We start from the raw sequence: 57,671 nt of genomic DNA, 5'->3' as shown, positions 1-57,671 counted from the left end.
GCATCGAAGGCGGCGGCCGGGGCGGCAACTGACGCCACCGCGTGCAATCCGGGGCGCCCGGGTCGCCCCGCATCGCTGATACGTATCGGTCCCTGCCATCCATGACCCGGCTTTCGTTTCCTCCTGGCCCGTCGTTCCTCGAACAGGCCGCCACGGCGACGTGGTATTTCCTTGACCACTGCGGTCCCGCCGCATCGGCCGCGCATGTGGTCGTGCCCACGGCTGCGCAGATTCCCGGCGTGCGCCAGGCGCTGGACGCCGCAGCACGCGCCGCCGGGCAGCCGCGCCTGCTGCCACGGGTGCTGACGCTGGGCCACTGGCTGCTGGACCTGCCTCCCGATCTCGATGCCGAACCGGCACCGGCGCGCAGCCACGCGGCGCGGCTGCTGGCCGTGCAGCAGGCGATCCGCGCGCAGGACTGGCTGCGCACCGCATTCGGCGCCCAGACCGAGGGCGCGGCCTGGGGCCTGGCGCAGACGCTGCTGTCGATCAGCGACGAACTGAGCGCGCGCTGGCTCGAAGACGCTGCCATTCGCGAGGATGACGACATCGACGGCGACGATCGCGCCGCGTTGCTGCAGGGTGCGCTGCAACGTACCTACGCTCATTTGTCCGAACGCTTTCTGGGCCAGGAGGCCCAGATCGTGCTGGCCTTCTGGCAGATGCTGTCGGGCCCGGACGACCCCTTGCCTGCCCGCCGCCGTGCGCTGCAGCGCCTGGCGCAGCAGGTGACGGGACCGGTTGTGTGGATAGGCCCGACGCCGCCCGAACCGATCGAAGCCAGCTTCCTGCAGCAGGCCGGCGAACTGGTGCCGACGCTGGAAGCGGGCTACGACTGGACCGGCGGCGAAGCGCTTGCCGATGCCGACTGGTACCAGACGCTGCTGGCGCTGTGGCCCGAGGCGCGCCGTGCCGATCCGGTGGCGCCGGACGAGGAGGGCGGCGAGGCCGAGGGGAATCATGCCGGCGACAGGCGCCCCAACGATGCCCAGATGCCCGCGCTGCCCCAGACGCTGCCCCAGACGCTGCCCGAACTGCGCCCGCGCGTTCGGGTCATCGGCAGCGCCCGTTTCGAGGACGAAGCCGCTGCGGCGGCAGCGCAGCTCGTGCAATGGCTCAACGAGGGCCGCAAGCACGTGGCCCTGGTGGCGCACGATCGCGTCGTGGCGCGCCGCACGCGCGCACTGCTGACACGCGCCGGAGCGCCGGTGCGCGATGAAACTGGCTGGAAGCTGTCTACCACGCGTGCCGCCGCCGCGCTGATGCGGTGGTTCGACGTGCTGGTGCGCGACGGAGACACCGCCGCCTTGCTTGACTTGCTGAAGTCGCCGTTCTGCCTGCCCGATGCCGCGCATCGTGGCCAGGCCATCGCGCTGCTGGAGCGTCAGATTCGCCGTGATGCGATCACCGGCGGCTGGGCGCGCCTGCGCCACTTGTTCGCCGAGCGCGAAGGCACGACTGTGGTCGACGCCGAGGCCATGGGGGCCAGCGATACGACGCTGCATGTGCGCGCCGCCGCGCGCGGGCTGATCGCCATGCTGGCCGACGAGGCCGCCGAATGGCCGCGCGGCCATGCCCAGCAGCCGCTGCCGGTCTGGCTGGGACGGCTCGACGCCACGCTCGACGCGCTGGCGATGCGTCCCGCGCTGGCCGCCGACGACGCCGGCCAGCAACTGCTCGATGCACTGGCCCGGCTGGCCGAGCTGTCCGATGACGAAACCGGCAGCCATGCCACGCTGAACCAGCAGGAATTCCGCGCCATGCTGGCGGCGCTGCTCGAAACGGTGGCCTACAAGGAACCGCTGGCGCAAAGCCAGTCGCGCATCACGATCCTGCCCCTCAACGGCGCACGGATGCGTCGCTTCGACGGCGTGGTGGTGGTGGGTTGCGACGATGCCCAGCTGCCATCGAGCGCCGCAGAGCTGATGTTCTTCTCGAACCAGATGCGCCGCGAACTGGGCCTGGAAGATCGCGAGGCACGTTTTGCGCAGCAGGCACGCGATCTGGCCGAAGTACTGCTCAACAATGACGATGTGGTGCTGACCTGGCAACGCTACGGCAGCCGGGGCGAGCCGCATCATGTGTCGGGCTGGATCGAGCGGCTGTCCGCCTGCTGCGCGCGCGCCGGGGCACCGATCGAAGCCGGGGCGCCGCCGCAACTGCTGGATACCTTTGCCCAGCCGGGCCATATGCCGGCACCGATGGCGCCGGAACGCGTGCCGGCCCGCTGGAGCGCGGCCGCGTACAACATGCTGCGCCGCTGCCCGTATCAGTTCTTCGCGGGCCGCATGCTGGGCCTGGCCGGGCTCGAAGCCCTCAACGACGACCTGGAAAAGCGCGATATCGGCAACCTGCTGCACCGCGTGCTGCTGCAATACCACCAGGAGATCCACGAAGCCGACGAGCGCGACGACGCGCGGCGGCTGGCACGCCTGCAGCAGATCTCCGACACCGTGTTCGGCAAGCAGATGGCCGAGGACGGCAACGCGATCAGCTACTACCGCCGCTGGTGCGAGGTGCTGCCATCGTATGTGGCCTGGCAGGCCGCGCGCGAGGAAATGGGCTGGCACTGGCGCGGCGGCGAGATGGACGCCGGCGTCGATGTGGCGATGCCCGACGGCGTGCCGCTGCGGCTGGCAGGCCGTATCGACCGTCTCGACAAGGGCCCGGACGGCGCGCACGCGGTGCTCGACTACAAGACCCAGCCCGCCAGCCGCCTGCGGCGCAAGGTTGGCGATGCCGAGGAAGACTGCCAGCTCGCGTTCTACGGGCTGTTGCGTGCCGATGCCGTGGCCGGCAGCTGGGTGTCGCTCGAAGGCGTGAAGCAGGGCGGCCGCGACAGCGCCCCCGGTGCGCAGCGCGAAGTCGACCTGCCCGAATTCCAGGCTGCCGTGACGTGGCTGGAGCGCCAGTTGCGGCAGGACGTGGGCCGTCTGCGGCAGGGCGCCAGGCTGCCCGCATTCGGCGACGCCGCCGCCTGTACCTATTGCGAAGCGCGTGGCCTGTGCCGCAAGGGCTTCTGGGAATCCACCGCCTTGCCGGATCTTCGAACATGAACGCCAGCCAGGACATCCACGCCTATCTGCGCGATGGTCAGCCCGTGGGCGAGGCCGATTTCACGCGAGCCGCCTGCGACCCGGCACGCTCCGTGGTGGTCGAGGCCTGCGCCGGCAGCGGCAAGACCTGGCTGCTGGTGGCACGGCTGGTGCGCTTGTTGCTGGCCGGCGCCGCGCCCCACGAGATTCTTGCCATCACGTTCACGCGCAAGGCTGCCGAGGAGATGCGCGAACGCCTGCTGGAGGTGCTGTCGCAACTGGCAAGCGGATCGGACGACGCCGTACTGGCCCAGCTCGAAATGCGCGGGCTGGCTCCCGATGCCGCACGCGCCGCTTTGCCGCGCGCCCGCCAGCTGCATGCGCAGGTGCTGGCATCGCCGGGCCGCATGGCCATCGACACGTTCCACGGCTGGTTTGGCACGCTGCTGCGCGGCGCGCCGCTGTCGTCGGGCATCGTGCCCGGCGCGTCGCTGCGCGAAGATGCGCTGCGCATGAAGCGCGAGGCCTGGGCGCCGTTCTGGCGCGCGCTGGCCCATCCGCAGCATGCGGACCTGCGGCAGGCCTACGAGCAACTGGTTGATGCGATTGGCGATTTTCAGGCGCGCAGCCTGCTTGATCGCATGTTCCACGCGCGCAACGAGTGGTGGGCATTTCGTGATGCCGGGAAGGCCGGCGATGCTGGCGACCCGGCGCAGCGGCTGGCCGCCGATCTAGGCGATGACGCCACCACCGACGTACTGGTGGAAGCGCTGGCCGACGACGACTGGCTCGAGGACTGCGCCCAGCTTGCGCTGACGCTTGGCCGGGCTGGCAAGACCGAGCAGACGCACGCGTCGCGGCTGGTCGATGGCCTGCGCGCGATCCGGGCCTGGCGCGATGCCGGTGCCGCGCCAGGCGATGCCGCCACGCAGGCATTTGGCCAGTTGCGCGCCGCGTTCTTCACCGATGCCGGCAAGCCGCGCGCGATGAAGGCCACCTCGGCGCTGGTCAAGGTTTGTGGCGGCGAAGGCGGGGCCGCAGACCTGATCGACCGCGTGGCCGACCATTGCGAGCGGCTCGACGACATTGCCGCGCGCCGCTGCGAGGCCGCCGTGCTGGCTATCAACCTGGCGCTCTACCGGCTGGGCGATGCGCTGCTGGAGCGTTACCAGCGCTACAAGGGCGAACAGCGCGCGATGGATTTCGCCGATCTCGAATGGCTGGCCGCGCGCCTGATGGCCGACGAGGAAACCGCCACCTATCTGCAGGTGCGGCTCGATGCGCGCTATCGCCATCTGCTGCTCGACGAGTTCCAGGACACCAACCCGCTGCAATGGCGCATCCTGCAGGGCTGGCTGGCCGGCTACCAGGGGCTGGGCGACAAGCCCACCGTATTCCTGGTGGGGGATCCCAAGCAGTCGATCTATCGCTTCCGCCGGGCCGACGCACGCCTGTTCGATGCTGCGCGCGACATGCTGCAGGCCGAGTTCCGTGCCACGGTGCTGCGCACCAACCGCACGCGCCGCAATCGCCCGGAAGTGCTGGACTGGGTCAACGCCGTGTTCGATCACGCCCGCGCCGACGGCCGCTATCCGCTCTACGAAACCCAGACCACGGCGCTGAAAGACCCCGGAGGCCCGGTCTGGCTGCTGCCGCTGGTGGAGGAGGATGCCGACGCCGCCGACGCCGCCGACGGTGCCGATGGCGCCCATGAGGCGGCCGCAGCAACCGAAGACCCGCCAGCCGGCGACGGCCATCGCGACACGCTGACACAGCCGCGCGTGCAGCAGGGGGATTCGTTGCGCTTCGAGGAAGGCCGCCGCGTGGCCGCGTGGCTGCACTACCTGCGCGAGCAGGTTCCGGTGCGCGAGGGCGACGTGTCGCGGCCCGCCACCTGGCGCGACATGCACCTGCTGGTGCGGCGCAAGACCTATCTGCCCGACTACGAGCGCGCGTTGCGCGAAGCCGGCATCCCGTGCCTGAGCCCGCGCCGGGGCGGCCTGCTGACCACGCTCGAGGCGCTCGATATCTCCGCGCTGCTGGCGTTCCTGATGACGCCGGAATCCGATCTCGACCTGGCGCACGTGCTCAAGAGCCCGATCGTGGGCGCCACCGACGACGACCTGATCCTGCTGGCGTTGATCGAAGGCGAGGGCGGCTGGTGGTCGCGCATCGCCAGCGGGCTGCCCGAGCATGTCTCGGATGCGCTGCGCAGCGGTATCGCACGGCTGCGCGCCTGGCTGGTGCTGGCGCCGCACAAGCCCGTGCATGACCTGATCGATCATATCTATCACCATGGCGAGGTGCGCCGCCGCTACGCGGAGGCCGCGCCGTCGGCGATCCGCGAGCAGGTGCTGGCCAATCTGGATGCCTTCCTGAAGCTGTCGCTGGATCTCGATGGCGGCCGCTACCCGAGCCTGCCGAAGTTTATCGACGAACTGCAGGAGATCCGGCGCGGCGACGAGGACGAGAGCCCCGACGAGGGCGGCATGGGCGAAGGCGTGGAAGACACCGAAGCCGAGCCCGACGACGCCGGCGACAGCCAGCTCGATGCCGTGCATATCCTGACCGTGCATGCTGCCAAGGGCCTGGAAGCGCCGTTCGTGGTGCTGCTCGATGCCAACCACAGCGATCCCGCCGCCGACCGTGGCGGCATCCTGGTGGACTGGCCGCCCGCATCGCCCGCACCGCGGCATTTCTCGGCCTACGGCAAGCGCAGCGAACGCGGCCTGGCGCGTGCACCGATGTTCGAGGCCGAAGCCGCACTGGCCGAGCGCGAAAACTGGAACCTGCTCTATGTGGCGATGACGCGCGCGCAGCAGGGGCTGCTGGTCAGCGGCGTCAAGGGGCGCGCCAGCAAGGCCGCAAAGGAAGATGCCAATGGCGCCGAGATTGCCGGCAGCTGGTATGTGCGGCTGGCCGGGGCTGGCATTGGCGACGAAGTTGCGGCCTATCCCGAGGCCGATATCGCCGCCGCCGACACGTTCAGTCCGGCCAGCGAGCGCGTGCGCTATACGGATTTCCGGCTGCGCTACCGCGATGCGGCGGACACGGTGGGTGACATGACAGGCGACCTGGTGGGCGGCCTGGTTGGTGAAGGGTTGTCCGGAGCTTCAGCCGAAGGCGCCTTCGAGGACGAGGCCGAAGCCACGGTGTTCGACGCCGAGGCGGCCGCCCATGGCGAGCTGGTCCACGCGCTGCTGGAACGGCTGACGCGTTACCCGGACGCCTATGCCGGCGTGCCGGACGCCGCCACGGTGATGCGCTGGTTCCCGCTGGCCGGGGCGGGCGCGCCGCAGGCGCGCGAGCGCTGGCAACGGCAGGCCGAGGCCGCGGTGGCCGATCTGCACGCCATGCTGTCGGCGCCGGCGCTGCGGCCGCTGCTGTTCGCGCCCGACGCGGTGTCGGCTCGCAACGAGGTGGAGCTTTACGATGGCCGGGGCCGCCTGTTGCGGATCGACCGGCTGGTGGAGTTCGACGACCGCGTGGTGATCATCGACTACAAGCAGCGCCTGCTGCCGCAGGAGCACGCGGCCTATGGCGCGCAGCTGGCGCGCTATGTGGCGGCGGTGCAGCCGATCTTCCCCGGCAAGCGGATCGAGGCCGGGGTGGCAACGGCCGCCGGGGCGTGGATCGATGCCGAGTCGCTGCGTGCGACGGCGCCGTCGCGGGCGCCAGCGCAGATGCCGAATGCCCCAATCGCCACGACGCAGCAGGGATCGTTGTTCTGATCCGGAAAACAGGCGCAGAATAGACGTGGGTTCCAAGGGGCCGAACGCCCCTCTCCAGCCCGCTGCGAGAGACGATGGACGAGGTGATTCGCGCCAAGGATGCGCGAATGTTCGCCATGCCGTGCGCCAGCGCGTGTCTCCCGCCATCGGGCAGGAAAGATCTCAATTTCGAGGATTTATCGCGAAGAACTTCGCGTGAAGACGGAAAATGCAGGAAGAAGGGGGACGAGCCTGACCCTCGGCACTGGTGGAAAACGGCTGTGGCTGCTTCGTTCCCGACCTGACCAGGTTGACCGCGCCGCCATGCGAGGAGGCCCGTCCGACCGGCATTGTAACCCAACCTGGCACAACGTTTCCAATTTCGTTGTTCTACGAGGGTTGTTCGACGGGAGTTTGATCTGATACCGGGGTGTCGTGCGGCCATGCTGGCAGCATGGCGGACGGCATTTTCTGCCGACTTTTCATCCAGACAGGTTGGGGCATGAACGCAAACGACCAGATCCTCCGCGGCGCACTCGTGCCGCAAGACATCTCCATCGAAGTACTTCAGGAAAAATACGCCAAGGGCGAAGAGCGCGACATCGACGATGTGCGCCGCCGCGTGGCACGTGCGCTGGCCGACGTCGAGCCGGCCGATCACCGCGACACCTGGGCAGCGCGCTTTCTCTGGGCGCTGGAAAACGGCTTCGTGCCGGCCGGGCGCATCAATTCCGCCGCCGGCACCGGCATCCAGGCCACGCTGATCAACTGCTTCGTGCAGCCCGTGGGCGACTCGGTGTCCGAGGCCAGGGACGGCAAGCCCAGCATCTACACCGCCGTGGCGCAGGCCGCAGAGACCATGCGGCGCGGCGGCGGCGTGGGCTATGACTTTTCGTCGATCCGTCCGGGGGGCGCGCTGGTGCGTGCCACGCATTCGCGGGCCTCGGGGCCGGTGTCGTTCATGAAGGTGTTCGATGCGTCGTGCGCCACCGTGGAATCGGCTGGCGCGCGGCGCGGGGCGCAGATGGGTGTGCTGCGCTGCGACCATCCCGATATCGAGAGCTTTATCCACGCCAAGGATCGCGGCGACCTGACCAACTTCAATATCTCGATCGGCGTGACCGACGCATTCATGCGGGCCGTGGAGGCCGATGAAGAGATCGAACTGGTGCACGAGGCCGAGCCGGGCATGGACGTGATCGCGGCCGGCGCCTACCGGCGCGACGATGGCCAGTGGGTGTATCGCCGCGTGCCGGCGCGCCGGCTGTGGGACCAGGTCATGCAGGCCACCTACGACCATGCCGAGCCCGGCATCCTGTTTCTGTCGCGCATCAACGCCGACAACAACCTCTACTACTGCGAGACGATCGAGGCCACCAATCCGTGTGCGGAGCAGCCGCTGCCGTCGTATGGTTGCTGCTGCCTGGGGTCGATCAACCTGACGCGTTTCGTGCGCCAGCCGTTCACCGACGAGGCCAGTTTCGATTTCGCTGCGTTTGCCGAAGTCGTGCGGGTGTCCACGCGCATGCTCGACAACGTGCTCGATGTCACGTTCTGGCCGCTGCCCGAGCAACGGGCCGAAGCGCAGGCCAAGCGCCGCATCGGGCTGGGATTCCTGGGGCTGGGCAGCGCGCTGGTCATGCTGGGGCTGCGCTACGACACCGACGCGGCACGCGCGCTGGCGGGCCGGATTTCGGAATCGATGCGCGACCATGCTTACCTGGCGTCGGTGGAACTGGCCGACGAGAAGGGCGCCTTCCCGTTGTTCGATGCCGATGCCTACCTGCGCGGTGGATTCGTCAGCCGCCTGCCGGACGCCGTGCAGGACGCCATCCGCGCGCACGGGTTGCGCAACTCGCACCTGCTGTCGATCGCGCCGACCGGCACCATCACGCTGGCCTTTGCCGATAACGCGTCGAACGGCATCGAGCCCGCGTTCTCGTGGACGTACAACCGCCGCAAGCGCATGCCGGACGACAGCTACCGCACGTTCGAGGTGGCCGATCACGCATGGCGGCTCTATCGGCATCTGGGCGGCGACATGGACCGCCTGCCGGACAGCTTTGTCACCGCGCTGCAGATGTCGGCGCTGGATCATATGCGGATGCTGGAGGCCGTGCAGCCGTATATCGACACCAGCATCAGCAAGACGGTGAACGTGCCCGAGGACTATCCGTACGAGGCCTTCCGCAACCTGTACCTGGAAGCCTGGAAGGCCGGCCTGAAGGGACTGGCCACCTACCGGCCCAACCAGGTGCTGGGCGCCGTGCTGTCGGTGACGCCGGCGGCCGAGGCGCCCGCGGCGGCGACGGTGCCGGGCACGCAGAACGGCGACGATCCGCTCACGCGGCCGTTTGGCAGCCGGCCGCTGGGCGACCTCGAAGGCGTGACGTCGAAGGTGGAATACCTGACCTACGAGGGCCACAAGACCGTCTACCTGACCGTGAATTTCATGCGGGTATCAGGCACGGTCGACGGCCAGCCGGTCACGATCGAGCGGCCGATCGAGTTCTTCATGCCGGCCGGCCAGCGCACCGAGGGGCAGCAGTGGATCACGTCGACGATGCGGCTGCTGTCGATGGTGGCGCGCTCCGGCGGCCCGATTGCCAAGGCGCTGGCCGACATGCGCAACGTGGTGTGGGACAAGGGCACCGTGCGCTATGGGTCGGTGGTGCGGCAGGACGGTACCGAGGTGCCGCGCTTCCATGACTCCGAGGTGGCGGCGCTGAGCTACGCGCTGCAGCGCATCCTGATCAAGCGCGGCTTCCTGGACGAGGAAGGCGGCCAGGTGCCCGGGGCAGCGCTGGCGGCCCGGCTCGCCCGGCGCGATGGCGGCGAGGCGGCGGTCGTGCTGGCCCGGCCGACGGCGCCCGCTCAGGCTTCAACGGCCGTGACCGGGATCGGCACCGGCAAGCCATGCCCCGAGTGTGGTGCGCATGCGCTACACAAGGTGGATGGCTGTGCCAAGTGCGCCAACTGCGGCTACGTGGGCGAGTGCGGCTGATCCGGCACCTGCCGGCGAGGGGCGGCCCACGACGCACAGCCGTGCACCAGTTTGGGCCGCGCCTCCATCACATATACCTATATCGAACGATCGTTTTAAGGAGTACGCTGCGCGCGAGGATGTGAGGTGCGCCAGACTGCCCCCGCAGAAACCCTGATCCCTGAATCCGGCTCATCGGGTCGATGACCGGATTTTGGGCGGTGAGCCGGGAACCCGTCCTTACAATCCCCTTTCTGTCCGGCGGGCGGCGCTTGCGTCGCTCGGCGGTGCAAATGTCGTCCGGAGGTCCAGGCCCGTCAGAGGCAGGCAGCCGTATCAACCAGAGGAGGATTCAATCGTGTGGAGTCAAGTCTATGACCCGCTAGGCAGCATGGCGCTTTCGACCATTGCTGCCGGGGTTCCGGTCGCCGTGCTGCTTGCCGCGCTGGCGTTCTTTCATATGCAGGCGCACCTGGCGGCCGGCCTGGCGCTGCTGGTGGGCATCGTCGTCGCGTCCTTCGTGTTCGGCATGCCGGCGGCCATGGCCGGCAAGGCGGCGGGGCTCGGCATCGTGTCCGGCTTGTTCCCGATTGGCTGGATCGTCCTAAATATCATCTTCCTGCACCGGCTGACCACGATAAACGGGTCATTCAAGGTGTTGCAGAACTCGATTTCCGGCGTGACCGAGGATCGGCGCCTGCAACTGCTGCTGGTGGCATTCAGCTTCGGTGCATTCTTCGAAGGCGCGGCCGGTTTCGGCACGCCGGTGGCCGTGACCGGTGCCATCCTGATCGGCCTGGGCTTCTCGCCGCTGGCCGCCTCGGGCCTGGCGCTGATTGCCAACACCGCGCCGGTGGCCTTTGGTGCGCTGGGCGCGCCAATCATCGGCCTGTCGTCGGTGACCGGCATCGACCAGGTGCAGCTGTCGGCGATGATCGGCCGCCAGCTGCCGTTCTTCTCGGTGCTGGTGCCGTTCTGGCTGATCTGGGCGTTCGCGGGATTCCGCGGCATGCTGGCGATCTGGCCGGCCATCCTGGTGGCGGGTGTCAGCTTTGCGGTGCCGCAGTTCCTGGTGTCGAACTTCCACGGCCCGTGGCTGGTGGACGTGATCTCGGCGCTGATCTCGATGGGCTGCCTGACCGGCTTCCTGAAGATCTGGCAACCGAAGGAAATCTGGACGTCCACGCGTATCCTGGGCCGCCACGACGACTCGAAGGTGGACCATCCCGAAGCAATGGAAGCCGAAGCCCGGGCTACTGCCGCATCGGTGGGCATTTCGGTGGCGAAGGCATGGATGCCGTGGGTGATCCTGACCGTGTTCGTGTTCGTCTGGGGCGTTCCCGAGTTCAAGAAGCTGATGGACGGCATCTGGCAGTGGAAGTACCCGATCCCGGGGCTGGACAAGGCCATCATCAAGGGCCCGCCGGTGGTGCCGAAGGAAATCGCCGAAGGCGCCGTGTTCAGCTTCAATGTGCTGTCGATGGCGGGTACCGGCATCCTGGTGTCGGCGGTGGTGGGTGGCCTGCTGATGGGCTACTCGATCCCGCGCCTGTTCAAGGAATACTGGGAAACCATCAAGCTCGTGCGCTATTCGCTGCTGACGATCTGCGCGATGTTCGGCATCGGCTACCTGACCCGCTACTCGGGCCTGGACGCCACGCTGGGCCTGGCGTTTGCCCAGACCGGCGTGCTGTACCCGCTGTTCGGCACGATGCTGGGCTGGCTGGGTGTGGCGCTGACCGGCTCCGACACGGCGTCGAACGTGCTGTTCGGCGGCCTGCAAAAGACCACGGCCGAGCAATTGGGCCTGTCGCCGACGCTGATGGCGGCCGCCAACAGCTCCGGCGGCGTGATGGGCAAGATGATCGACGCGCAGTCGATCGTGGTGGCGTCCACGGCCACCAAGTGGTACGGCCACGAAGGCGAGATCCTGCGCTACGTGTTCTTCCACTCGATCGCGCTGGCCATCATGGTCGGCCTGTTCGTGACGCTGCAGGCGTATGTGCATCCGTTCACGCAGATGGTGATTCACTGACGGCCGGCCAGCCCGATGTGACACGAAGCCCCGCCCCAAGGCGGGGCTTTTTTGTGGGCGCCGGCCGGCCAGGGTTTGCCGGGCCGGTTCCCGATTGCTGAGGTCCGCCTTTTGCTACAATCGCCGCCATGAGTTATCAAGTTCTAGCGCGCAAATGGCGCCCACGGGATTTCACCACGCTGGTCGGCCAGGAGCACGTGGTGCGCGCGCTCACGCATGCGCTGGAACAGCAACGGCTGCATCACGCCTATCTGTTCACCGGTACGCGTGGTGTCGGCAAGACCACGTTGTCCCGGATCCTGGCCAAGGCCCTCAATTGCACCGGCCCGGACGGCAACGGCGGCATCACCGCCCAGCCCTGCGGACAGTGCAAGGCCTGCCAGGAGATCGATAGCGGGCGGTTCGTCGACTATATCGAGATGGACGCGGCGTCGAACCGTGGCGTTGACGAGATGGCGCAGCTGCTCGACAAGGCGGTCTATGCGCCGACGGTCGGCCGCTTCAAGGTCTACATGATCGACGAAGTGCATATGCTGACCAACCACGCCTTCAACGCGATGCTGAAGACGCTGGAAGAGCCGCCCGGGCACGTCAAGTTCATCCTGGCAACGACCGATCCGCAGAAGATTCCTGTCACCGTCCTGTCACGCTGCCTGCAGTTCAACCTGAAGCAGATGCCGCCGGGGCATATCGTGTCGCACCTGGACCATATCCTGGGCCAGGAAGGCATCAGCCACGACGGCAGCGCGCTGCGCCTGCTGGCGCAGGCCGCCCATGGGTCGATGCGCGACGCGCTGTCGCTGACCGACCAGGCCATTGCCTACAGCGCCGGCCAGGTGTCCGAGGAAGCCGTGCGCGGCATGCTGGGCGCGATTGACCAGAGCTACCTGGTGCAGTTGCTCGATGCGCTGGCCGCCGAGGATGGTGCCACGATGCTCGGCATTGCCGATTCGATGGCCGACCGCAGCCTGTCGTTTGCCGGCGCGCTGCAGGACCTGGGCTCGCTGCTGCACAAGATTGCGCTGGCGCAGGCCGTGCCGGCGTCGGTGCAGGACGAATGGCCCGAGGCCGGGGATGTGCGCCGGCTGGCCGGCGAGTTCGACGCCCAGGAAATCCAGCTTTTCTACCAGATCGCCAATCTTGGCCGCAGCGAGCTTGCGCTGGCGCCGGACGAGTACGCCGGCTTCACGATGACGCTGTTGCGCATGCTGGCCTTCCGGCCGTCGGCGACGCCTGCCACACCGGCAGGCGGGCAGGGCGGTGGCGGCCAGGCCGTTGCACGCCCGCGTCCGGCCAGCCCGCCGGCCGCCGCGCCGCGTGCCATGGCGGTCGCGCAGGCTGTGCCGGTTGCCCCGGTTGCACAGGCAGCCCCGGTTGCGCCGAAGGCCGATGCACCGATTGCCGAGGTGAAGCCAGTCACCGAAAGCGCGAAGCCCGCGAGCGCGCCGATGCCGGAGCCCGTCATGGCTCCCGCCGCGGCGATCGCGCCGGCTCCGGTATCCGCCCCGGTTGCGGCGCCCGTGTCCGCAGCGCCGGCGCCTGCCGCCGAGCCTGCCACGCCGCCGGCCAGCAGCCGCACGGCCATGTCACCGGCCCGTGCCGCGCTGGAAGCCGCACGACAGGCGTCGGCAGGCAAGGGCGCCACACGTCCGGCCGGTGCCGGCGCGCCGCCGATGGCTGGCGCCGCTGCCGCCGCCGCAGCCAGCCAGCGCCCGGCGGCCCAGCCGCTGCGTCCGCCTCCGGCTTCGCGCCCGGCAACTTCCGCCACGGCAGCGCCTGCGCAGCCGGCCAAGGCACCTGCAGTCGCACCCGTTGCGCCGGTAACGGCTGCCCCGCAGACCCAGGCCGCGCCGGAGCCCGTGCGCGAACGTCCGGCGCCTGCTGCCGCCAAGCCTGCCCAGCAGGCCAGGCCGGCGGCCGATGTGCCGCCGTGGGAAGCTGCCGGTGGCAGCGATGTTCCGCCTTGGGAAGCCATGCCGGCCGACATGCCGGTGATCGGCCCCTACGACAGCGATCCTGGCTTCGACCCGAATTTTGGCGGGTACGACAACGGTTTCGAATCGGACGGCTTCGAGCGCGCACCGCGTGACGCCGGCCGTGCCGCATCGGCTAAGTCGGCCCAGCCCGCCCAGCCCCAGGCCCGCAAGCCGGTGCCCGAGCCCGAGCCGGCGGTAGCGCTGGCACCGGCCGTGCCGCCGCTAGCGCCGAGCGCGTCCGACGACGGTACGCCGCCGGTCTTCACGGGCGACTGGCCGGCACTGGCTGCCAGCCTGCCGCTCAAGGGCCTGGCGCAGCAACTGGCGCACCAGAGCGAACTGCACCGCGTGGTGGGCCGCGTGTTGCACCTGCGCGTGCCGGTGGCGGCCATTGGCGAGGCCAATGTGGCCGAGCGGCTGCAGGCGGCGCTCAATGAACACTTCGGCGTCGAGGTCCGCGTGCATTGCGAGATCGGCGCCGTGACCCATACCGCGGCGGCCGTCGATGCCGCGGCGCGTGCCGAGCGCCAGCGCGAGGCCGAAGCCGAGATCGACCGCGACCCATTCGTACAGGGCCTGCTGCGCGAGTTCGGCGGGCAGATCGTGCCCGGTTCCGTGCAGCCGCGCGCTGCCTGATTTCGAGAGGCGGCCCGCCTGGATCGACAGACCATGCGGCGCCGCCCGACCCAACACACACATATCGAAGGAGTGATTCCATGATGAAAGGTCAACTGGCCGGGCTGATGAAGCAAGCCCAGCAGATGCAGGACAACATGAAGAAGATGCAGGAGCAGCTGGCCCAGATCGAGGTCGAGGGCCAGTCCGGCGCCGGTCTCGTGAAGGTGGTCATGACCTGCAAGAACGACGTGAAGCGCGTGACCATCGATCCGAGCCTGCTGGCCGACGACAAGGACCTGCTGGAAGACCTGGTGGCCGCCGCGTTCAACGACGCCGTGCGCAAGGCCGAGGCCACCACGCAGGAAAAGATGGGCTCGATGACGTCGGGCCTGCCGCTGCCCCCGGGCTTCAAGCTGCCGTTCTGATCGACGTCCCCATGCGCGCATTGTTCCCGGCGGTGCCATGAGAGCGGCACCGCCTACCTCGCTGCAGGCGCTGATCGAGGCGCTCAAGGTGCTGCCCGGCGTGGGGCCGAAGTCGGCCCAGCGCATGGCATACCACCTGCTGCAGCACGACCGCGACGGCGCGCGCAAACTGGGCGACGCGCTGCGTGGCGCCGCCGATGGCATCCGCCATTGCGAGCGCTGCAATACGTTCACCGAGCAGGAAATCTGCGAGACGTGCCGCGACCCCGGGCGCGACGGCTCGCTGCTCTGCGTGGTGGAAACCCCGGCCGACCAGGTCATGATCGAGCAGACCCTGACCTATCGCGGCCAGTACTTCGTGCTGATGGGGCGGCTGTCGCCGCTCGACGGCATCGGTCCGAAGGAAATTCATCTCGATCGCCTGCTGGCGCGTGCCACCGACCCCGAGTACGGCGGCCCGGCCACCGAGGTGATCGTCGCCACCAACTTCACCAGCGAAGGCGAGGCCACCGCGCACTACATCGGCGAAATGCTGAAGGCGCGCGGACTCAAGGTGTCGCGCCTGGCGCGGGGCGTGCCGGTGGGTGGCGAACTCGAATACGTGGACGCGGGCACCATTGCCCGCGCCGTGATGGACAGGCGCACGCTCTGACCATGAATCTGGCGCGCTTCGATCTCGTGACGCTTGGCCTGTTCGTGGCCGTGGCCCGGCAGGGCAGCATCTCGGCCGGCGCGCGCCAGTCGCATCTGGCCGTGGCAGCGGCCAGCAAGCGCATTTCCGACCTGGAAACCGCCGTCGGCGCGCCGTTGTTCTTCCGCCATGCCGCAGGCGTGCAACTGACCGAGGCAGGGCAGGCGTGCTTTCACCATGCGCTGACCATCCTGCAGGACGTGGAACGCATGGCCGGCGTGATGTCCGACTATGCGTCGGGCGTGCGCGGGCAGGTGCGCGTCTGCGCCAACACGTCGGCGATTACCCAGTTCCTGCCCGATGACCTGGCGCAGTTCATGCGCCAGCATCCAACCATCCGTATCGAGCTCGAAGAGCACAACAGCAGCGACATCGTGGCCGCGCTGATGGAAAACCGGGCCGATGTCGGCATCTTTGCCGACCGCACGCCGTGCACCGGGCTGGTCACCGTCGAATACCGGCAGGACGAGCTGGTCATCATCACGCCACCGGGTCATCCGCTGGCCCAGGACGGGCCCGTGCATTACGCCGATGCGCTCGAGTACGACTTCGTCAGCCTGCCGCAGGTAACTTCGCTGGCGGCACGGCTGCTGGAAGAAAGCAGCCGGCTGGAGCGCCAGTTCCGCCTGCGCATCCAGGTGCGCAGCTTCGACGCCATGTGCCGCATGGTGATGGCGGGCCTGGGCGTTGGCGTGCTGCCGCGCATTGCCGCCGAGCCGCATGTGAAGTCGATGGGGTTGTCGCTGGTAGGGTTGCGCGATGCCTGGGCGCGCCGGTCATTGCTGATCGGCATGCGCGACCCGGCCGGCCTGACCGTGTCGGCCAGGCTGCTGATCACCCACCTCTGCGGGGACCGGGCGCCGTTCTAACGCTGTGCCCGTGGTTATGCGCTCGCATTGCCCACGGCAGCGGGAGCGGGGAGTAAAACACCGAAGCGCCATGCGCTACGGCGTCACCACGCCCTCGTCGGCGTACTCCACGCGGTCCCGCCCGTTGTTCTTGCCGCGATAGAGCGCCTGGTCGGCGCGCGAGATCATGCCGTGGATGGTGTCGCCCGGCTGCACGCAGGCCACGCCCAGGCTGGCCGTCATTTCTCCCGTTACCGGAAACGCCCGCTCGGATACCGTGCGGCGCAGCCGTTCGGCAAACTGCACGGCGGCATGCGGCGAGGCATCGGGGCAGATGATCAGGAATTCCTCGCCGCCCCAGCGGCCCACGGTGTCGGCGTCGCGCGTGATTTCCAGGATGCGCTCGGCCATTTCCACCAGCACCCTGTCGCCGATCTGGTGGCCGTGGTTGTCGTTGATGGCCTTGAAGCGGTCCACGTCGATCAGGATGATCGAAAACAGGCTGCCGTCGCGACGGTGGCGTTCCAGTTCGCTGATCAGCACGGCGTCGAGGTGGCGCCGGTTGAATACGCCGGTCAGCTGGTCGGTCTTGGACAGCGCTTCGAGCTGCAGATTCTTTTCGACCAGTTCCGCCTGGGTGGCCTGGATCTGCGCGAAGGCCTCGTGGCTTCGCTGGATGGCGGCGCGCACGGTCAGTTCGGCCTCGGTCCGCTCGGCGATGATCAGCTTGAGCTTGCGCAGCACCTGGTTGAAGCCATCGATGACGCTGTCGAACTCGGTGCGGCCCAGCCGCGACAGTTCGTCAAGTTCGTCGCCATGGCTCGACGCCAGCTGGAACAGGGCGCGCTGCAGGTGTTCCAGCGGGCGGAACACCATGCGCAGGCCAAAGGTCAGCAGCAGCACCAGCACCACGTCGATGGCAGCCACTTCGGTAATGCCCTGGATCATCGCCGCGCGCAGGGCCTTGTGCATCGGCTCGTGCGAGAACCGGATCACGGCGGTGCCAATGGACTGCTCGCGGCGCGCGGCATCGATATTGGCTGGCGGGTAGATCTGCACTTCGCTCAGCACGTTGTGCGGCCCGGCCACGGTGCACGACGCGGTGCCGGGCGCGGCCGGGCGGCCCGCCGTGGCGTAGGCTTCCTTGCCGTCGGGCGAGAACACGCAGGCTTCGGAGACTTCGGGGTGTACCAGTGTGGCTTCCAGGCGGGTGCGCAGGATGCCGACATTGAGCGCCCAGGCCGGTTCGGCCAGGCTCTGGCCCAGGCCAACCATGATCTCCGCGCGGGTCCGCTCGAACCGTAGCGCGAGTTCCTGCTGCAATTGCCACTGGCGGTGCGCGGCAAAGGCCCCCAGCGTTGTCGTGGTGACAACGATGAACAGCACGATCATCCTGTTCCGGATCGACTGAACCGGGGGCGGCAGTGGCATGAAGGGCTCGATCCTGGAGGATTCAGGGAGGAATTCTATTCATCCGCCGCCTTGTTGAACAGTTGGCGGAAGCGGGCCAGCTCAGGATGCGTTTCTTCGTATTTCTTGCTGAACCCGATATGCACGGTCTCGGTCTTGATGTTCAGCACGCGTTTGGACTTGTAGCGCATGCGCTCGGGCAGCCCGCGCGCCTCCAGCATGACCATTGCCTCGTTCAGGACCACGCTGGGGTTGACCACGCAGTCGATCTCGCCCACCAGCATCTTCTTGACCAGGTCCTGGAATTCATGGCCCTCGACGACCTCGATCCGGCCTTCCCGGGCGAACTGGAAGAAGCGTGGCCCGGGGGCCAGGTAGCCGCGCTGGTTGCCGAACCTCATGCCGGCGAAATCGTCCGGATAGGTGCGGAAGGTGCGGCCCTCCACGGAATCGCGGTTGCAGTGAACGGACACGTCCTCGGCATAGAACGCCTTCGAATGGTTCAGGTACGGCCGTTCTGTGGGGCGATAGTACACGCCCAGGATGCCGGCGCTGTTGCCGGACCTGGCTTCCTCGACCACGCGCGCCCACGAGGCGAAGCGGATCTCGACGCGGTATTCGGGCGGCAGCCGCTTCAGCACGCGCTGCACGCTGTCGATGTAGGCGCCCCGGGGCATGCCGTTTTCCTCGTACGACAGCGGTCGCTGGGCGGCCTCGGAATACAGCACGATGGTGGTCGTGGCCGGCGTCTGCGCCAGCGCTGACGTCGCCATCCAGCCGGCGCAGGCGGCGCAGAGAATCCGGCAGAAGCGGAAGAATCGCATGGTGACGGGGCCGCGGATGGTGGGTGGCTGGCGCGAAACGTGCCGGAATGGTGCCGGCACAGTGTGCGTAGGTGCCCCGGATAACGGCAGCGCCGAACCGGAAGTTGACCCATCCCCTCATCAGGGTTAGCCCCAATCTTTCGCATTCCGAGATAGCCCGCTTTCCGGAATGCCGATTCCGCGTCACCCCGTAGCTGCGGCACACTCCGTCGAAACAAAGCCAAATCCCCTGTACGGGTCAGTTTTACGGAGACATTCCCCAACATGGCGCAACAGATTCTCAATGGCATCAAGGTCCTGGAACTGGGGCAGTTGATTGCCGGCCCCTTTGCCGCCAAGACCCTTGCCGACTTTGGCGCGCACGTGGTCAAGGTGGAGCCGCCCGGTCAGGGCGATCCGCTGCGCAAGTGGCGCATGCTGCACGAAGATACCTCGGTATGGTGGGAAGCCCAGTCGCGCAACAAGCAGTCGATTGCCATCGACCTGCGCCAGCGCGAGGGGCAGGACCTGGTTCGCAAGCTGGCCGCCGAGGCCGACGTGCTGATCGAAAACTTCCGTCCCGGCACCATGGAAAAGTGGGGCATGGGCTGGGATGTGCTGCACGCGGCCAACCCCAAGCTGATCATGCTGCGCGTGTCGGGCTACGGCCAGACCGGGCCCAAGCGCGATGAACCGGGCTTTGCCGCCGTGGCCGAGGCCATGAGCGGGCTGCGCTACCTGACGGGCGAACCGGGCCGGCCGCCGGTGCGCGCGGGCCTGTCGCTGGGCGATACCATCGCCGGCCTGCATGGCGCGCTGGGCGTGCTGCTGGCCCTGTACGAGCGCGATGCGCGCGGCGGCACGGGCCAGGTCATCGACGTGGCGCTCTATGAATCGCTGTTCAACCTCAGCGAAAGCCTGCTGCCCGAGTATTCGGCGTTTGGCGCGGTGCGCCAGCCGGCGGGCGGAGCCCTGCCGGGCATCGCGCCGTCCAATGCCTATCCGTGCGGTTGCGGCGAGTACGTGCTGATTGCCGCCAATGGCGACGCCATCTTCAAGCGGCTGATGGCCGCGATGGGGCGCGAAGACCTGGGCGAGGACCCCGACCTGGCGCGCAACGACGGCCGGGTAAAGCGTGTCGACGAGATCGATGCCGCGATTGCCGCCTGGACCCGCACGCAGACCGTGGCCTCGGCACTGGAAGTGCTGCGCGGCGCCGATGTGCCGTCGGGCCGCATCTATACGGTCAAGGACATTGCCGAGGACCCGCACTACCGCGCCCGCGAAGTCATCGAGACGGTGACGTCGGCCAAGGGCCTGAGCGTGGAAGTGCCGGGCGTCTTTCCGAAGCTGTCGGGCAATCCCGGGGCCATTCATGATCGCGCGCCCACGCTGGGCGAGCATACCGACAACGTGCTGGCGCAAGCCGGCTTCGACGCGGCGGCCATTGCCGACCTGCGCGCCCGTGGAGTGATCGCATGAGTAGCCAAGTCGCCCAGACCTATTCGCTGGCAGGGCCGGCACGGATCGAGATCAACGATGTGGCGCCGCGCGACGGGCTGCAGATCGAACCGTTCGTGGTGCCCACCGAAGGCAAGGTTGCCTTCGTCAATGCGCTGGCCCACTGCGGGTTTGCGCGCATCGAGGCCACCTCGTTCACGTCGGCCCGGGCCATTCCCGCGCTGGCCGATGCCGAGGCCGTGATGCACCAGATCGAGCGCGTGCCGGGGGTGCGCTACACGGTGCTGGTGCCGAACCTGCGCGGCCTGGAACGCGCGCTGTCGTGCCATCCGGATGAAGTGAACCTGGTGATGTCGTCCAGCGAGACGCATAACCGCGCCAATCTGCGCATGACGCGCGAACAGTCGAAAGCCCAGCTGCTGGCGATGATCGACGAGGCGGGCAAGGCTGGCGTGCCGGCGAACATCTCGCTGTCCACGGTGTTTGGCTGCCCGTTCGAGGGCGATGTCAGCGAGGCCGACGTGATGGCACTGGCCCGCACCTTTGCCGACGCCGGCGCGGCCGGCATCACGCTGTGCGACACCACCGGCATGGCCTATCCGAACCAGGTGGCCGCGCTGTGCGAGGCCTTCCAGCAGGCGCTGCCGCAGACTGGCCTGACCATCCACCTGCACAACACGCGCGGCATGGGCCTGGCCAATGCCATCGCGGCCTGGCAGACCGGCGTGGCGCGCTTTGACGCGGCGGCCGGCGGCCTGGGCGGCTGCCCGTACGCGCCGGGTGCCAGCGGCAACGTCAGCACCGAAGAACTGGTGCATATGTTCGCGGCGATGGGCGTCGATACCGGCGTTGACCTCGACGCGCTGCTGAACGTGGTGGGCGGGGTATCCGAACTGGTGCAGCGCGACGTCCCCAGCCAGCTGCTGCGCGCCGGCCCGCGCCTGCGCACGCACCAGCCGCCGGCGTGGATGGCCGAGTTCTTTGCCAACGCGTAACGGATCGCCAATGTTTTTCGCCCCTCTGCCGTGCGCGGGAGAGAGGGCAGGGGAGAGGGGATGGCTGGCCCAATTGCCACTGTCGCATCTTGAGTCGCTGAACCTCTCCCCCAACCCCTCGCCCACAAGTGGGAGAGGGGGCAGATCAACAGGATTTTCAGGTCCCCCAATAAGACATACGGAGACAACCATGAAACGCAACCTCATCGGCGCTTGCGCCGCGCTGGCCGCTGCCGGCCTGACTTTCGGCACCGCCGCCCAGGCCCAGGACGGCAGCTATCCCAACCGGCCGATCATGCTGGTGGTGTCGGCGGCTGCCGGTGGCACCACCGACCTGGCCGCACGCCTGATCTCGGAGCCGCTGTCGAAGGCGCTGGGCCAGTCGGTAGTGGTCGACAACAAGCCGGGCGGCAACGGCACGATCGCCGCACAGGCCGTGCAGCGCGCCAAGCCCGACGGCTACACGCTGCTGGTGCAGTACTCGGGCTACCACGTGATCACGCCGCTGCTGACCAAGACGGCGTGGGACCCGGTCAAGGATTTCCAGCCCGTAGCCAACCTGCTGTCGGCGCCGCAGGTGCTGGTGGTACGCCCCGGCCTGCCGGTGAAGTCGCTCAAGGAACTGGTGACCTACGCCAAGGCCAATCCGAACAAGCTCAACTACGCGTCGTCGGGTAACGGATCGCTGCAGCACGTGTCTACCGAGTTGCTGAACCAGATGGCCGGCATCCAGATCACGCACGTGCCTTACAAGGGCACCGGCCCGGCCATGACCGACCTGCTGGGCGGCAACGTCGACATGACGATCACCACGCCGCCGCCGCTGATGGGCCATATCGCCGCCGGCAAGCTGCGTCCGCTGGTGGTGACCAGCAAGACCCGCCTGGAAAGCCTCAAGGATGTGCCGTCGGCCCCCGAAGCCGGCTACCCCGACCTGGATGTCTCGTCGTGGTTCGCCATGTACGCGCCAGCCGGCACGCCCAAGGCCGTGGTGGACAAGCTGACCACCGAGATCGAGAAGATCATGAAGACCGAGGCGTTCCGCAAGAAGGCCGAGGAGCTGGGCGCCGAGGCGAAGTACATGAACCCGCAACAGCTGGACCAGTACCAGAAGGCCGAACTGCAGCGCTGGGCCAAGGTGATCAAGTCCGCCAACATCCACGCCGAGTAATCCACGCCGGGCCAGCGGCAACGGGCAGGGCAGGCTAGTTGTCCGAAAGCTTGCGACGGCATGGCCGTCGGGGCTGCTCTCATTGTGCCGACATTAGGTGTTGGTCCCGATGCGGACATCTGGCATGTCCGGTAGCATCGCCGGGAGCCGCATGGGCGGCGTCCCGGCTTTCGTGCGTCGGCACGTGGCGCGCCCTCATTCAAACAGAAGCAGAAAAGAGCAGGAGAGCCCTATGAACAACAAACCTTTCTGGAAGCAGTTGCTGATTGCGCTGGCGCTGTTCCTGGCCGGCTGGTTCACGTTCGGCAGCGCCTTCGCGCAAGGCAAGCCCGAGAAGCAGAAGGTGACCATCGCGGTGGGGGGCAAGAACCTGTTCTACTACCTGCCGCTGACGATTGCCGAGCGCCTGGGCTACTTCAAGGAAGAAGGGCTCGACGTGGAGATCGTCGACTTCGCCGGTGGCGCCAAGGCGCTGCAGGCCGTGGTGGGCGGCAGCGCCGACGTGGTGTCGGGCGCCTACGAGCACACGATCAACCTGCAGGCCAAGGGCCAGCACTACCAGGAATTCGTGCTGCAGGGCCGCGCCCCGCAGATCGTGCTGGTGACGTCGAACAAGACCATGCCCAACTTCAAGTCGATTGCCGACCTGAAGGGCAAGAAGATCGGCGTGACCGCGCCGGGTTCGTCGACCAACATGATGGCGAATTTCGTGCTGGCAAAGGCCGGCCTGAAGCCGTCGGACGTGTCGTTCATCGGTGTGGGCGCCAGCGCCGGCGCGGTGGCCGCGATGCGATCGGGCCAGATCGATGCCATGGCCAACCTGGACCCGGTGATCTCGATGCTGACGCAGAAGAACGAGGTCAGGATCGCCTCGGACACGCGCACCCTCAAGGAAACGCAGTCGGTGTTCGGCGGCAACATGCCGTCGGGCTGCCTGTACGCGTCGACCAAGTTCATCGAGCAGAACCCCAACACCACCCAGGCCCTGACCAATGCCATGGTGCGCGCGCTGAAGTGGCTGCAGGCGGCCGGTCCGTCGGACATCGTCAAGACCGTGCCGGAAAGCTACCTGCTGGGTGACCGCGCGCTGTACCTGGCAGCCTGGGACAAGGTGAAGGAAGCGATTTCGCCGGACGGCGTGATGCCGGCCGATGGCCCGAAGACGGCGCTGAACACGCTGCAGCAGTTCGATCCGGACCTGAAGGGCAAGCCGATCAAGCTGGAAGGCACGTTCACGAACACGTTCGTGCAGAAGGCCAACGCCAAGTACAAGTAAGCCTTGCGCCCCGGTTGCGGGGCGTCTTCGTCGCCCGCCGCGCCCGCCCTGCATGGGCGCCCGGCGGGCGAAACGTTTCTCAGAGTCATGCCGTCATGAGCACGCCTGCACTTTCCCTTGAAAACGTGACCTGTACCTTCGTCTCGCGCGAAGATCGCTCGCAGCGCTATACAGCTGTGCGGGACGTCACGATGTCCATCCAGCCCGGCGAATTCCTGTCCGTGGTGGGGCCCACCGGCTGTGGCAAGTCCACGCTGCTGAACGTATCGGCGGGCCTGCTGGAGCCATCCACCGGCAGCGTGCGCGTGTTCGGCGAGCCGCTCAAGGGCATCAACACCCGCGCCGGCTACATGTTCCAGGCCGAGGCGCTGATGCCGTGGCGCAGCGCGCTGGACAATGTGATCGCCGGCCTGGAATTCCGTGGCGTGCCGCGTGCCGATGCCAAGGCGCAGGGCGAGGAATGGCTGCGCCGCGTGGGCCTGGGCGGGTTTGGCGACCGCTATCCGCACCAGTTGTCGGGCGGCATGCGCAAGCGCGTGAGTCTGGCGCAGACGCTGGTGATGGACCCGGACATCATCCTGATGGACGAACCGTTCTCGGCGCTGGATATCCAGACGCGCCAGCTGATGGAAAACGAGGTGCTCGATCTGTGGGCCGCCAAGCGCAAGGCCGTGCTGTTCATCACCCACGACCTGGACGAGGCGATTGCGATGAGCGACCGCGTGGTGGTGCTGTCGGCCGGTCCTGGCACCCATCCAATTGGCGAATTTACGATCGACCTGCCGCGTCCGCGTGATGTGGCCGAGATCCGCAACCATCCGCGCTTCGTGGAGCTGCACGCCGCCATCTGGGACGTGTTGCGCGAGGAAGTGCTCAAGGGCTATGCGCAGCAGCGCAAGGCAGCCTGATATCTGGACCGGACGATAACAAGATCATGGCTTTTCGTGCTGATTCAAAAGGCATGCTGCGCGTCTGGCAGCTGCTGCTCCTGGTGGTGATCCTGGTCGTGTGGCACCTGGCTACGCGTTCGCAGGAGGTGGCGTTCTTCTTCGGCGAACCGCTGATGGTGGCGCAGCGGATCTGGAGCTGGTTCGTCGTCGAGCGCGACATCTATATCCACCTGGGCGTGACCCTGCTGGAGACCGTGCTGGCCTTCGGCATCGGCACCGTGGCCGGGCTGGGCGTGGGCCTGTGGCTGGCGCTGAGTCCGTTCACGTCGGCCGTGCTGGATCCCTACGTGAAGGCCGCCAACTCGATGCCGCGCGTGATTCTGGCGCCGATCTTCGCGGTCTGGTTCGGCCTGGGTATCTGGTCGAAGGTGGCGCTGGCCGTCACGCTGGTGTTCTTCATCGTGTTCTTCAACGTCTACCAGGGCGTGAAGGAAGTGAGCCCGGTGGTGCTGGCCAACGCGCGCATGCTGGGCGCCAACAAGCAGCAGCTGCTGCGCCACGTGTACCTGCCCAGCGCCACAAGCTGGGTGTTCTCGTCGCTGCATACGTCGGTGGGCCTGGCGTTCGTGGGCGCCGTGGTGGGCGAGTACCTGGGATCGGCGCGCGGCGTAGGCTACCTGATCCTGCAGGCCGAGGGCACGTTCGACATCAACACGGTGTTCGCCGGTATCGTCGTGCTGACGGCCTTTGCACTGGTGCTGGACTGGATGGTGACGGCAGGAGAGAAGCGGCTGATGAAGTGGCAGCCGCAGAGCGGGGAAACGGAGAAACTCTGATATCTGGCTGGCCTGGCGGCTGGCTGAAGGTGTGCTTCCCTCTCCCACTGGTGGGATAGGGGAAGGGGAACGGGCGAGCCGCTCAAGATGCGACTGCGGCATTCGCACCGCCTTGCCCGTTCCCCCAGCCCCTCTCCCGCGTGCGGGAGAGGGGAGCAGGGCAACCGCCGGGTGTCGCCTTACGGCGTGATGACGATCTTCCCGGTCACCTTGCGCGCTTCCATGTCCTTCAGGGCCTGCGGGGCCTGTTCCAGCGGATACCGTGCCGAAATATGCGGGCGGATCTTGCCTTCCTTCATCCAGCCGAGCATCTGGGCCATATTGGCCTGGTTGGCCTTCGGCTCGCGCCGCGCAAAATCGCCCCAGAACACGCCAACCAGCGACGCGCCCTTGAGCAGCGCCAGATTCAGCGGAATCTTCGGAATTTCGCCATTGGCGAAGCCCACCACCAGATAGCGGCCTCGCCATCCGATCGAGCGGAAGGCCGGCTCGGCATAGACGCCGCCCACCGGGTCGTAGATCACGTCCGGGCCCTTGCCGTCGGTCAGCGCCTTGATGCGCTCGCGCAGGTCCTCGGTGCTGTAGTTGATCACGGCATCGGCGCCATGTTCCTTGCAGACGGCCAGCTTCTCGTCGGTGGACGCCGCCGCGATCACGCGGGCGCCAATCGCCTTGCCGATTTCGATAGCCGCCAGCCCCACGCCACCGGCGGCGCCCAGCACCAGCATGGTTTCGCCGGCCTTGAGCTCGCCGCGGTCCACCACGGCGTGGTGCGACGTGCCATAGGTCAGCGTGAACGCGGCGGCCACGTCGAAGTCGATGCCGGGCGGCATCGGCACCACGGCCTTGGCCGGTGCCTTGGCCTGGGTGGCGAAAGCGCCGTTGCCCAGGTAGGCGATGACCTTGTCACCCGGTTTCACATGTGTGACACCGGCGCCGACGGCGTTGACCACCCCGGCCAGCTCCGAGCCTGGCGAAAACGGCAGCTCGGGCTTGGCCTGGTATTTGTTCTGGATGATGAGCACGTCCGGAAAGTTCACGCCGGCGGCCTTGACGTCGATGACGACTTCGCCGTCGCCGGGCACCAGGTCGGGCAGGGTTTCCAGCGCCAGCGAATCGGGCGGGCCCCAGGCTTTGCACAGTACGGCTTTCATTGTGTCTCCCATGTGTGATGTGGTCTTGCCGGTGTCGTGCGCGGCAGGAACGCCGGGGCGGCCGGGCACGACGTCGGGCAAGTGTAGCGCAAGAAAAGCACGATCGTTCTGTGGGAAAAAATCGCTGCATGTCGCCTATTCGGGCGACGCATGGCGGGCGCCGGGCTGGCGCAACCGGGGCGCATTTGTCCCGTTTCCGGTGCATCCGCGGTGCCGCCAGCGGCCTTTCGCTCAGGTACAATCGCGGCCATGCATATCCTTCTCGCCAACGATGACGGTTACCTTGCGCCGGGGCTCGCCGTCCTGCACGCAGCGCTCGCGCCCCTGGCGCGCGTGACCGTGATCGCCCCGGAACAGAATCACAGCGGCGCCTCGAATTCGCTGACGCTGCAACGCCCGCTGTCGGTATACGAGGCAAGGGAAGGGGTGCAGAAGGGATTCCGCTATATCAATGGTACGCCGACGGATTGCGTCCACGTGGCGCTGACCGGCCTGCTGGAGGATCGCCCCGACCTGGTGGTGTCCGGCATCAACCAGGGCCAGAACATGGGCGAGGACGTGCTGTACTCGGGCACGGTGGCCGCCGCCATCGAGGGCTACCTGTTCGGCATCCCGTCGATCGCGTTCTCGCAGGTCAATCATGGCTGGGAGCATCTCGACGCGGCCGCACGCGTGGCGCGCGAGATCGTCGAAAACGTGATTGCGCGCCCGCCACGCGAGCCCTTCCTGCTGAACGTCAATATTCCGAACCTGCCCTACGAGCATATCCGCGGACACCGCGCCACGCGTCTGGGCAAGCGCCATCCGTCGCAGCCCGTGATCCAGCAGGTGAATCCGCGCGGCGACCCCATTTACTGGATCGGACCGGCCGGCGACGCGCGCGACGCGAGCGAAGGCACCGATTTCCACGCCACGGCCAATGGCTACGTCTCGCTCACGCCGCTGCAGCTCGACCTGACGCATCGCGGCCAGTTGGAACAGATCGCACAGTGGCTGGGGTGAGCGTGTCATCGCCGCGCGCCCGTCAGGCGTTTCTTCGCGGTCGCCGTGCGGGTGCGCTGCGCGGCAACACCGTTTTTGACCTTCCTTTCGTTCCACCGCCGTATCTGAAATGAGTTCCACGCCGCGCCGCCCCCGCTTTCCACTACCGCTGGACGCGGTAGTCGAACGCAAGCCCGCGCCCGCGCGCACTGCCGGCATGCCGGCAGTGGGCAAGCACGTGGCCGCACCGGCGCCAGCCACCGTCAAGCCGCGCAAGCCCGCCGCGCCACCTGCCGCACCGCCCCCGCCGGGCAGTGCCGTGGAGGCGCGCGCGTCGGCGGCCACGGCTGGCGGCGGCGGCATGGCGTCGGATCGGGCCCGCACCGCGCTGGCCGCGCGCCTGCGCGCCGGCGGCATCCGCGACGAGCGCGTGCTGGGTGCCATCGCCACGGTGCCGCGCCATTTGTTCATGGAGCCGGGGCTGGCCTCGCAGGCCTATGAAGACGCGGCGCTGCCGATCGGGCATCAGCAGACCATTTCCAAGCCTTCGGTCGTGTCCCGCATGATCGAACTGCTGCGTGAGGGCCTGACCCCCGACCAGCCGCTGGCACGCGTGCTGGAAATTGGCACCGGTTGCGGCTACCAGGCCGCCGTGCTGAGCCTGTGCGCGCAGGAAGTGTTCTCTATCGAGCGTATTCGTCCGCTACACGAACAAGCCAAGGCCAACCTGCGGCCGCTGCGCGTGCCGAACATCCGCCTGCATTACGGCGATGGCATGCTCGGGCTGCCGCAGGCCGCGCCGTTCTCGTCGATCATCCTTGCCGCCGCCGGCATGGAGGTGCCGCAGGCCCTGCTGGAACAACTGGCCATTGGCGGACGTCTGATTGCGCCGGTGGTGACACCTGGCAACGGTGCGCCGGGTCAGACGGTCACGCAGCAGCTGCTGCTGATCGAGCGCCTCAATCGGCATCGATTTCACAGGACCGCGCTTGAAGCCGTTTTCTTTGTGCCTTTAAAATCGGGCACCATCTGAGTCGAACTATGCACAACATCGTGAATCAGAAGAATTTCACACGAGTCGGACAACACCTGAGCATCCTGGCCTGCGCGGCGGTATTGGCCGCCTGCGCCAGTTCGCCGATGCCGGCCCCCGTGGTGGACCGGACTTCCGGCGGCACCACCCAGGCGGCCGCGCCGCTGGAGCCGGCGCCCCCCGGATACTATCGGGTCAAGCGTGGCGATACCCTTTACCGTATCGCCCTGGAAAACGGCCAGTCGTATCGCGACGTGGCGGCCTGGAACAACATGGCCAACGCGAACCAGATCGAGGTGGGCCAGCTGCTGCGCGTGGTGCCGCCGAGCGCCGACGTGAACGCCGCCCCGGGCGTGGCCACCGTGCCGGTGGCGCCGGGCACGGTGCAATCGCAGCCGATCGACGCCGCGCGTCCGGTGGGTACGCCGATGAGCGCATCTTCCGCCCCGGCGGCGGCGCCTGCAGCCGCTGCGCCGGCTGCGGCTGCGGCGGCCAGCACGGCAGGTGGCGCGTCGGCCCCGGCGGGCGACGTTCGCCTGGCTTGGCCAGCGAGCGGACAATTGATCGGTAAGTTTGACGACAAAGGTAACAAGGGCATCGATATTGCCGGCAAGAAAGGCGATCCGGTGCTGGCTGCCGACGAGGGTAGGGTGATTCACGTAGGCCCCTTGCGCGGCTACGGGAATCTTGTCATCATCAAACACAACGACACGTATCTCACCGCCTACGGTCATAACGACAAGGTGCTGGTGGCAGAGCAGTCAACGGTTCGCAAGGGCCAGAAGATTGCCGAAATGGGTAACAGTGATACTGACAGGGTCAAGCTGCACTTCGAGGTTCGCAAGAACGGAAAACCGGTCGATCCGATGCGGTATCTACCGCCACAGTGAGGTTTCATGCCACGCCAGAAAACTGTTTCATCCGGAGTTGTCAGCAGGACCCGTCGTCCCAAGCAGCCGGAAGGAAAGGCTGGTGTGGCAACCCGAGCCGCTGACGCGGGCGACGCCGAAGTCTTCGAGGTCGAACCCGCGTCCGACATGGTGCCGGTGGCCGACGAGCCCATCGCGCCGGTGTCGCGCGGCAGCCTGCGCAATGGCGACCGGAACACCGAACGCAATACCGAGCGTAACGCTGACCTGAGCGCCGACGATTCCGACGACGAGGACGAGGAGTCCGAAGACGAAGAGGAAGAGAGCAGCACCGAAGCTGCGCCGGAGCCCGACGACTTCCGCACCGTCCTGCATACGGAACTGGCTGCCGACACGGTCCAGCACTACCTGAATCGCATCAGTATCAAGCCGCTGCTCTCGGCTCCGGAGGAGCTGCATTTCTCCACGCTGGCAAAGGGCGGCGATTTCTCGGCCCGGCAGGTCATGATCGAGCGCAACCTGCGTCTCGTGGTGAGCATTGCCAAGGGCTACCTGAATCGCGGCGTGCCGCTGCTCGACCTGATCGAGGAAGGCAATCTCGGCCTGATGCACGCGATCGAGAAATTCGATCCTTCGCGCGGATTCCGCTTTTCGACTTATGCCACCTGGTGGATCCGCCAGAGCATCGAGCGAGCGATCATGAACCAGGCCCGCACCGTACGGTTGCCGGTGCACGTGATTCGCGAGCTCAACCAGGTCCTGCGCGCCAAGCGTCATCTTGAAAAAGGTGGCACCGACGGCCGCGACGCCAGCCTCGAGGACATCGCCCACCTGCTCGGCAAGACGCCGGACGAGGTGCAGGACGTGCTGGCACTCAATGAACATACCACCTCGCTGGATACGCCGTTCGATCTTGACCCGGGATCGAGCCTGCTCGATTTCCTGTCCGACGAACATAACGCCGCGCCCGATCAGGAAGTGGCCCATCGCGAGCTGGAAAACCTGATGAAGCTCTGGCTGGCACGCCTGTCGGAGAAGCATCGCTATGTGGTGGAGCGCCGTTTCGGGCTCAATCACATCGAGCCGGCCACGCTCGAGGAGCTGGCCGAGGAAATGGGTCTGACCCGCGAACGCGTGCGGCAGATCCAGCAGGAAGCGCTGGTCAAGCTCAAACGGCATTTCGCTTCGCAAGGTGTACGGAAGGACGCCGTTTTATGACCCCTGTGCTGGTATTCGACATCGAGACGATTCCCGATGTCGACGGCCTGCGCCGTTTGCATGACCATCCCGCATCGATGAGCGACGCCGAAGTCGCCGAGCATGCGTTTGCCGCCCGCCGGGAAAAGACCGGCTCCGATTTCCTGCCGCACTATCTGCAGCGCGTGGCCGCCATTTCGTGCGTGCTGCGTCGTACCCAGCGCGATGGTTCGGTGGTATTCCATGTCGGATCGCTGGGCACGCTCGAGGATGGTGAAGCCACGCTTATCCAGAAGTTCTACGAACTGATTGCGCGCTACAGCCCGCAGCTGGTGTCGTGGAACGGTGGCGGGTTCGACCTGCCGGTGCTGCACTATCGTGGCCTGGTCCATGGTGTGGCGGCGCCACGCTACTGGGAAATGGGCGAGGGCCGCGACGACGACAGCCGTGACTTCAAGTGGAACAACTACATCAGCCGCTATCACATGCGGCACCTCGACCTGATGGACCTGCTGGCGATGTATCAGCCGCGCGCCAGCGCGCCGCTTGATGACCTGGCCAAGCTGTGCGGCTTTCCGGGGAAGATGGGCATGGATGGCAGCATGGTCTGGCAGGCGTTCCAGCAGGGCAAGCTGAACGAGATCCGCGACTATTGCGAGACCGACGTCGTCAACACGTACCTGATGTACTGCCGGTTCCAGCTGATGCGCGGCGGCCTGACGCCGCGTGAATTCGACATGGAAGTGGCGTTGATCCAGGAGTCGCTGGCCGAGCTGCCGGGCGCGCAGTGGATGGAGTACCTGCGCGCGTTCAAGCTGCAGCCGATGGCGCCGGAGGCCGAGGAAGACTACTGACGGTTCCTGGCGGCCACCGATGAGTGGCCGCCTTCGGCGATCGTCAGTGTTTGTCAGCGATCCAGGCTCAGGTGGATCGGCTGGTGGTCCGACGCATCGGTATTCCCATTGACCTCGCAGCGCGTCACGTTGCCCAGCAGGTCTTCCGTCACAAACATGAAATCGCAGGCGAACGGTGGCTCCGGCCACTGCTCCTTGTCGTAGAGCGCGCAGGTCGGCGCATGCGCCTGACCCGGATGCATGTGGCACCAGGCATCTTTCCAGTTCACGGTGGCATCGGTATAGGGCTCGATCACGCGCTTGTACGCCACGTCATCGGGCTTGCTGTTGAAGTCGCCGCAGAGAATGGCCTCGGTCGGGCGCGGCTCGGACGTAAACGGGCCGGGCTTCCTTTCCGACTTGCCGGGGCGCCGCGCATGCTCGCAGGCCTCCACGTGCCACTGGCGCAGCGCGTCGGCCTGCGCGGCCCGCTGCAGCTTCGAGTAGAACTCCAGGTGCGTGGTAATGACCCGCAATGGCCTGGCGCCGGCTTCCACGGTAACTTCCAGCGCCACGCGCGGCATCGATGCCACGTCGGGGTCGGCGGGCCAGGGCAGGGCATGACGGAAGATTTCGCGCACGGGCAGCCGCGTGGCGATGACGTTGCCGAACTGGCGCGGCGTGCCATCGCCATGGGTGCGGTCCACGCCCGGGGCGAAGATGACGCGATAGCCGGGCAGCAGCGCCGTGAGTTCGGCAACCTGGTCGCGCTGCGGCTGTCCCGCCATGTCCGAAAAGCCACGTGTGACTTCCTGCAGGCAGATGACGTCGGGATCGGTCATGTCGCGGATTGTGGAGACAATACGGGCAAGGTTGACCTTGCCGTCGGCACCGCGTCCCCACTGGATATTCCACGAAATCAGTTCCATCGTTTCCTCTTTTCGTAGCGTCGACTTTCATGACGGCGCGATGACTGGACTACAATCGCGCTTTCGCAAAACAATACGTCAGGTCCCTCCGGTGTCTCAAGCCGTCGAATCTTCCAAGCCCGAAATGACGGGCAAGCCGGGTGCCGCGCCCGCCGCATCCGCGACCCCCAGCGATCCCGTGGTCACCATTCACAGCCTCGACATGGAGGCGCGTGGCGTCGGCCGGCTGGAAAACAATGAGGACGGCACCCCCGGCAAGGTCATTTTCGTCGAAGGCGCGCTGCCCGGCGAAACCGTCTCGTACAAGAGCTACCGGCGCAAGCCCAGCTACGAGCAGGCGCACCTGGTGGAGGTCAAGCAGGCTTCCGTGATGCGCGTGGAGCCCGGTTGCCAGCACTTTGGCGTGTGCGGCGGCTGCTCGATGCAGCACCTGGACGCGCGGGCGCAGCTGGCCATCAAGCAGCGCGTGCTGGAAGACAATCTCTGGCACCTGTCGAAAGTGAAGCCGGATGTGGTGTTCCGCCCGATCGCCGGCCCGGATTGGGGCTACCGCTACCGGGCGCGCCTGACCGTGCGCTACGTCGCCAAGAAGGGCGGGGTGCTGGTGGGATTCCATGAGCGCAAGAGCAGCTACGTGGCGGACATGACACGCTGCGAGATCCTGCCGCCGAACGTTTCCGCGATGCTCGTGCCGCTGCGTGAACTGGTGACGGGGCTGTCGATCCGGGACCGCATGCCGCAGATCGAGCTGGCTGTCGGCGCCGAGGTCACGGCGCTGGTGCTGCGCATCCTCGAGCCGCTGACCGATGCCGACAAGGACCTGCTGCGCGCCTTTGCGGACCAGCACCAGGTGCAGTTCTGGCTCCAGCCCAAGGGCCCGGATACGGTCTATCCGTTCTATCCGGCAGAGCAGGAACTGGCCTATACGCTGCCCGAGTTCGGCATTCGCATGCCGTTCAAGCCCACCGATTTCACGCAGGTCAACCACCAGATCAACCGGGTGCTGATCGGCCGCGCGCTGCGCCTGCTGGACGCGCAGCCTGCCGACCGTCTGCTCGACCTGTTCTGCGGCATCGGCAACTTCACGCTGCCGCTGGCAACGCAGGGCGCATCGGTGATGGGCATCGAGGGCAGCGAAGCGCTGACCACGCGTGCGCTGGCCAATGCCGGGTACAACGGGCTGGCCGACAAGACGTCGTTTGCCTGCCGCAATCTGTTCGAAGTGACCGCCGAGGATATCGCCGCGCTGGGCCGTTTCGATCGCTGGCTGGTGGATCCGCCGCGCGAAGGCGCGCTGGCTGTCTGCAAGGCGCTGGGCGAACTGCACCAGGCTGGCAGCGACGTGCTGCCGAAGCGGATCGTCTATGTGTCGTGCAGCCCGGCCACGCTGGCGCGCGATGCTGGCCTGCTGGTGCATGAGGCGGGTTATCGCCTGGCCGGTGCCGGCGTGGTGAACATGTTCCCGCATACGTCGCACGTCGAGTCGATCGCCGTATTCGAGCGCGACTGAACGTGTGAAGGGGCGCGGTCGACGCAGGCCGCGCGCAAAAAAACAGCCGCCCGAGGGCGGCTGTTTTCATGACGGCGGGGCGACTCAGTCGCGGTTGCCGCCGAAGATGCCCAGCAGTGCCAGCAGGTTCACGAAGACGTTGTACACGTCCAGGTAGATTGCCAGCGTGGCGGTGATGTAGTTGGTCTCGCCGCCGTTCACCACGCGCTGCACGTCGATCAGGATGAAGATCGAGAAGATCGCAATGGCGATGACCGACAGCGTGATCATCAGTGCCGGCATCTGCAGCCAGATGTTGGCGATGCTGGCCAGGATCAGCAGGACGACGCCGACGAACAGGAACTTGGCCAGGCCCGAGAAATCGCGCTTGCTGACCGTGGCGATCGTGGCCATTACGCCAAATACCGCCGCGGTGCCGCCAAACGCGTACATGATCAGCGCCGGGCCGTTCGAGTACGACAGCGTCAGGCTCAGGATGCGCGCCAGCATCAGGCCCATGAAGAAAGTGAAGGCCAGCAGCAGTACCACGCCCATGCTGCTGTTCTTGGTCTTCTCGATCGCGAACATGAAACCGAACGCGACGGCCAGGAACAAAATGGCCGACATGCCGGGGCTGCCGGCGACCAGCCCGGCGAAACCGGCGGCCACGCCGATCCATGCGCCCAGCACGGTCGGGATCATCGAGATGGCCAGCAGCCAGTAGGTGTTGCGTAGGACCCGGTTGCGGACGGCAACGTCGGTGACGCCCGCAGCACTATTGCCGAATCCGTAAGTATTCAGCTTGTCGTTCATCGTGACTCCTGTCATCAGATCTATGTGAGGCGCCGGAGCAACCCGACGGCACAGCGCCAATGTGGCATCGCGCCTGCGGATTTGCAAGGGGCTTTGTCCACACAACCACCCTTGTCATTAGTTGTTTTCCGAAAACGCAAACATTTGACGAAGGGTTTGCGCCGCCGTTCCCACATTTCAAGAATGTAATGTGATTTAAAAATAACAAATACTACGGCAACGCCGCATGCCGCAGGTATCGTGGAAGCCATTGGCACGCGTGCTCGAATCCGCCATGCGGTCGTGCTAGAATTGCACGTTTAATCCATTTGTAACCCCTTCATTTTTCGGAGTTTTTCATGGCGATCGAACGCACCCTGTCGATTATCAAGCCGGATGCCGTGGCCAAGAACGTTATCGGCCAGATCTACGCCCGTTTCGAGGCCGCTGGCCTGAAGATCGTTGCTGCCAAGATGGTTCACCTGTCGCGCGGTGAGGCCGAGCAGTTCTACGCAGTGCACAAGGAGCGCCCGTTCTTCAAGGATCTGGTGGACTTCATGGTTTCGGGCCCGGTCATCATCCAGGCTCTGGAAGGCGAGAACGCCATCGCCAAGCACCGCGACCTGATGGGCGCCACGGACCCGAAGAAGGCTGAAAAGGGCACGATCCGCGCCGATTTCGCCGACAGCATCGACGCCAACGCCGTTCACGGCTCGGACGCTGCTGAAACGGCTGCCGTGGAAGTGGCTTTCTTCTTCCCGGGCATGAACGTTTACAGCCGCTGATTGTCTTCTGACACTCACGACTGAACCTGTAGTCAAGCTGGAACTGCCGTCATGAACGATCTCGTCAACCTGCTCGACCTCGACGCGGACGCGCTCACCGCCTATTGCGGCGAGCTCGGCGAGAAGCCGTTCCGTGCGCGGCAGCTGCAACGCTGGATCCACCAGTTCGGTGCCAGCCACTTCGACGCCATGTCGGATCTCGCCAAGTCGCTGCGCGAAAAGCTCGCGACGCGGGCCGAGATCCGCTCGCCCGCCATCATCACCGACAACCTGTCGAGCGATGGCACGCGGAAATGGCTGCTCGATGTCGGCGCCGGCAACGCGGTGGAGACGGTGTACATCCCCGAAGACACGCGCGGTACGCTGTGCGTGTCGTCGCAGGCGGGATGCGCCGTCAACTGCCGGTTCTGCTCGACCGGCAAGCAGGGTTTTTCCCGCAACCTGACGACCGGCGAAATCATTGGCCAGCTGTGGATGGCCGAATTCGCCATGCGTGCCCAGCTGGGCCGTGGTCCGAAGGACGACCGTGTCATCTCCAACGTGGTGATGATGGGCATGGGCGAGCCGCTGCTGAACTACGATGCCGTCGTGCCGGCCATGCGCCTGATGCTCGACGACAACGCGTACGGGCTGTCGCGCCGCCGCGTGACGCTGTCCACGTCCGGCGTGGTGCCGATGATGGACCGCCTGTCCAGGGATCTGCCCGTGGCGCTGGCCGTGTCGCTGCATGCGTCGAACGATGCGCTGCGCGATGTGCTCGTGCCGCTGAACCGCAAGTATCCGCTGGCCGACCTGATGGCGGCATGCCGCCGCTACCTGGAATTCGCGCCGCGCGATTTCATTACCTTCGAATACTGCATGCTCGACGGCGTCAACGACACCGTCGAACACGCGCGGGAACTGCTGAAGCTTGTGGCCGACGTGCCGTGCAAGTTCAACCTGATCCCGTTCAACCCGTTCCCGGAATCGGGGCTGAAGCGCTCGAACAACGAGCAGATCCGCCGCTTCGCCCAGGTATTGATGGATGCGGGCATCGTCACGACGATCCGCAAGACCCGGGGCGACGACATCGACGCCGCCTGCGGGCAATTGGCCGGCGAGGTCATGGATCGTACCCGTCTGGCCGAGCGCGGCAAGTTCGGCAAGATCACGCCACTGGTTCCGGTGGTTGCCGGTACCGCTCGGGAGGCCCGTCCTGCATGACCCGTCTGCTTGTCGCTGCCCTGTCAGGGCTGCTGATGCTGTCCGCCTGCACGCTGCCCACGGGGCCCCAGCAGGACATCAAGACCGCTTCCGACCAGACTGCCGCGGACAAGCGCGCGTCGCTCCGGCTGCGCCTGGCTACCCAGTACCTGGAGGCGCGCCAGTATGCGGTGGCGCTCGACGAGATCAAGCAGGCCATCAATATCGATCCGTCGAACGCGGACGCCTATCACGTGCGTGCCCTGGTCTACATGGGCATGAACGAGAACGCGCTGGCGGAAGACAGCTTCCGTACCGCCCTGAACATGCGGTCGAACGATCCGGACGTGCTGAACAACTACGGCTGGTTCCTGTGCCAAGCCGGCCGCTACGCCGAGGGCAAGGCCACGCTGCAACGCGCGGTGCAGACCCCTTCGGTCAACGGTCCGACCAAGCCGCTGACCAACCTTGGCCTTTGCGAGATGCGCAACGGCAATCTGGCCGAAGCCGAAAAAAATCTGCAAACGGCCTACGGTTATGACCGTAACGATCCGTCAGTGCTCATGAATCTCGCGCAATTGAATTACCAGCGCGGGGACATGGGACAAGCCCGGCAGTTTGCCGGCCGCGTCAACGCGAGCCGCTTTGCCAGCGCGCAATCCCTCTGGCTGGGTGCGCGCATTGCCCACCGCCAGGGCGATACCCAGACGCAGGGCGCGATGATCGCGGAACTGCGTAACCGTTTCCCCGATTCGCGCGAGCTGACCGCATACGAGAGAGGAGCTTGGGATGAATGAAGAAGAGCGCGCCGGTAGCCAGGCCGCAACGCAAGTTGCCGGCGGCGCGACAGACTCCGACCGCGAGGCAGTGGCCCGCGAGATCGGGGCGCAGCTGAAAGAGGGTCGCGAGGCGCAACGCCTGTCGCTGGAAGATGTCGGCGCACGCCTGAAGGTGGCGCCGAACAAGCTTGTGGCGATCGAGGCAGGCGATGTGTCGAGCCTGATGGACGTGACGTTTGCCAAGGGCGTGATGCGTGCCTACGCGCGCACGCTCCAGATCGATATCGACAGCCTGCTTGGCCAGTATCACGCGCGGGCACAGGCCACGCCGGTGACTGGCATCACGCGCCGTCACGAAGGCGCGATCAACCAGGCGTTCGACGACCGCAAGCGCTTCGGCAGCAAGACGGGTGGCGGCGGTGGCCGCTGGATCTGGCTGGTATGCGTGCTGGCGCTGGTGGCGGTTGGTGTCTACTTCGGTTACGACCATGCCAAGGCATGGTTCGACGCGCACAGCAAGGCCGCGGCGGAAGCCCCGGCAAGCGACAAGCCTGCCGAGAAGGTTTCGGAAGAAGGCGCCGCGCAAAGCAACGGTGACGGCACCGTGACCGCGGCATTGCCGCCGGTGATGGCGGGCAACGATTCGCCGGCACCGTCCGAGGCGGCACCGGCCGAAGCTGCTGCCAAGGAACCGGCCAAGGCGGAACCGGCCGAGCCGGCAGCCAGGACCGCTCCTGCTCCGGCTGCTCCGGCTGCCGCTACGACGGTTGCCACCACGACGGCTGGCATGCCGCTGGCAACGGGCGGCGCAGTGAACCTGACGCAGGACGCCCCGGCAAAGCCGGCAGCGCCCGCCGTAGCCGTTGCGGCCGTTGCCGCGCCTGCTGCTGCAGCGGCGCCTGCGGCGTCGGGCGATGGCGCGGTGCAGATCCGTTTCGTCGCTGACACCTGGTACGAGGTGCGCGACCGCACCGGCAAGGTGATCCTGGGCGGCACGGCCAAGGGCGGCGACGCCGTGACCGGCAGCGGCTCAGGTGGCCCGTACAAGGTCATTCTCGGCAACGTGAAGGGTGTGGAATCGGTAGCGCACAATGGCGCGCCGGTGAACTTCAAGTCTGCCGACCGGAACAACGTGGCGCGCCTGACCCTGCAGTAATGCGGCCGGGCAGCGCAATCAGCCATGCCATTTGAAGGTGGTAACGCAATGCACCAGAATGCTTCCCAACCGGTGATTCCGGGTCCGCTGCCGCGTCGCGTGTCGCGCCAGGCCAGCGTCGTGTGGGGCGACAATATCGTAACGATCGGCGGCGGCGCACCGGTGCGCGTGCAGTCGATGACCAATACGGACACCGTCGACGCGATCGGCACCGCCATCCAGATCAAGGATCTGGCGCGTGCAGGCTCCGAGATCGTCCGTATTACCGTCAACACGCCAGAAGCCGCAGCGGCCGTGCCGGCCGTCCGCGAGCAACTGGACCGCATGGGCGTGAACGTGCCGCTGGTGGGCGATTTCCACTACAACGGCCATACGCTGCTGCACGACTATCCCGAGTGCGCGCAGGCGCTGTCGAAGTACCGGATCAATCCGGGCAACGTGGGCAAGGGTGCCAAGCGCGACAAGCAGTTCGCCGAGATGATCGAGATGGCGTGCCGGTACAACAAGCCGGTGCGCATTGGCGTGAACTGGGGCAGCCTGGACCAGGACCTGCTCGCGCGCGTCATGGACGAGAACGCCAAACGCGCCGAGCCGTGGCCCGCGCAGAGCGTGATGGTGGAAGCGCTGATCACGTCGGCAATCGAATCGGCACAGAAGGCCGAGGAAATCGGCCTGGCCGGCAACCAGATCATCCTGTCGTGCAAGGTGTCGCAGGTGCAGGAGCTGGTGGCGGTGTACCGCGAGCTGTCGCGCCGCTGCGAATATGCGCTGCATCTGGGCCTGACCGAGGCCGGCATGGGCAGCAAGGGCATCGTGGCCTCGACGGCGGCGCTGTCGGTGCTGCTGCAGGAAGGTATCGGCGACACGATCCGTATTTCGCTGACGCCGGAGCCGGGCGCGGCGCGCGAGAAGGAAGTCTACGTCGGGCAAGAGATCCTGCAGACGATGGGCCTGCGCAATTTCACCCCGATGGTGATCGCATGCCCGGGCTGTGGCCGGACCACAAGCACGACGTTCCAGGAACTGGCGGCCAGCATCCAGGGCTATCTGCGCGAGCAGATGCCGGTGTGGAAGAACGATTTCCCGGGCGTGGAAGAGATGGATGTGGCCGTGATGGGCTGCATCGTGAACGGCCCCGGCGAAAGCAAGCACGCCAATATCGGCATCTCGCTGCCGGGCTCGGGCGAATCGCCGGCGGCGCCGGTGTTCGTCGACGGCGTGAAGGTCAAGACGCTGCGCGGCGAGAACATTGCCCAGGAATTCCAGGCGATCGTGGACGAATACGTCCGCACGCACTACGGCCCGAACGCAAAGCAGGCAAAACAGGAAGCGGTGGCCTGAGCGCAGCGGCGCCAGGTCAGCACCCGCAGCACCGGTATCACGAAGAGAACAATGAGCGAAGACAAGACGAAGGCCGACAAGGCACTGCAGGGCGTGAAGGGCATGAACGACATGCTGCCCGCCGACGCCCCGCTGTGGGAAATGTTTGAGAACGCCGCGCGCAGCATGCTGCGCGCCTATGGCTATCAGCAGATCCGCACGCCGATCGTCGAGCATACGCAGCTCTTCGTGCGTGGTATCGGCGAGGTAACCGACATCGTCGAGAAGGAAATGTATTCCTTCACCGACGCCCTGAACGGCGAGAACCTGACGCTGCGCCCGGAAGGCACCGCGGCGGCCGTGCGCTCCACGATCGAGCACAACCTGCTGTACGACGGCCCGAAGCGCCTGTGGTACACCGGCCCGATGTTCCGTCACGAAAAGCCGCAGCGTGGCCGCTATCGACAGTTCCACCAGCTTGGCGCCGAGGCGCTTGGCTTTGCAGGCCCGGACGTGGATGCGGAAATCATCCTGATGTGCCAGCGCCTGTGGGACGACCTGGGCCTGGTCGGCGTCCGCCTTGAGCTGAACTCGTTGGGCCAGGCGCACGAGCGCGCCGCGCATCGCGAGGAACTGATCAAGTACCTGGAAGGCTTCAAGGACATCCTCGACGAGGATGGCAAGCGCCGCCTGTACACCAACCCGCTGCGCGTGCTGGATACCAAGAATCCGGCGCTGCAGGAGATGGCGGCGAACGCGCCGAAGCTGATCGACTTCCTGGGCGAGGAATCGCTGGCCCACTTCGAAGGCGTGCAGCGGATCCTGAAGGCGAACAACATCCCCTTCAAGATCAATCCGCGCCTGGTGCGGGGCCTGGATTACTACAACCTGACCGTGTTCGAATGGATCACCGACAAGCTCGGCGCCCAGGGCACGATCGCCGGTGGCGGCCGCTACGATCCGCTGATCCAGCAGATGGGTGGCAAGCCTGCGCCGGCCTGCGGCTGGGCAATGGGTATCGAGCGCATCATCGAACTGCTGCGCGAGGAAAAGCTGGTGCCGGAATCGCAGGGCTGCGACGTGTACATGGTCCACCAGGGCCAGGCCGCCAGCGAGCAGGCGATGATTGCCGGCGAGCGGCTGCGCGATGCGGGCCTGGACGTGGTCTTCCATGCCACGCCGGACGGCAAGAGCGGCAGCTTCAAGTCGCAGATGAAACGCGCCGATGCAAGTGGCGCATCCTTTGCCGTTATCATTGGCGACGACGAAATCGCCGCCGGTACGGTGCAGGTCAAGCAGCTGCGCAGTGGCAATGCGGCCGAAGGTGGTCCGCAGACCAGCGTGCCGGCCGAGAATGTTGTCGACTTCATCATCGACAGGATGGTCGACGAAATCGAATCGGACGACGAGGACGACGAGCAATAAGCACGCCGTCGGAATCGCGCCGCACGGCCGCTGTCCTGCCAGGAAGCGGCCGTGTCAATTTCAACCAACGCGGGTAACTGCCTCGACATGGCTTACGATCTAGAAGAACAGGAACAGCTTGAGAGCCTCAAGGCCTGGTGGAAACAGTACGGCAACGCCGTCACCTGGGCGCTGATTGTCGCCTTGCTGGCGTTCGCGGGCTGGTCCGGCTGGAACTACTGGCAGCGCAAGCAGGCCGGTGACGCTGCGGTGCTGTACGAGCAGGTAACCAAGGCTGCCGAAGCGCGCGACGCCGAGCGCGTCAAGCGCGCCGCCACCGACCTGGAAGACAAGTTCGGCCGCACTGCCTATGGCCCGATGAGCGCGCTGACCGCAGCCAAGGTGCTGTACGACGCGGGCGACCTGGCCGGTGCCAAGACGCAACTGCAATGGGCCATCGACCATGGCGGCGACGACTACGCGCCGCTGGCGCGTGTGCGCCTGGCCGGCGTGCTGCTGGACGAGAAGGCCTACGACCAGGGCCTGGCGCTGCTGAAGGATGCGCCTGCGCAATATGAGGCGCTGTTCGCCGATCGCCGTGGCGATCTGCTGGCCGCCCAGGACAAGCGCGACGAAGCGCGCACTGCCTACCGCCGCGCGCTGGAAAAGCTTGGCGCGAGCGAAGGTGGCATGCGCCAGATCATCCAGTTCAAGCTCGACGCGCTGGGCACCGCGTGAGCGGACGGCGGACCCTTTCAAAAAATTCAGGATCGCATCCTATGACGTCATTGCTTCGCACAGCCGCATCCCGTACGCTCGTGGCCGGCACCTGCCTGGGCCTGCTGGCGGGCTGCTCGCTGTTCAGCAAGGAAAACAAGCACCCGCCCACCGAACTGAAGCCGATTTCGGCCACGCTGTCGGTCAAGCAGGCCTGGAAGGCTGACGTGGGCAAGAGCGGCCCGTACGTCATGGCCCCGGTGGTGGCTGGCGATGCGGTGTTCGTGTCGGGCAAGAGCGGTTCGTTGATGGCCATCAACGCCACCAACGGCCAGACCCTCTGGAAGGCGAAGACCGACCTCGACCTGACTTCGGGCCCGGGCTCGGACGGCGACACGACCGCCGTGGCCGGCGAGAAGGGCGCGGTCTACGCGTTCGACAAGAGCGGCAAGCAGATCTGGAAGAAGCAGGTCAATGGCGAGGTCCTGTCGGCGCCGCTGGTCGGCAACGGCCTGGTGGTGGTGCGTACCACCGACACCCGCATCATCGGCCTGGATGCCGGCACGGGCGACCGCCGCTGGATCTACCAGCGTTCGCAGGCGCCGCTGAACCTGCGTGCCGCGATGGGCATGGTGTACGCCGGTGATGGCATCGTCACGGGTTTCCCGGGCGGCAAGCTTGGTGTGCTGGCCCCGGGCAATGGCGTGCTGCGCTGGGAAAGCACGGTGTCGTATCCGAAGGGCGTGTCGGAGATCGAGCGCCTGAACGATGTGACGGGCATGCCGGCCGTCTTGGGGCGCCAGGTGTGCGCGACCACGTTCCAGGGCCGTATCGCCTGCCTGGAGCTGACCAACGGCCAGCCACAGTGGGGCAAGGATTTCTCGTCGCCGATGGGTCTGACGCAGGATGACAACTCGCTGTTCGCCAGCGACGAAACGTCGGCGGTGTACTCGTTCGATCGTCAGAACGGCAACGAGCGTTGGAAGAATACGGACCTGCGCTACCGCAGCCTGGGCGCACCGGCGTCCATTGGCCGTTCGGTGGTGGTGGGTGACTATGAAGGTTTTGTCCACTTCCTGTCGCGCGAGGACGGCACCGTCCTGGCGCGCATGAAGACGGACGGCAGTGCAATCAGCGCGGCACCGGTGATTGCCGGTCAGACGCTGGTGGTGCAGACCCGCGACGGCGACGTCTACGGTTTCGTGCCGAACTGACCGCCAGGGGCGCCAGCGATGGCGCCAGAATAAAAGCGTGCCAGCGCACGCAAGCCCGCCCATGCCCCTGTCGCATGGGCGGCGCCAATCCGGTAGCATGATCCCTGGTCGTGCCAACAATAGCGGGCTGGAACAGCGGTTCCTTATCCGCCCCGACAGGAAAAGCGGCCAGCCGTGGACAAGCACGGTGGTTGTCGGATCAACATGACTCCGGAATTGCTGGGGGACGGCGCATGCCGGCCCCTGTTTCCGTTTATTGAATGAAACCAGTTATCGCACTCGTCGGCCGTCCCAATGTGGGCAAGTCGACGCTATTCAATCGCATGACCCGCTCGCGCGACGCCCTCGTCGCCGACCTGCCGGGCCTGACACGGGACCGCCACTATGGCGAGGGCCGTATCGGCGATCGTCCGTTCATCGTGATCGACACCGGCGGCTTCGAACCCGTGGCCAAGGACGGCATCGTGGCCGAGATGGCCAAGCAGACGCGCCAGGCCGTGGTGGAAGCGGACGTCGTTATCTTCCTGGTGGATGGCCGCCTGGGGCTCGCGCCGCAGGATCGGGTGATTGCCGACTACCTGCGCAAGACCGGGCGTCGCATCATGCTTGCCGTCAACAAGGCCGAGGGCATGAGGTACACGTCGGTGGCGGCCGACTTCTATGAACTGGGCATGGGCGATCCGTATGCGATCTCGTCCACCCATGGCGACGGCGTGAGCGAACTCGTTGACGAGGCGCTGGAACTGGCCGTGCAGGAGCGCCCGGAACTGGCCGAGGAGGTCGACGCCGACCAGCGCGGCACCAAGATCGCCATCGTGGGCCGGCCGAACGTGGGCAAGTCCACCCTGGTCAACACGCTGATCGGCGAAGAGCGCGTGATCGCGTTCGACATGCCCGGCACCACGCGCGACGCCATCTATGTGGAGTTCGAGCGCGGTGGCAAGCCCTACACGCTGATCGACACCGCTGGCCTGCGCAAGCGCGGCAAGGTGTTCGAGGCCATCGAGAAGTTCTCGGTGGTCAAGACGCTGCAGTCGATTGCCGATGCCAACGTGGTGGTGCTGCTGCTCGATGCCCAGCAGGACATTTCCGAGCAGGATGCGCATATCGCCGGCTTTATCGTGGAGTCGGGCCGTGCGCTGGTGGTGGGCGTGAACAAGTGGGACGGTCTTGACGGCCATGCGCGCGACCGCGTGAAGCACGATCTGGAGCGCAAGCTGCAGTTCCTGAGCTTCGCCAACGTCCATTACGTCTCGGCCAAGGAACGTACCGGAATTGGTGCATTGCTGCGTTCGGTGGACGACGCGTACGCCGCCGCGATGGTCAAGCTGCCGACGCCGCAACTGACCCGGGTGCTGCAGGAAGCAGTGGAATTCCAGCAGCCGAAGCGCGCCGGGGTATCGCGCCCCAAGATGCGCTACGCGCACCAGGGCGGGTCCAATCCGCCGATCGTGGTCATCCACGGCAACGGGCTGCAGAACGTGACGGACGCGTACAAGCGTTACCTGGAAAACCGCTTCCGCACGGCGTTCAAGCTCAAGGGCACGCCATTGCGCATCGAATTCCGTACGAACAAAAACCCTTACGCCGAATCGAAGGATTGAGCCCAAAAGGTGCCGTTCCTCGTCCGAAGTTTCGTTTGCGTTCGTTTGGAACTGCGGCTAAATTCACGAGTAGCAGGGGAAGCCCTGCGCGTTGATGCCAGCTTGGTACCGTTTTGATCTTTTTTCTGGCGCGTTTTTGCGCCAACTGACTTGAACCGGGGACTTTCGTCCCCATGATCCATCACTAAATCTATAATTTTGGAGTGTGCCATGAGCAACAAAGGGCAATTGCTACAAGACCCGTTCCTGAACGCGCTGCGCAAAGAGCACGTGCCGGTTTCCATCTACCTCGTCAATGGCATCAAGCTGCAAGGCAATATCGAGTCGTTCGACCAGTATGTCGTGCTGCTGCGTAACACCGTGACCCAAATGGTGTACAAGCATGCGATCTCTACCGTCGTGCCTGCGCGCGCGGTCAATTTCCGTGTGGATGATTCTTCCGAGGGCTGATTTTTCCTCGTTTGTGGACGGCCGCATCCGCATGCGGCCGTCACGCTGCACATTCCCGTCCCAGCTGTTCTCCGGCCTGCGCCGCCAGCGCTCCCCTGACTGGGCGGCACCTTCCAAATCCGGTTACCGATCAAGCCTGCGTCCGACACCGATCCCAATGGCGATGAGGTGCGACAGCTTGCCGCAGCACGGCCTGCCATTGTCTTGACAATCGGATCCAACCCCGTTTTCCAACCAATTTTTCCGGCGCTTGGCGTCCACCCGCTTGCAACCCAGAGCTACCTCCCAGACCGATCCTTCGCGCGCGATCCTTGTCGGCGTGGATTTCGGCAAGCATGACTTCCAGGAAAGCCTTTCCGAACTGGCGCTGCTGACCTCCACGGCCGGCTCGGTGCCCGTACACACGCTGACCGGCAAGCGCTCGCGCCCCGATCCGGCGCTGTTCATCGGTTCGGGCAAGGCGGAAGAGCTCAAGGAGGCGGCGGACGCCCTGGACGCCGATGTGGTCGTTTTCAACCACGCGCTGAGCCCGGCCCAGCAGCGTAACCTGGAGCGCTTTCTGGGGCGCCACGTGATTGACCGTACCGGCCTGATCCTCGATATCTTCGGCCAGCGTGCACAAAGCCACGTGGGCAAGGTGCAGGTGGAACTGGCGCAGGTGCAATACCAGGCGTCGCGCCTGGTGCGCGCGTGGAGCCACCTTGAGCGCCAGAAGGGCGGTATCGGCATGCGCGGCGGCCCCGGCGAGCGCCAGCTCGAACTGGACCGCCGGATGCTGGACGACCGCGCCAAGCGGCTCAAGTCCGATCTGGCGCGACTGCAGCGCCAGCACCATACGCAGCGCCGGGCGCGTGCCCGCAACGATACCCTCAGCATTTCGCTGGTTGGCTATACCAACGCGGGCAAGTCGACGCTGTTCAATGCGCTGACCAAGGCCCGTGCGTATGCGGCCGACCAGTTGTTCGCCACGCTCGATACCACGTCGCGCCGGCTGTTTCTCGATGGATTCGGTAACGTGGTGCTGTCCGACACGGTCGGCTTTATCCGCGACCTGCCGACGCAACTCGTGGCGGCGTTCCGCGCCACGCTGGACGAAACCGTCCATGCCGACCTGCTGCTGCACGTGGTGGATGCTTCAAGCCCGGTGCGCCACGAGCAGATCGAGCAGGTGAACCGCGTGCTGGCGGAAATCAACGCTTCCGACATCCCGCAGATCGTGGTGATGAACAAGATCGATGCCGCGCCGGAACTGCTGGATCAGGGCCCGCGCATCGAGCGTAACGAGGAGGGCGTGCCGACACGCGTGTTCATTTCGGCGCGCGACGGGCTGGGCCTCGACGCGCTGCGCGAAGCCGTGGTCGAAGTTGCTCAATGGCTGGCATCGCGGCCCGACGATCCCGCCCCGTACGATCCGCGCCTGGCGGGCATTCCGCCTTCGGCCGGTGACGATGACTGGGACGCCGAAGACCCCCTGGAGGGCCCCGAAAGCGCCCCGGATCGGGGTGCCGACCACCCAGACTGATAGCCGTTCGCCGTGAATGGCGGCCCGATTGGGGGAATTTGAGCAAAAGTGATCAAGATGGCTGCTAGAATCCCCCTGTTCCAAACTTTCCCGGACCCGTGCCCTACATGCCCCTGTTCCCTCGGAATCCTGACTCGCACTTCGTGCCAGGCAGCCGCGCCGCGCGGTTTGCTCGCTGGCCGCGCCTGCGCGCCATCTTCTCGTTGAACGATCCGCGCTGGGGTCGTAACGGACAGGACGATGAAGACAACAAGGACAAAGGTCGCCAGCAGAACCAGCGTCCGCAGGACGGCCCGCCCGATCTGGACGAGCTGTGGCGTGACTTCAATCGCCGCCTGAACGGCCTGCTGGGCCGCAAGGACAATGGCGGTGGTGGCCAGGGCAATGGCTTTGGCTCGCGCCCGTCGGGCAAGGGCTCCAACGTCGGTATCGCCGTGATCGTCGCGGCCGTGGTCGGCATCTGGCTGGCCAGCGGCTTCTTCATGGTGCAGGAAGGGCAGACCGCCGTGATCCTGCAGTTTGGCAAGTTCAAGTACACCACGGGCCCCGGTATCAACTGGCGCGCGCCGTGGCCGATCCAGTCGGCCGAGGTGGTGAACCTGTCGGCGGTGCGCTCGGTGGAAGTTGGCCGCGCCACGTCGATCAAGGACAGCAACCTCAAGGACTCGTCGATGCTGACGCAGGACGAGAACATCATCGACGTCCGCTTTACGGTGCAGTACGACATCCAGGACGCCAGCGAATTCCTGTTCTTCAACAAGACCGACCGCGGTGGTGACGAAGAACTGGTGACCCAGGCCGCCGAGACATCGGTGCGCGAGATCGTGGGCCGCAACAAGATGGATGCGGTGCTGTACGAAAACCGCGAGCAGATCGCCCAGGGGCTGGCAAAGTCGATCCAGTCGATCCTGACGGCCTACAAGACCGGTATCCGTGTGATTTCCGTCAACGTGCAGAGCGTGCAGCCGCCCGAGCAGGTGCAGGCTGCGTTCGATGACGTGAACAAGGCCAGCCAGGATCGCGAGCGCGCGATCAGCGAGGGCCAGGCCTACGCCAACGACATCCTGCCGCGTGCCCGCGGCACGGCCGCGCGCCTGAAGGAAGAGTCCGAAGCCTACCGTGCCCGTGTGGTGGCACAGGCCGAGGGTGATGCCGCGCGCTTCCGCTCGGTGCAGACCGAATATGCCAAGGCGCCGCAGGTGACGCGCGACCGTATCTATCTGGAGACCATGCAGCAGATTTACAGCAACACGAACAAGATCCTCGTTGACGCCAAGGCGGGCAACAATCTGCTGTACCTGCCGCTGGACAAGCTGATGTCGCAACTGCCGTCGCAGGCCACTGCGCCGGCGTCGGCGGCGGGCGCAAGCACGCCGGCCACGACCGACACGCCCACGCCGGACATCCGTTCGCGTGAGTCGATGCGCAACCGCGACCGCGACATTCGCTAAGGAGACCCGTCATGAACCGACTGATTTCCTTTGCCATTGGCCTGTTTATCCTGCTGGCCGTCGTGTCGTCGATGCTGTTCGTGGTCGATCAGCGCCAGTATGCGGTGGTCTTCGCCTTCGGCGAGATCAAGCAGGTGGTGCGTGAACCGGGCCTGCATTTCAAGCTGCCGCCGCCGCTGCAGAACGTGGTGTTCATGGATCGTCGCCTGCAGACGATCGACGTGGCCGCCAGCGAGCGTTTCCTGACCGCCGAGAAGAAGTCGATGGTGGTGGACTGGTTCGTCAAATGGCGAATTACCGATCCCCGCAAGTTCTTCGTGGCATTCGCCGGCAACGTCCGTGGCGCGCAAGACCGCATGACGCAGCGTATCGACGCCGTGGCGCGCGAGGAATTCGGCAAGCGCACCGTGTCCGACGTGGTGGCAGGCGAGCGCGACAAGGTCATGCAGAACATTCGCGTCGGCATGGCCGAATATGCACAGTCCGTGGGCGTTGAAATCCTCGATGTGCGCCTGAAGCGCGTGGACCTGCTGCCCGCGATCAGCGAGTCGGTCTATCGCCGCATGGAGGCCGAGCGCAAGCGTGTCGCCAACGAACTGCGTTCGACGGGTGCCGCCGAAGGTGAGAAAATCCGTGCCGATGCAGACCGTCAGCGCGAGGTGGTGCTGGCCGAGGCCTATCGCGACGCCCAGATCGTCAAGGGCGAGGGCGATGCCAAGTCGTCGCAGATCTACGCCGATGCCTTTGGCAAGGATCCCAGCTTCGCCCAGTTCTGGCGCAGCATGGAAGCCTACCGCAACACGTTCCGCGACAAGGGCAACGTGATGGTGCTGGAGCCGAATTCGGACTTCTTCCGCTACATGCGGTCGGCGGGCGGCAACGCGGCGCCGGCTTCCGGTAGCGGCGGCAAGAAGTAGCGCGCACGGCGCGCACCGGGCATCCCGCTTGAAGCGGGGGCCCTGAAACGCAACATTCGACAGAACCCCGGTCCGCCGGGGTTTTGTCCGGCTGGAGGGGCTTGCGCCTCGCCGGCCCGGATTTTGATAGAAGAGACCCCATGTCCAACCGCTGGCTCCTGCCCGAAAACATTGCCGACGTCCTGCCGTCGGAAGCGCGCAAGATTGAAGAACTGCGCCGCCGCATGCTGGACCTGTTCCGCACCTATGGCTACGAGCTGGTCATGCCCCCGATGCTCGAGTACCTGGAGTCGCTGCTGACCGGTACCGGCCATGACCTGGACCTGCGCACGCTGAAGCTGGTGGATCAGCTTTCGGGTCGCACGATGGGCCTGCGCGCCGACATTACGCCGCAAGTGGCGCGTATCGATGCGCACCTGCTGAACCGTCCCGGTGTGACGCGCCTGTGCTATGCCGGCAACGTGCTGCATGCGCGTCCGGCCGGTTTCCACGCCACGCGCGAACCCATCCAGATTGGTGCCGAAATCTACGGCCATGCGGGCCTGGAAGCCGACGTCGAGATCCAGGAACTGATGCTGGCCGCCCTGCAGGCCGCCGGTCTGGTCGATATCCGGCTGGACCTGTGCCACGCAGGCATTCTCGAAGCACTGCTGTCGGCGCTGCCGTCGGTGCGCGATATCGAGGATGCGCTGTTTGCGGCACTCGAAACGAAGGATGTGCCGGCGCTGCGTGAACTGACGCAAGGCCTGCCGGACACCGAACGCAATGCGTTGCTGGCATTGCCGACGCTGTATGGTGGCGTTGAAGTGATCGAACGTGCGCGTGCAACGCTGCCCGCCAACCCGGCCATCGGCCGTGCGTTGGACGAACTGGCCGCTTTGGCTGGACGGGTGCGCGGTGCCAGCGTGAACATCGATCTTTCGGATTTGCGCGGTTACCACTATCACAGCGGCGTGATGTTCACGGCTTATGTGGCGGGTCTGCCGAACTACGTGGCCCGTGGCGGCCGCTATGACAAGGTGGGCGAGGCGTTCGGCCGTGCTCGGCCGGCCACTGGTTTTTCGCTCGATCTGCGCGAAGTGGCAGCCCTGTCGCCGGTGGAAGTCCGTGCGCTGGCCATTTTCGCGCCCTGGGACGCCGATCCCGCGCTGCATACGACCATTGCCACGCTGCGCGCGGCGGGCGAGATCGTGATCCAGTCGCTGCCCGGCCATACCCACGAACTCGATGAATTCAACTGCGATCGCCAACTGCAGCGCCAGGGCGATGCCTGGGTCGTAGTACCGCGTTGATTCGCTGATTTCCACTGCCGGCCGATCCGTGCCGGCGCTTTCCACCTGCTCTCAAAATGACGTTTGCTGCCCGCCGCGGCCTGTTATCGCCCGGAATGGACAGCAAACGTCTGTGACACGGACCCGTGAAAACCCGGAACCGTCGAACAACGAGAGTAGAATACGTTTTTAACCTTCTGACCAATTCAACATGTCCGCATCCGCAGTAGGCCAGGGACGCAATGTCGTCGTGATCGGAACCCAGTGGGGTGACGAAGGCAAAGGGAAAATCGTCGATTGGCTTACCGATCATGCAAAAGGCGTGGTGCGGTTCCAGGGCGGCCACAACGCTGGCCACACGCTCATCATCGGCGGCAAGAAGACCATTCTGCGACTGATCCCGTCGGGGATCATGCGCGAAAGCACCGTCTGCTATATCGGCAATGGTGTGGTGCTCTCTCCCGAAGCGCTGTTCCGTGAAATCGAAGAGCTCGAGGGCGCCGGCCTGCAGGTGCAGAACCGCCTGCGCATCTCCGAAGCCGCCACGCTGATCCTGCCGTACCACGTTGCCATCGACAAGGCACGCGAAGCCCGTCGTGGCGCCGCCAAGATCGGCACGACCGGCCGCGGCATCGGCCCGGCTTACGAAGACAAGGTGGCCCGTCGCGCGCTGCGCGTGCAGGACCTGTTCGATCCGAAGCATTTCGCCGAGCGTCTGCGCGAGAACGTCGATTTCCACAACTTCATGCTGACCCAGTACCTGGGCGCCGAAGCCGTGGACTACCAGCAGATTCTGGACGAGATGCTGGCGTACGCGCCGCGTCTGAAGCCGATGGTGGCCGATGTGTCGGCCGAGCTGTACGCCGTGAATGCGGCAGGCGGCAACCTGATGTTCGAAGGCGCGCAAGGCACGCTGCTGGACGTCGACCATGGTACGTACCCGTTCGTGACGTCGAGCAACTGCGTGGCCGGTGCGGCCGCTGCCGGTGCCGGCGTGGGCCCGGGCCGCCTGAACTACATCCTGGGCATCACCAAGGCGTACTGCACACGCGTGGGTGCGGGTCCGTTCCCGAGCGAGCTGTACGACAACGACAACCCGGCCCGTCAGGACGCCGTGGGTGTGCGTCTGGCCAACGTCGGCAAGGAATTCGGTTCGGTGACCGGCCGCCCGCGCCGCACGGGCTGGCTCGATGCCGCCGCGCTGAAGCGCTCGGTGCAGATCAATGGTGTGTCGGGCCTGTGCATGACCAAGCTTGACGTGCTGGACGGTCTGGAAACGATCAACCTGTGCGTGGGCTACGAACTGGACGGCCAGCGCGTGGATATTCTGCCGCGCGGTTCGGACGCCGTGGCGAACTGCAAGCCGATCTACGAGGAATACCCGGGTTGGAATGAGTCGACGTTCGGCGTGAAGACCTGGGAAGCGCTGCCGGAACAGGCGCGCGTGTACCTGAAGCGGGTCGAGGAAGTCGTCGGTATTCCGATCGACATGATCTCGACCGGTCCGGACCGCGACGAAACGATCCTGCTGCGCCATCCGTACCAGGTCGCCTGACGCGACGGAAATATCCGTGAGCATGACCGTGGCGCCATGAGTGCCGCGGCCTCACAAAAGCCATTCGGCCCGCGATATGCGGGCCGATGCTTTATCCACTGGCCAATGATCCGGCCATTAGAAGAAAAGACGCCATGAACCTGCCTGTCAACGACGAAGAGAACCTGTGGGTCTCCTGGGACGAGTACCACCGCCTGATCGCACGCCTGTCGCTGAACGTGCATGAGTCGGGGTGGAAGTTCGACAAGATCCTGTGCCTGGCCCGTGGCGGCCTGCGCGTGGGCGACCAGATGTCGCGCATTTTCGATGTGCCGCTGGCGATCCTGGCGACCAGCTCGTACCGTGAAGCCGCCGGTACGCAGCAGGGCGACCTGGACATCGCGCAATACATCACGATGACCCGTGGCGAGCTGTCGGGCAAGATCCTGCTCGTGGACGACCTGGTCGACTCCGGTGTCACGCTGGAGCGCGTGGGCCGTCACCTGAAGGAACGATATCCGGCCGTGACCGACGTGCGCTCGGCCGTGCTCTGGTACAAGGCCTGCTCGAAGGTGGAGCCCGACTATCACGTGACGTTCCTGCCGTCGAACCCGTGGATCCACCAGCCGTTCGAGGAATACGACACGCTGCGCCCGCACAACCTGGCCGCCTGGCTCAAGCGCGGCAAGCGTGCCAGCCTGCTGGAAGACGACAGCGCCGCGTAAGCGCCGCCTTGTCTGCTCCCCACGCCCGAACGCGGGGGTGGGGAGGCCTTGCCGGACGGGTTATCAGTACCCGACCGTGAACCGCTCCCGCACGTGCTTCGGCTGCTCGATTTCGTCGAGCATTGCGATCGCATAGTCTTCCATCGAGATCCAGCTCTTGCCGTCGGCAGCCGTGAGCAGATCGTCGTTCCCCAGGCGGAATTTGCCGGTCCGCTCGCCCGGTGTGAACAGGGCCGAAGGCGACAGGAAGGTCCACGCCAGGGCCGTTTCGCCGCGCAGTGCGTTGAGGAAATCGCGCCCGGCCGATGCCTCGGCCTTGTAGGCGTCGGGGAAATTTGGCGTATCTACGAGTTGGACGCCGGGGGCCACATAAAGGCTGCCCGCGCCGCCCACCACCAGCAGGCGGTCGACGCCAGCGGCCTTGACCGCGGCCACGATCTGCGCGGCGCTTGTCTGCAGGAAGCGCACCGTGCTGATGACGACATCGCTGCCGCGTAGTGCGGCGGTCAGTGCCGACGTGTCGGCGACATCCACGTCATGGGCGGTCACGCCTTCGCGTGCGGGCAGTTTCGATGCCTGGCGGGCGAGGGCGGTCACGGTATGGCCACGGCGCAGGGCTTCGTCGGTCAGGCGGCTACCCACGTTGCCCGTGGCGCCAATGATGGCGATCTTCATGATGGATTCCTTTTGGTTACGGTAGATATGAAACCAGATTGGTTACATATCAGGGTAAAAAAATCAGCGCTTGCGGCGCCGGGCGGCATGCTCGACCTCGCCGAGCATGCTGGCAATCGTGATCTCCGCGAGCGATGCATCCATGGCAGCCTGCGCGCGATCGGCCACCACCTGCAGGGCGCCCGTGATCTCGCGGCCCACCATGCAGGCCGGATTCGGCGCACTCTGGTGCAGCGTGATCAGCGCCGTGGTCTCGGTGGCACGGAAGACGTCGAGCAGCGTGATGTCCGACGCAGCCCGTGCCAGTGTCGCGCCGCCGGTGCTGCCCATCGTCGTCGTCACAAAACCGGCTTCTGCAAGCGTGCCGATCATGCGGCGGATCAGCGCCGGGTTGGTGCCCACGCTGCCAGCGATCATCGACGACGGGACCGGCCCCTCAGCCTGCGCAAGCAGGGTGAGAATATGGACGGCGACGGCAAACCGGCTGCTGGTGCTCATGCGGAAATCTCAATGTGAAACCATCATAGTTACAGATTGGCCAGCCGTCAATCGGTGAGTTGAATGGGTAGGTCGCTGTATTTTTCGCGATGGTAGTGGCGAAGATGGCGAGATAATGCCGGAATCGGCACTGAAACTGATACACTCATTCACGGCTCCAAGTCAGAAAAGAGCCATGGACAAAGGCAACAGGCAAGAGGGAGAGAATTTGAAGGATTCAGCAGCAGAAAACAAAAAACCCGCAACTCACGTTGCGGGTTCCTTGCTGAATCTTGGTGCCCAGGAGAGGACTCGAACCTCCACAGTGTTGCCACCGCTAGGACCTGAACCTAGTGCGTCTACCAATTCCGCCACCTGGGCAGGTGTCGAAACAACCGAAGCGGCCATTATAGCGACCGTCAAACGTTTGTCAAATAGTTTCGAGAAAAATTGAATCAGAACAACTATCCGATCCCTAGCCGGGAAGAAATCCTCGGCGTACTGAGAACTTCGGGGTCGCCCCTGTCGGCCGGCGACATCGCCAAGGCCCTGGCCGTCACGCGCAAGGAGCATGACGGCTTTCAGAAACGGCTTGCCGCGATGGAACGCGACGGCCAGATCGAACTGAACCGCAAGGGCCGCTACGAGCTGGCCCATCAACCGAACTTCGTGGTGGGCCGCGTACAGGGCCACCGCGACGGCTTTGGCTTCCTGATTCGCGACGACGGCGAGGACGATATCTTCCTGCCCGAGCGCGAACTGCAGAAGGCGATGCATAACGACCGCGCCCAGGTTCGCGTGGTGGGCTACGACCGCCGCGGGCGTCCGGAAGGGCAGATCGTCGAGATCGTGGAGCGGGCCAACCGTTTCGTGATCGGCCGGCTGCTGTCCGAAAACGGCGTGCTGGTGGTGGCGCCCGAAGACAAGCGCATCGGCCAGGACATCCTGATCCCGCCCAAGTCGCAAGGCAAGGCGCGCGTGGGCCAGGTGGTCAGCGTCGAACTGGTGGAATGGCCAGACCGCTACGTGCAGCCCGTGGGCCGCGTGGTCGAGGTGCTGGGCGATATCGACGATCCGGGCATGGAAATCGAGATCGCCGTGCGCAAGTACGGGGTGCCGCACGAATTCTCGGCGGCTGCCGCCAAGGAAGCGCAGGCGCTGCCTGACGAAGTGCGCCAGGCCGACCTGGATCACCGCATCGACCTGCGCGACGTGCCGCTGGTGACGATCGACGGCGAGGATGCCCGTGACTTCGACGATGCCGTCTACTGCGAGCCGGTCAAGATCGGCCGCGCCAAGGGTTGGCGCCTGATCGTGGCCATCGCCGACGTGTCGCACTACGTGCGGCCCGGCACGCCGCTGGACGCCGATGCGCTTGACCGCGCCACTTCGGTTTATTTCCCGCGGCGCGTGATTCCGATGCTGCCGGAAAAGCTGTCGAACGGCCTGTGCTCGCTGAATCCGCACGTCGACCGCCTGTGCATGGTCTGCGATGCCGTGATTACAGCCAAGGGTGAGCTCAAAGGCTACCAGTTCTATCCGGCCGTGATGCACTCGGCGGCGCGCCTGACCTATAACGAGGTCTGGGCCGTACTGTCGAACACCAAGGGCCCCGAGGCGCACAAGCGTGCCGAACTGGTGCCGCACCTGCAGAACCTGTACGAGCTGTTCCAGGTCCTGCTCAAGGCGCGCCGCGAGCGGGGTGCGATCGACTTCGACACGACCGAGACGTATATCGTCTGCAACGCGCAGGGCAAGATCGAACAGATCCTGCCGCGTACCCGCAACGACGCGCACCGGCTGATCGAGGAGTGCATGCTGACGGCCAACGTCTGCGCGGCCGACTTCCTCGAACGCTTCAAGCACCCCGCGCTGTACCGCATCCACGCGGGCCCGAGCGAGGAAAAGCTCAAGAACCTGCGTGAATTCCTGAAGACGGCCGGCCTGTCCCTCGGCGGCGGCGACAAGCCGCAGGCATCGGACTACGCCGAGGTGATGGACAAGATCAAGTCCCGCCCCGATGCGCCGATGCTGCAGACGATGTTGCTGCGCTCGATGCAGCAGGCGGTCTACAGCCCGGACAACATCGGCCACTTCGGCCTGGCCTACGAGGCCTACGCGCACTTCACGAGCCCGATCCGGCGCTATCCCGATCTGCTCGTGCATCGCTCGATCAAGGCGATCCTGGCGCATACCAAGTACCGGCCGGCCTTTATCCCGGGCACGGAACTCAACACGCAGATCTCGCCCAAGGCGCGCCGCATGCAGGCCGCCGACGCCGAGAAGCGTGCCGAGAACGCCGCCGCCCGCGCCAAGCGCGACGAGGGCATCTGGGACGAACTGGGGCTGCACTGCTCGGCCAACGAACGCCGTGCCGACGAGGCATCGCGCGACGTGGAAGCCTGGCTGAAGTGCTACTTCATGCGTGACAAGCTTGGCAGCGACTTCGCCGGCACGGTCAGCGCGGTCACGTCGTTCGGCATCTTCGTGCAGCTCGACGAGCTGTACGTAGAAGGGCTGGTGCATGTCACCGAACTGGGCAGCGACTACTTCCAGTACGACGAGGCGCGCAACGAACTGCGTGGCGAGCGCACCGGCATCCGCTACCGGCTGACCGATCGCGTACGCGTGCAGGTTTCGCGCGTGGATCTGGATGCGCGCAAGATCGACTTCCGCCTGGTGCAGGAGCCGTCGGCCAAGACGCTGCGCGGGCGCGCCGGCGTGACCGAGCAACCGCGTGTGCCGGCAGCCCATGCGGTGCCGGCGCGCAAGAAGGGACGTCAACTGGCGGCGCTGCTTGGCGGTACGTCGAAGCCCGAGGAATCGTTCGACGAAACGCTGGATCGTGTGATCGAAGAGCAACCGGTTTTCGAGGCCGTGATCACGCCGGTCAAGCCGCGTGAGGCGAATGTCGGGCATGCGTCGCATGCGGGTCGCCAGGCGCCTGCTGGCAAGCAGGCCAAGCGGGCCGCCAAGCCCAAGCCGCCGCACCTGAAGACGGCCAAGAAGTCCGCTGCCAAGCGGGCGCCAAAGCCGGCCGGCAAAACGAGCCGCCCTGCGCGCAAGCGGTAAGCAAATCGGCGTTTTTGTGAGGCCATGGCGGGTACAATGCGCGCCATGGCCAAACACAAACTCCTGATCGGCTTTCACGCCGTCAACGCACGCCTGCGCCAGAATGCGCAGAGCGTCTCCGACATCTACATCGAAGCGAACCGCAAGGACCGCCGCATGCTGGACTTCGTCCGGCTGGCGGAGAGTCTTGGCGTGACGCTGCATCCGGTGGATGCCGATCGCCTGCGCGGCATGGCCGGCACCGACCGCCACCAGGGTGTGGTGGCGCGTGCAGAGGATGTCTCGCTCGCCCTCAATCTCGACGAATTGCTGGACGGCATCGAAGGCACGCCGCTGCTGCTGGTGCTGGATGGCGTCACCGATCCGCATAACCTCGGCGCGTGCCTGCGCGTGGCCGACGGTGCCGGTGCCCATGCGGTGATCGCGCCGAAGGACCGCAGCGTCGGTCTCAATACCACCGTGGCGAAAGTGGCGAGTGGCGCCGCCGAAACCGTGCCGTACATCACCGTGACCAACCTGGCGCGCACGCTGCGCGAACTGCAGGAGCGCGGCATCTGGGTGATCGGTACGGCCGACGGCACCGACAAGTCGCTCTACGACATGGACCTGAAGGGCCCGACCGCTATCGTGATGGGTGCGGAAGGCGAGGGCATGCGCCGTCTGACGCGTGAAACCTGCGACGAGCTGGTGGCCATTCCGATGGCCGGCGGCGTGGAAAGCCTCAATGTTTCGGTAGCCAGCGGCGTGTGCCTGTACGAGGCCGTGCGCCAGCGCCGGGGCTGAGCATGATCGTCGATGCCGCCGCACTGGAGCAGGCACGCCAGTGGGTCGACGCCGCGCGCAATATCTTCGTGCTGACCGGCGCGGGGATCTCGGCGGAGTCTGGCGTGCCGACCTTCCGCGATGCCCTGACGGGACTCTGGGCGCGCTTCGACCCCGAGGAACTCGCTACCGAGGAAGCCTACCGGCGCCAGCC

47 protein-coding genes, 1 tRNA gene and 1 other RNA gene (2 of these 49 cut by a window edge) are annotated in these 57,671 nt (G+C 65.9%); 40 read left to right on the top strand and 9 right to left on the bottom strand.

Annotated features, from left to right (window positions below):
- The 3 genes from ACOABP_RS02340 to ACOABP_RS02330 form a co-directional block, all read left to right on the top strand.
- Positions 1 to 32, top strand: the end of a protein-coding gene (locus tag ACOABP_RS02340) for a hypothetical protein (protein WP_474226804.1). 238 nt of this gene lie to the left of the window's left edge; only the last 32 of its 270 coding nucleotides appear in the window; the start codon falls outside the window, past its left edge; its stop codon occupies positions 30 to 32.
- Between the two features lie 69 nt (positions 33 to 101).
- Positions 102 to 3,056 carry a PD-(D/E)XK nuclease family protein gene (locus tag ACOABP_RS02335; RefSeq protein WP_474226803.1) on the top strand — a complete coding sequence of 985 codons (2,955 nt, stop codon included), beginning with the start codon at positions 102 to 104 and terminating at the stop codon, positions 3,054 to 3,056.
- Positions 3,053 to 6,766, top strand: coding sequence for a UvrD-helicase domain-containing protein (locus ACOABP_RS02330; protein WP_474226802.1), 3,714 nt, complete (start codon positions 3,053 to 3,055; stop codon positions 6,764 to 6,766). The genes ACOABP_RS02335 and ACOABP_RS02330 overlap by 4 nt, the downstream gene beginning before the upstream one ends.
- 221 nt (positions 6,767 to 6,987) lie before the next feature.
- Here ACOABP_RS02330 and ffs read toward each other — a convergent pair.
- Positions 6,988 to 7,086, bottom strand: an RNA gene (gene ffs, locus ACOABP_RS02325) — signal recognition particle sRNA small type.
- 161 nt (positions 7,087 to 7,247) lie between these two features.
- Here ffs and ACOABP_RS02320 point away from each other — a divergent pair.
- From ACOABP_RS02320 to ACOABP_RS02295, 6 genes are all read left to right on the top strand, one after another.
- Complete coding sequence (locus ACOABP_RS02320) at positions 7,248 to 9,749, top strand: adenosylcobalamin-dependent ribonucleoside-diphosphate reductase (RefSeq protein WP_474226801.1); 2,502 nt, start codon at positions 7,248 to 7,250, stop codon at positions 9,747 to 9,749.
- A gap of 337 nt (positions 9,750 to 10,086) precedes the next feature.
- The gene (locus tag ACOABP_RS02315; RefSeq protein WP_474226800.1) at positions 10,087 to 11,763 is read left to right on the top strand and encodes an L-lactate permease; all 1,677 of its coding nucleotides are present in this window, start codon (positions 10,087 to 10,089) and stop codon (positions 11,761 to 11,763) included.
- A 128-nt stretch (positions 11,764 to 11,891) separates the two neighbouring features.
- Complete coding sequence (locus ACOABP_RS02310) at positions 11,892 to 14,375, top strand: DNA polymerase III subunit gamma/tau (RefSeq protein ID WP_474226799.1); 2,484 nt, start codon at positions 11,892 to 11,894, stop codon at positions 14,373 to 14,375.
- A gap of 80 nt (positions 14,376 to 14,455) precedes the next feature.
- On the top strand, positions 14,456 to 14,782 hold the full coding sequence (locus ACOABP_RS02305) for a YbaB/EbfC family nucleoid-associated protein (RefSeq protein WP_066730897.1): 327 nt from the start codon (positions 14,456 to 14,458) through the stop codon (positions 14,780 to 14,782).
- 37 nt (positions 14,783 to 14,819) lie between these two features.
- Entirely contained in the window at positions 14,820 to 15,434 is a 615-nt protein-coding gene (gene recR / locus ACOABP_RS02300; RefSeq protein ID WP_474226798.1) for a recombination mediator RecR, read from the top strand.
- A gap of 2 nt (positions 15,435 to 15,436) precedes the next feature.
- Entirely contained in the window at positions 15,437 to 16,342 is a 906-nt protein-coding gene (locus tag ACOABP_RS02295; protein WP_066730893.1) for a LysR family transcriptional regulator, read from the top strand.
- A gap of 75 nt (positions 16,343 to 16,417) precedes the next feature.
- Here the strand turns inward: ACOABP_RS02295 and ACOABP_RS02290 are convergent, their stop codons facing one another.
- The gene (locus tag ACOABP_RS02290) at positions 16,418 to 17,752 is read right to left on the bottom strand and encodes a GGDEF domain-containing protein (RefSeq protein WP_474226797.1); all 1,335 of its coding nucleotides are present in this window, start codon (positions 17,750 to 17,752) and stop codon (positions 16,418 to 16,420) included.
- Between the two features lie 35 nt (positions 17,753 to 17,787).
- On the bottom strand, positions 17,788 to 18,555 hold the full coding sequence (locus ACOABP_RS02285) for a substrate-binding periplasmic protein (RefSeq protein ID WP_474226796.1): 768 nt from the start codon (positions 18,553 to 18,555) through the stop codon (positions 17,788 to 17,790).
- A 264-nt stretch (positions 18,556 to 18,819) separates the two neighbouring features.
- Here ACOABP_RS02285 and ACOABP_RS02280 point away from each other — a divergent pair, with 264 nt between their 5' ends.
- From ACOABP_RS02280 to ACOABP_RS02255, 6 genes are all read left to right on the top strand, one after another.
- Entirely contained in the window at positions 18,820 to 20,016 is a 1,197-nt protein-coding gene (locus ACOABP_RS02280; RefSeq protein WP_474226795.1) for a CaiB/BaiF CoA transferase family protein, read from the top strand.
- A complete protein-coding gene (locus ACOABP_RS02275) occupies positions 20,013 to 20,990 on the top strand; it encodes a hydroxymethylglutaryl-CoA lyase (protein WP_474226794.1) in 978 nt (325 codons plus the stop codon). Before ACOABP_RS02280 ends, ACOABP_RS02275 begins: the two co-directional genes overlap by 4 nt.
- A gap of 190 nt (positions 20,991 to 21,180) precedes the next feature.
- Positions 21,181 to 22,161, top strand: a complete 981-nt coding sequence (locus ACOABP_RS02270; protein ID WP_474226793.1) for a Bug family tripartite tricarboxylate transporter substrate binding protein — start codon at positions 21,181 to 21,183, stop codon at positions 22,159 to 22,161.
- A gap of 232 nt (positions 22,162 to 22,393) precedes the next feature.
- Positions 22,394 to 23,437, top strand: a complete 1,044-nt coding sequence (locus tag ACOABP_RS02265; protein ID WP_474226792.1) for an ABC transporter substrate-binding protein — start codon at positions 22,394 to 22,396, stop codon at positions 23,435 to 23,437.
- Between the two features lie 95 nt (positions 23,438 to 23,532).
- The gene (locus ACOABP_RS02260) at positions 23,533 to 24,345 is read left to right on the top strand and encodes an ABC transporter ATP-binding protein (protein ID WP_474226791.1); all 813 of its coding nucleotides are present in this window, start codon (positions 23,533 to 23,535) and stop codon (positions 24,343 to 24,345) included.
- A gap of 26 nt (positions 24,346 to 24,371) precedes the next feature.
- Positions 24,372 to 25,163: an ABC transporter permease gene (locus tag ACOABP_RS02255; RefSeq protein ID WP_474226790.1), complete on the top strand. Its 792-nt coding sequence runs from the start codon at positions 24,372 to 24,374 to the stop codon at positions 25,161 to 25,163.
- Positions 25,164 to 25,342: 179 nt separating this feature from the next.
- Here ACOABP_RS02255 and ACOABP_RS02250 read toward each other — a convergent pair whose 3' ends face one another.
- Entirely contained in the window at positions 25,343 to 26,317 is a 975-nt protein-coding gene (locus ACOABP_RS02250; protein WP_474226789.1) for an NADPH:quinone oxidoreductase family protein, read from the bottom strand.
- A gap of 249 nt (positions 26,318 to 26,566) precedes the next feature.
- Between ACOABP_RS02250 and surE the strand changes: the two genes are divergently transcribed.
- The 5 genes from surE to ACOABP_RS02225 all read left to right on the top strand — a co-directional run bounded on the left by surE (position 26,567) and on the right by ACOABP_RS02225 (position 31,251).
- Positions 26,567 to 27,319, top strand: coding sequence for a 5'/3'-nucleotidase SurE (gene surE, locus ACOABP_RS02245; RefSeq protein WP_474226788.1), 753 nt, complete (start codon positions 26,567 to 26,569; stop codon positions 27,317 to 27,319).
- Between the two features lie 109 nt (positions 27,320 to 27,428).
- On the top strand, positions 27,429 to 28,331 hold the full coding sequence (locus ACOABP_RS02240; protein WP_474226787.1) for a protein-L-isoaspartate(D-aspartate) O-methyltransferase: 903 nt from the start codon (positions 27,429 to 27,431) through the stop codon (positions 28,329 to 28,331).
- A gap of 8 nt (positions 28,332 to 28,339) precedes the next feature.
- On the top strand, positions 28,340 to 29,221 hold the full coding sequence (locus ACOABP_RS02235) for a peptidoglycan DD-metalloendopeptidase family protein (protein WP_474226786.1): 882 nt from the start codon (positions 28,340 to 28,342) through the stop codon (positions 29,219 to 29,221).
- A 6-nt stretch (positions 29,222 to 29,227) separates the two neighbouring features.
- On the top strand, positions 29,228 to 30,418 hold the full coding sequence (gene rpoS, locus ACOABP_RS02230) for an RNA polymerase sigma factor RpoS (RefSeq protein ID WP_474226785.1): 1,191 nt from the start codon (positions 29,228 to 29,230) through the stop codon (positions 30,416 to 30,418).
- On the top strand, positions 30,415 to 31,251 hold the full coding sequence (locus ACOABP_RS02225; RefSeq protein WP_474226784.1) for a 3'-5' exonuclease: 837 nt from the start codon (positions 30,415 to 30,417) through the stop codon (positions 31,249 to 31,251). The genes rpoS and ACOABP_RS02225 overlap by 4 nt, the downstream gene beginning before the upstream one ends.
- Before the next feature lie 53 nt (positions 31,252 to 31,304).
- Here ACOABP_RS02225 and ACOABP_RS02220 read toward each other — a convergent pair whose 3' ends face one another.
- Positions 31,305 to 32,159 (bottom strand): endonuclease/exonuclease/phosphatase family protein, encoded by an 855-nt coding sequence (locus tag ACOABP_RS02220; protein ID WP_474226783.1) that lies wholly within the window; start codon positions 32,157 to 32,159, stop codon positions 31,305 to 31,307.
- 124 nt (positions 32,160 to 32,283) lie between these two features.
- Here ACOABP_RS02220 and rlmD point away from each other — a divergent pair, with 124 nt between their 5' ends.
- Positions 32,284 to 33,669, top strand: a complete 1,386-nt coding sequence (gene rlmD, locus ACOABP_RS02215; RefSeq protein WP_474227891.1) for a 23S rRNA (uracil(1939)-C(5))-methyltransferase RlmD — start codon at positions 32,284 to 32,286, stop codon at positions 33,667 to 33,669.
- 84 nt (positions 33,670 to 33,753) lie between these two features.
- On the opposite strand, the gene ACOABP_RS02210 is transcribed toward rlmD, so the two are convergent.
- The gene (locus ACOABP_RS02210; RefSeq protein ID WP_474226782.1) at positions 33,754 to 34,461 is read right to left on the bottom strand and encodes a Bax inhibitor-1/YccA family protein; all 708 of its coding nucleotides are present in this window, start codon (positions 34,459 to 34,461) and stop codon (positions 33,754 to 33,756) included.
- Between the two features lie 338 nt (positions 34,462 to 34,799).
- Between ACOABP_RS02210 and ndk the strand changes: the two genes are divergently transcribed.
- The 16 genes from ndk (at position 34,800) to ACOABP_RS02130 (ending at position 52,471) form a co-directional block, all read left to right on the top strand.
- Positions 34,800 to 35,225, top strand: a complete 426-nt coding sequence (gene ndk, locus ACOABP_RS02205) for a nucleoside-diphosphate kinase (protein ID WP_474226781.1) — start codon at positions 34,800 to 34,802, stop codon at positions 35,223 to 35,225.
- A gap of 51 nt (positions 35,226 to 35,276) precedes the next feature.
- A complete protein-coding gene (gene rlmN / locus ACOABP_RS02200; RefSeq protein WP_474226780.1) occupies positions 35,277 to 36,428 on the top strand; it encodes a dual-specificity RNA methyltransferase RlmN in 1,152 nt (383 codons plus the stop codon).
- On the top strand, positions 36,425 to 37,204 hold the full coding sequence (gene pilW, locus ACOABP_RS02195) for a type IV pilus biogenesis/stability protein PilW (protein WP_474226779.1): 780 nt from the start codon (positions 36,425 to 36,427) through the stop codon (positions 37,202 to 37,204). The genes rlmN and pilW overlap by 4 nt, the downstream gene beginning before the upstream one ends.
- Entirely contained in the window at positions 37,197 to 38,342 is a 1,146-nt protein-coding gene (locus ACOABP_RS02190; RefSeq protein ID WP_474226778.1) for a RodZ domain-containing protein, read from the top strand. The genes pilW and ACOABP_RS02190 overlap by 8 nt, the downstream gene beginning before the upstream one ends.
- A 48-nt stretch (positions 38,343 to 38,390) precedes the next feature.
- Positions 38,391 to 39,683, top strand: a complete 1,293-nt coding sequence (gene ispG / locus ACOABP_RS02185; protein ID WP_066733817.1) for a flavodoxin-dependent (E)-4-hydroxy-3-methylbut-2-enyl-diphosphate synthase — start codon at positions 38,391 to 38,393, stop codon at positions 39,681 to 39,683.
- 51 nt (positions 39,684 to 39,734) lie between these two features.
- Positions 39,735 to 41,087, top strand: coding sequence for a histidine--tRNA ligase (gene hisS, locus ACOABP_RS02180; protein ID WP_474226777.1), 1,353 nt, complete (start codon positions 39,735 to 39,737; stop codon positions 41,085 to 41,087).
- An 87-nt stretch (positions 41,088 to 41,174) separates the two neighbouring features.
- Positions 41,175 to 41,804 (top strand): YfgM family protein, encoded by a 630-nt coding sequence (locus ACOABP_RS02175; RefSeq protein WP_066733811.1) that lies wholly within the window; start codon positions 41,175 to 41,177, stop codon positions 41,802 to 41,804.
- 41 nt (positions 41,805 to 41,845) lie between these two features.
- Entirely contained in the window at positions 41,846 to 42,997 is a 1,152-nt protein-coding gene (gene bamB, locus ACOABP_RS02170) for an outer membrane protein assembly factor BamB (RefSeq protein WP_474226776.1), read from the top strand.
- Between the two features lie 260 nt (positions 42,998 to 43,257).
- The gene (gene der / locus ACOABP_RS02165) at positions 43,258 to 44,601 is read left to right on the top strand and encodes a ribosome biogenesis GTPase Der (RefSeq protein WP_066733806.1); all 1,344 of its coding nucleotides are present in this window, start codon (positions 43,258 to 43,260) and stop codon (positions 44,599 to 44,601) included.
- A 210-nt stretch (positions 44,602 to 44,811) separates the two neighbouring features.
- Positions 44,812 to 45,051, top strand: a complete 240-nt coding sequence (gene hfq, locus ACOABP_RS02160) for an RNA chaperone Hfq (protein ID WP_066733804.1) — start codon at positions 44,812 to 44,814, stop codon at positions 45,049 to 45,051.
- A gap of 265 nt (positions 45,052 to 45,316) precedes the next feature.
- On the top strand, positions 45,317 to 46,573 hold the full coding sequence (gene hflX / locus ACOABP_RS02155) for a GTPase HflX (RefSeq protein ID WP_474226775.1): 1,257 nt from the start codon (positions 45,317 to 45,319) through the stop codon (positions 46,571 to 46,573).
- Positions 46,574 to 46,680: 107 nt separating this feature from the next.
- Positions 46,681 to 48,024 carry an FtsH protease activity modulator HflK gene (hflK, locus tag ACOABP_RS02150; protein ID WP_474226774.1) on the top strand — a complete coding sequence of 448 codons (1,344 nt, stop codon included), beginning with the start codon at positions 46,681 to 46,683 and terminating at the stop codon, positions 48,022 to 48,024.
- A gap of 11 nt (positions 48,025 to 48,035) precedes the next feature.
- Positions 48,036 to 48,941 carry a protease modulator HflC gene (gene hflC / locus ACOABP_RS02145; RefSeq protein ID WP_066733797.1) on the top strand — a complete coding sequence of 302 codons (906 nt, stop codon included), beginning with the start codon at positions 48,036 to 48,038 and terminating at the stop codon, positions 48,939 to 48,941.
- A 140-nt stretch (positions 48,942 to 49,081) separates the two neighbouring features.
- The gene (locus ACOABP_RS02140) at positions 49,082 to 50,233 is read left to right on the top strand and encodes an ATP phosphoribosyltransferase regulatory subunit (RefSeq protein WP_474226773.1); all 1,152 of its coding nucleotides are present in this window, start codon (positions 49,082 to 49,084) and stop codon (positions 50,231 to 50,233) included.
- Between the two features lie 190 nt (positions 50,234 to 50,423).
- Positions 50,424 to 51,767: an adenylosuccinate synthase gene (locus ACOABP_RS02135; protein ID WP_474226772.1), complete on the top strand. Its 1,344-nt coding sequence runs from the start codon at positions 50,424 to 50,426 to the stop codon at positions 51,765 to 51,767.
- A gap of 134 nt (positions 51,768 to 51,901) precedes the next feature.
- Positions 51,902 to 52,471: a phosphoribosyltransferase gene (locus ACOABP_RS02130; protein WP_066733789.1), complete on the top strand. Its 570-nt coding sequence runs from the start codon at positions 51,902 to 51,904 to the stop codon at positions 52,469 to 52,471.
- A gap of 63 nt (positions 52,472 to 52,534) precedes the next feature.
- Here ACOABP_RS02130 and ACOABP_RS02125 read toward each other — a convergent pair whose 3' ends face one another.
- From ACOABP_RS02125 to ACOABP_RS02115, 3 genes are all read right to left on the bottom strand, one after another.
- Positions 52,535 to 53,146, bottom strand: a complete 612-nt coding sequence (locus ACOABP_RS02125; protein ID WP_474226771.1) for an NAD(P)-dependent oxidoreductase — start codon at positions 53,144 to 53,146, stop codon at positions 52,535 to 52,537.
- Between the two features lie 63 nt (positions 53,147 to 53,209).
- Positions 53,210 to 53,644 (bottom strand): Rrf2 family transcriptional regulator, encoded by a 435-nt coding sequence (locus ACOABP_RS02120; RefSeq protein WP_474226770.1) that lies wholly within the window; start codon positions 53,642 to 53,644, stop codon positions 53,210 to 53,212.
- A gap of 273 nt (positions 53,645 to 53,917) precedes the next feature.
- Positions 53,918 to 54,004, bottom strand: a tRNA-Leu gene (locus tag ACOABP_RS02115).
- Between the two features lie 69 nt (positions 54,005 to 54,073).
- Here ACOABP_RS02115 and rnr point away from each other — a divergent pair.
- The 3 genes in view from rnr to ACOABP_RS02100 are tightly spaced (at most 45 nt apart) and all read left to right on the top strand, a layout consistent with a single transcriptional unit that may run on beyond the window.
- The gene (gene rnr, locus ACOABP_RS02110; RefSeq protein WP_474226769.1) at positions 54,074 to 56,695 is read left to right on the top strand and encodes a ribonuclease R; all 2,622 of its coding nucleotides are present in this window, start codon (positions 54,074 to 54,076) and stop codon (positions 56,693 to 56,695) included.
- Between the two features lie 45 nt (positions 56,696 to 56,740).
- Complete coding sequence (gene rlmB / locus ACOABP_RS02105) at positions 56,741 to 57,478, top strand: 23S rRNA (guanosine(2251)-2'-O)-methyltransferase RlmB (protein ID WP_474226768.1); 738 nt, start codon at positions 56,741 to 56,743, stop codon at positions 57,476 to 57,478.
- A 2-nt stretch (positions 57,479 to 57,480) separates the two neighbouring features.
- Positions 57,481 to 57,671, top strand: the beginning of a protein-coding gene (locus ACOABP_RS02100; RefSeq protein ID WP_474226767.1) for an SIR2 family NAD-dependent protein deacylase. The gene runs 553 nt beyond the window's last position; the window shows 191 of its 744 coding nt (coding positions 1–191); its start codon is at positions 57,481 to 57,483; the stop codon falls past the right edge of the window.

The sequence above is a fragment of the Cupriavidus sp. HE11 genome, assembly GCF_056097175.1.
Note: the sequence above shows the minus strand (reverse complement) of the source record. Positions and strands in the feature narration are given on the sequence as shown.

Bases quoted from the DNA above. Each gene is read 5' to 3' on its own strand.
- ACOABP_RS02320 (WP_474226801.1), top strand. From the start codon at position 7,248: ATGAACGCAAACGACCAGATCCTCCGCGGCGCACTCGTGCCGCAAGAC.
- ACOABP_RS02290 (WP_474226797.1), bottom strand. From the start codon at position 17,752: ATGCCACTGCCGCCCCCGGTTCAGTCGATCCGGAACAGGATGATCGTG.
- ACOABP_RS02190 (WP_474226778.1), top strand. From the start codon at position 37,197: ATGAATGAAGAAGAGCGCGCCGGTAGCCAGGCCGCAACGCAAGTTGCC.
- ACOABP_RS02210 (WP_474226782.1), bottom strand. From the start codon at position 34,461: ATGAACGACAAGCTGAATACTTACGGATTCGGCAATAGTGCTGCGGGC.
- ACOABP_RS02240 (WP_474226787.1), top strand. From the start codon at position 27,429: ATGAGTTCCACGCCGCGCCGCCCCCGCTTTCCACTACCGCTGGACGCG.
- ACOABP_RS02135 (WP_474226772.1), top strand. From the start codon at position 50,424: ATGTCCGCATCCGCAGTAGGCCAGGGACGCAATGTCGTCGTGATCGGA.
- rpoS (WP_474226785.1), top strand. From the start codon at position 29,228: ATGCCACGCCAGAAAACTGTTTCATCCGGAGTTGTCAGCAGGACCCGT.
- ACOABP_RS02125 (WP_474226771.1), bottom strand. From the start codon at position 53,146: ATGAAGATCGCCATCATTGGCGCCACGGGCAACGTGGGTAGCCGCCTG.
- hflK (WP_474226774.1), top strand. From the start codon at position 46,681: ATGCCCCTGTTCCCTCGGAATCCTGACTCGCACTTCGTGCCAGGCAGC.
- ACOABP_RS02295 (WP_066730893.1), top strand. From the start codon at position 15,437: ATGAATCTGGCGCGCTTCGATCTCGTGACGCTTGGCCTGTTCGTGGCC.
- ACOABP_RS02285 (WP_474226796.1), bottom strand. From the start codon at position 18,555: ATGCGATTCTTCCGCTTCTGCCGGATTCTCTGCGCCGCCTGCGCCGGC.
- ndk (WP_474226781.1), top strand. From the start codon at position 34,800: ATGGCGATCGAACGCACCCTGTCGATTATCAAGCCGGATGCCGTGGCC.
- hflC (WP_066733797.1), top strand. From the start codon at position 48,036: ATGAACCGACTGATTTCCTTTGCCATTGGCCTGTTTATCCTGCTGGCC.
- rlmD (WP_474227891.1), top strand. From the start codon at position 32,284: ATGACGGGCAAGCCGGGTGCCGCGCCCGCCGCATCCGCGACCCCCAGC.
- ispG (WP_066733817.1), top strand. From the start codon at position 38,391: ATGCACCAGAATGCTTCCCAACCGGTGATTCCGGGTCCGCTGCCGCGT.
- ACOABP_RS02120 (WP_474226770.1), bottom strand. From the start codon at position 53,644: ATGAGCACCAGCAGCCGGTTTGCCGTCGCCGTCCATATTCTCACCCTG.
- ACOABP_RS02225 (WP_474226784.1), top strand. From the start codon at position 30,415: ATGACCCCTGTGCTGGTATTCGACATCGAGACGATTCCCGATGTCGAC.
- ACOABP_RS02175 (WP_066733811.1), top strand. From the start codon at position 41,175: ATGGCTTACGATCTAGAAGAACAGGAACAGCTTGAGAGCCTCAAGGCC.
- ACOABP_RS02255 (WP_474226790.1), top strand. From the start codon at position 24,372: ATGGCTTTTCGTGCTGATTCAAAAGGCATGCTGCGCGTCTGGCAGCTG.
- ACOABP_RS02140 (WP_474226773.1), top strand. From the start codon at position 49,082: ATGTCCAACCGCTGGCTCCTGCCCGAAAACATTGCCGACGTCCTGCCG.
- rlmB (WP_474226768.1), top strand. From the start codon at position 56,741: ATGGCCAAACACAAACTCCTGATCGGCTTTCACGCCGTCAACGCACGC.
- ACOABP_RS02235 (WP_474226786.1), top strand. From the start codon at position 28,340: ATGCACAACATCGTGAATCAGAAGAATTTCACACGAGTCGGACAACAC.
- rlmN (WP_474226780.1), top strand. From the start codon at position 35,277: ATGAACGATCTCGTCAACCTGCTCGACCTCGACGCGGACGCGCTCACC.
- hisS (WP_474226777.1), top strand. From the start codon at position 39,735: ATGAGCGAAGACAAGACGAAGGCCGACAAGGCACTGCAGGGCGTGAAG.
- ACOABP_RS02310 (WP_474226799.1), top strand. From the start codon at position 11,892: ATGAGTTATCAAGTTCTAGCGCGCAAATGGCGCCCACGGGATTTCACC.
- ACOABP_RS02335 (WP_474226803.1), top strand. From the start codon at position 102: ATGACCCGGCTTTCGTTTCCTCCTGGCCCGTCGTTCCTCGAACAGGCC.
- ACOABP_RS02305 (WP_066730897.1), top strand. From the start codon at position 14,456: ATGATGAAAGGTCAACTGGCCGGGCTGATGAAGCAAGCCCAGCAGATG.
- hfq (WP_066733804.1), top strand. From the start codon at position 44,812: ATGAGCAACAAAGGGCAATTGCTACAAGACCCGTTCCTGAACGCGCTG.
- ACOABP_RS02130 (WP_066733789.1), top strand. From the start codon at position 51,902: ATGAACCTGCCTGTCAACGACGAAGAGAACCTGTGGGTCTCCTGGGAC.
- pilW (WP_474226779.1), top strand. From the start codon at position 36,425: ATGACCCGTCTGCTTGTCGCTGCCCTGTCAGGGCTGCTGATGCTGTCC.
- surE (WP_474226788.1), top strand. From the start codon at position 26,567: ATGCATATCCTTCTCGCCAACGATGACGGTTACCTTGCGCCGGGGCTC.
- der (WP_066733806.1), top strand. From the start codon at position 43,258: ATGAAACCAGTTATCGCACTCGTCGGCCGTCCCAATGTGGGCAAGTCG.
- recR (WP_474226798.1), top strand. From the start codon at position 14,820: ATGAGAGCGGCACCGCCTACCTCGCTGCAGGCGCTGATCGAGGCGCTC.
- bamB (WP_474226776.1), top strand. From the start codon at position 41,846: ATGACGTCATTGCTTCGCACAGCCGCATCCCGTACGCTCGTGGCCGGC.
- ACOABP_RS02265 (WP_474226792.1), top strand. From the start codon at position 22,394: ATGAACAACAAACCTTTCTGGAAGCAGTTGCTGATTGCGCTGGCGCTG.
- ACOABP_RS02270 (WP_474226793.1), top strand. From the start codon at position 21,181: ATGAAACGCAACCTCATCGGCGCTTGCGCCGCGCTGGCCGCTGCCGGC.
- ACOABP_RS02280 (WP_474226795.1), top strand. From the start codon at position 18,820: ATGGCGCAACAGATTCTCAATGGCATCAAGGTCCTGGAACTGGGGCAG.
- ACOABP_RS02275 (WP_474226794.1), top strand. From the start codon at position 20,013: ATGAGTAGCCAAGTCGCCCAGACCTATTCGCTGGCAGGGCCGGCACGG.
- ACOABP_RS02260 (WP_474226791.1), top strand. From the start codon at position 23,533: ATGAGCACGCCTGCACTTTCCCTTGAAAACGTGACCTGTACCTTCGTC.
- ACOABP_RS02250 (WP_474226789.1), bottom strand. From the start codon at position 26,317: ATGAAAGCCGTACTGTGCAAAGCCTGGGGCCCGCCCGATTCGCTGGCG.
- ACOABP_RS02330 (WP_474226802.1), top strand. From the start codon at position 3,053: ATGAACGCCAGCCAGGACATCCACGCCTATCTGCGCGATGGTCAGCCC.
- ACOABP_RS02220 (WP_474226783.1), bottom strand. From the start codon at position 32,159: ATGGAACTGATTTCGTGGAATATCCAGTGGGGACGCGGTGCCGACGGC.